The organism is Gordonia sp. LMA484 (genome assembly GCF_058129505.1).
In genome coordinates, this window is the sequence record NZ_CM176700.1 from 4,254,196 (window position 1) to 4,311,866 (window position 57,671).

Genomic DNA, 57,671 nt, shown 5'->3' on the forward strand with positions numbered 1-57,671 from the left:
CGACGCCAGCATCTGCAGCGCGGTGTCCCGCAGCTTCTCGGGGGTGTCCGGCCGCTGCAGCGGCGCGGTGGTCGACTCGGTCACGCCATCCTGCCAGTCCGGCCGTGCGACCGGCCGCTGATAGACGGGACCCTCGAGCGCCACGGTCCGTGGCGGGACATCGACGACGGTCTCGTCGTGCCAGGTGATGACCAGACGGTCACCGTCGGTGACCTCACCGATCACCGTGGCCAGCACATCCCACTTCTTGCAGACGGCGAGGAACGCCTCGACGTTCTCCGGGGTGACCACCGCGCACATCCGTTCCTGCGACTCACTGGAGAGCACCTCGGCCGGGGTCATGCCCTCCGCGCGCATCGGCACCTTCTCCAGGTCGATGTGCATGCCGCCATCGCCCGCAGCGGCGAGCTCGGATGTCGCGCACGACAGCCCCGCACCGCCGAGATCCTGGATGCCGACGACCAGTCCGGCGTGGTAGAGCTCCAGGCAGCACTCGATGAGCACCTTCTCGGTGAACGGGTCGCCGACCTGAACGCTGGGCAGTTTCTTGCGGGAGGGCCCTGATTGTTCGCCGTCGTCATCGAAGGTCTCCGACGCCAGCACCGACACTCCGCCGATACCGTCGAGCCCGGTGCGGGCACCGAACAGGATGATCTTGTTGCCCGCACCCGAGGCAAACGCCAGATGCAGGTCCTCAGTACGCAACACACCCGCACACAGCGCGTTGACCAGGGGATTTCCCGCGTAGCTGGCGTCGAAAACCGTCTCACCGCCGACGTTGGGCAGGCCGAGCGAGTTGCCGTACCCGCCCACGCCGCGCACCACGCCGTCGACAACACGTCGGGTGTCCGGGGCATCGGCCGGGCCGAACCGCAGCTGGTCCATCACCGCGATCGGCCGGGCTCCCATGGCCATGATGTCGCGGACGATGCCGCCGACACCGGTCGCCGCACCCTGGTAGGGCTCGACGTAGCTGGGGTGATTGTGCGACTCGACCTTGAACGTCACCGCCCACCCATCGCCGATGTCGACCACGCCGGCGTTCTCGCCGATCCCGGCGAGCATGCTCGACCGCATCTCGTCGGTGGTCGTCTCACCGAAATAGCGCAGGTGCACCTTCGACGACTTGTAGCTGCAGTGCTCGGACCACATCACCGAGTACATCGCGAGCTCCGCGTCGGTGGGTCGACGGCCGAGGATCTCGCGGATCCGGGCGTATTCGTCGTCCTTGAGTCCCAGTTCCCGGAAAGGTTGGGGTTGCTCGGGGCTGCCGGCTGCGGCTGAAACGGTATCCACCTGCGCACTCACGCTGTCGAGTGTAGGTGAGGGGCCCGCGCGCCCGCGTGTCGGCGTGACCCACGGCAACGCTAGGCTGAGCACCTGACACGGACAGGTCGGCGATCACGGGGTGACCTGCACGAGGAAGTGGTTGGGGGACCCGATGGCTGACGTCCGCAAGGCCAGGCAGTTGTTCGAGCTCGGCGTGTTGTCGCTGGGTATCGCCGTCGAGGGTCAGGAGCCCGTCAACAACCCCCAGCAGGCCGCCAAGGCGTTCACGCGGGCCAGCGAGTGGGACCCGACGATGGCCGACGCCTGGCTGGGCCGACTTGCCTGCGGCGAGGACACCGACGAGGTGCTCCTCGCGCTTTACCGCACCCGGTCCACCATCGGTCATGAACAGCGCCGACTCGGCCTCCCGCAGCGCACGCTGGTCGGTCGCTGGGATGCCGGCTTCATCACGTACCCGCTCTCCGACGTCACGGAGGCCACCGCCGCGTACGCGGCGTCGCTGATGCGCGGCGAGGACTTCGCGGGTGCGCAGGAGGTCCTCGACGGGGTCCCGGCCGCACATCGTGTGCCGATCGTCGAATACGTCCAGGCGAGTCTGTTCATGTCAGCACAGCGATGGCCCGATCTGCTGACCGCGCTGCGCCGCTCCGAGAAGTGGGGCGACACCTTCTTGCAGGCTGCCGCCGACTTCCTCGCCGGCAGTGCGTGCGTCCAGATGGGCATGTTCGGTGAGGGCATCCGACGACTCCAGAACGCCATCGACGGCCCGATCCCGACGTTGGCCACCCAGGCGATGTTCGTGCACGGCATGGCACTGCGCGAGCAAGGGCACGAAGAGAAGGCACAGGCCCTTTTCGAGCAGGCCTACGCCCGGGACCCGGGGTCCCCGGCCGGTCAGGCACTCAAGTCGACGGGCTTCCGGCTCGTGCTGACCTCCCCGGAGCAGATCGCAGAGCGTCGCGACCCGTGGGACCCGACGTCGGCGGTGGCACCGGTCGAGACCCTCGTCGCCGACACCACCGATCAGCCCGAGATGACCGAGATGGTCACCGAGGCCCAGCGTGAGCTCGCCGATCAGATCGGCCTGGAGTCGGTGAAAGAACAGGTCGCCAAACTGCAGTCGGCGGCGACCCTGGCCAAGATTCGTGCCGACCGCGGCCTGAACACGGCATCGCGCAGCCTGCATCTTGCGTTCACCGGTCCGCCGGGAACCGGCAAGACGACCGTCGCACGCATCGTCGCCAAGATCTACTGCGGACTCGGATTCATCAAGACCGACAAGGTGATCGAGGCGACCCGCCGCGACCTGGTCGGCGAGCATCTGGGTTCGACCGCGCCGAAGACGTCGGCGGTCATCGACTCCGCGATGGACGGCGTGCTGTTCATCGACGAGGCGTACACGCTGATCCAACAGGGCCTGTCCGGTGGCGATGCCTTCGGCAAGGAGGCGGTGGACACACTGCTGGCCCGGATGGAGGACGACCGCGACCGGCTCGTGGTGATCATCGCCGGCTACGACGCCGAGATCGATCGTTTCCTCGCCTCCAACGACGGTCTCTCCTCCAGGTTCGCCCGTCGCGTCCGCTTCGAGTCCTATACCCCGCACGAGCTCGCACAAATCGGGGATTTCATCGCACGCAAGCGGGATTCGCTGCTGACCCCCGCATCGGTCGCCGAACTCGAACAGGCATGCACGCCGCTCTACCACGACGTGCAGGTCGGCGATTCGGGTATACGGCGAGCGAGCGACGTGGCGGGCAACGGTCGCTTCATCCGCAACATCATCGAGGCAGCGGAGGAGGAACGCGAGTACCGGCTCAGTACCTCCGGCGACCTCGACTCCCTGTCGCAGGATGATCTGATGCGGATCGAGGTCGCCGATGTGCGAACCGCGCTGGCGAGCGTGTTGTCGGGGCTACGGCTGCGGCACAACCGTTCTCAGGCGTAACCGATCGACGCGGTGACATGGTGCGGGCGGGGGTCACCTTCCAATTTGTGAATGAAGCGCTCGATGTACTCGAACGTCTCGCGGTGTCCGGTGTCGAAGCCGAGTTGTTTCTCCATCATGACCATTCGGGACACACTGGTGATCATCACGATCACGACGTCGGCCGAAGGATCCCACGGTTTGACGTCGTAGGTGGGCAAGATCTTCTCGATCGCCTCCCGCGCCTGCACCCGCAGCTGATCCGAGTACCGTGCGATCTCCGCGCGTAGCGCAGGTCGATGACTCGCGAGTGCGACGAGTTCGGTCGCGAACTGGGCGACCGATGGATCGATACTGAACTGCCAGAGCGCCCAGAGCGGCTGCGGCGACTCCAGCAGGGCGCGCTGATGCTCGAGCCCCTGTTCGGCTCTCCGCCGGAACATCTCCAGGAAAAGCTCGTCCATCGTGCGGAAGTAGTAATGGACCAGCTGCGGCTTCAACCCCGCCGCCTGGGCGACCTTCCGTGAAGTGACTGCGGCGTAGCCGCTTTCGAGCATCAGAATCTCGGCTGCATCCAACAGGATCGAACGATTCTTCGCCTCCGTCGATCCGAATCTCCGCTCGGCCACCATGTCACCTCTCATCGACTCGACATTTCACCCTAAACCGGCACAATCACCCTTTCTCGGCGACTGTGATCTTGACCTCATCTGTGGCGCGTGGTAACAAGTATTACACGCCGCTGAGCACTCGCTCAGCATTGCCGACCATTTTCTTCAGCCAGCAGAACTTTGCATCTGACGACCGTTGCCCCACAGGAGGTTTCCGGTGAGCGATCTGACTTCTCTGAATTTCTTCACCGATCAGAGCCTGGTCCCCGACCCCAATCCGTACTTCGACGAGATGCGGAGCAAGTGTCCAGTGGCCAAAGAGCCGCACTTCGGTGTCCTCGCGATCACCGGCCATGCCGAGGCGGTGACCGTCCTCAAGGACCCCGCAACCTTCTCGTCGTGCGTCTCCCCCACCGGCCCCTTCCCGGGCCTCCCGTTCGAGGTGACCGGTGACGACATCAGCGACCTGATCGACGCGCACCGCGACGAGCTCCCCCTGCACGAGCACATGGTCACCATGGACCCTCCCGATCACACGCGCGCTCGCGGTCTGCTCAGCCGCCTCCTGACGCCCCGCCGCATCAAGGAGAACGAGGAGTTCATGCGTCGGCTCGTCGACGAGTTCATCGACGAGTTCATCGCCCGTGGCGAGTGCGAGCTGATGGAGGAGTTCGCAAAGCCGTTCTCCTTGCTCGTGATAGCCGATCTGCTCGGGGTGCCCGAAGAGGATCATGAGGAGTTCCGGACCGCGCTCGGGGTGCCACGCAAAGGCAGCCGGCCCGGCGCTCTGGACTCGGAGATCATGGCGGACAACCCGCTGCAGTGGCTCGACGACAAGTTCACCGCCTACATCGAGGAACGGCGCGCCGAGCCGCGAGGGGACGTTCTCACCTCGTTGGCCGAATCCAAGTACAAGGACGGCAGCACCCCGGAGGTCTTCGAGGTCGTCCGCACCGCGACCTTCCTCTTCGCCGCAGGCCAGGAGACCACCACGAAGCTGATCAGCGCGGCGCTGCGGTTCATCGGCGAGCAGCCCGACCTGCAGCAGCGACTGCGCGACGATCCGGGGATCATCCCGACGTTCATCGAGGAGACCCTGCGGATGGAGAGCCCGGTCAAGAGCGGTTTCCGGGTGGCCCGCAAGACCACCACCGTCGGTGACACCGAGGTGCCCGCCGGCACCATCCTGATGTTCTGCCCGGGGGCGGCCAATCGTGACCCCGACCATTTCCCGGACCCGAACACCTTCGATCTCGACCGGACCAATGTTCGCGAGCACCTGACGTTCGGCAAGGGAATCCATTCATGTCCCGGTGGTCCGCTCGCCCGGATCGAGGGTCTGGTCTCGGTCGAACGATTCCTCGAGCGAATGGACGACATCCGGGTCTCCGAGGAGCACCACGGTGTCGATGGCGATCGACGGTACAACTTCGAGCCGACCTATATCCTCCGCGGGCTCACCGAGTTGCATCTCGAGTTCACCCCGAAGGCCGGTGAGTCGAAATGACCAGTACCACAACGGTCACGACCTCCGTCCGCACTTCTGTCGTCACCGGCGGCGGATCGGGAATCGGCCGGTCGATCGCCGAGCATCTCGCCGACGCCGGGCATCGGGTCGGTGTCCTCGATCAGAACGGCGATGCCGCCGAAGATGTCGCCGCCGAATTACGTGCCCGCGGCGCGGAAGCCATCGCATTCGCGGTCGACGTCTCGGATCGGACCGCGGTCGACAAGGCGATGGGCATGATCCGCGAGAGGTTCGGACCGGTGGAGATCCTCGTCACCAGCGCCGGCGTCGAATCCCAGATGCCGTATCCGGATATCGCACAGGATGAATGGGACCGGATCATCTCGGTCAACCTGACCGGAACCTTCAACTGCACCCAGGCCGTCATCGGGGACATGCAGGCCGGGCAGTGGGGACGCATCGTCACGATCTCGTCGTCGAGTGCCCAGTCGGGGGCGCCCGAACGGGCCCACTATGTCGCGTCCAAAGGTGGTGTCATCGGGCTGACGAAGGCGCTCGCCTTCGAATATGCACCGCACGGGATCACCGTGAACACCATTCCGCCCTCGATCATCTCCACGCCGATGGCCGACAAGGCGGTCGAGGAGGGATTGCTGCCCGCGCTCGACGACCTCGCCGCCTTGACACCGGTGCGCCGCGCCGGTCTGCCCGGCGACGTCGCTGCGGCAGCCGCATTCCTGTGCTCGGAACAGGCCGGGTTCATCACCGGTCAGGCCATCGGCGTCAACGGCGGCTGGTACATCTGACGACCACCGCTCTCCGGTGTCGTGCCCGCGGCCCGGGGTGCGCGCCGCGGCCCCGGCGTCCCGCGATCGGACGTGGGATGCCGAGGAATCCACCGGGCCAGAGAGGGGGAACCGATGCCCGCCGTCAACAGTGGCATCTGGACCCGCACAGCACGACAAGACCAACTGTCTCCCGAGAGCGGGCGCGACCATCCCCCGACACTTGCGGGACGGCGCGAGCACTCCCCGGGCCCTGCAGAACAAGGCGACCACCCCGCGAGCCGAGCCGAGCATTCCCTGACATCTGAGGAGCGAGCCGAGCACCCCCCGGTCCCCGCGAACCGAGCCGAGCACCCGGTCCTTGAGGAGCGAGCCGAGCACCCCCCGGTCCCTGAGGAGCGAGCCGAGCACCCCCCGGTCCCTGAGGAGCGAGCCGAGCACCCCCCGGTCCCTGAGGAGCGAGCCGAGCACCCCCCGGTCCCTGAGGAGCGAGCTTGCGAGCGTCACGAAGGGCCACCCCCACCACAGGCGACCGACGAGATCGCCGCCTGGATGGGCGGATACGTTCACCGGCATCCCCGAGCATCACTGGAAACCGTTGGTGGACAGTGCGTTCTAGGCGCTCGGGCCATGCAGTACCTGATCGTCGACCTGCTGAGACTTCGGTTCCCGGTCAAAGAGTTCATCCGCCAGTCCACGTTCATGGCGTCGGCGTCGGCGCTTCCCACGATCTTCGTGGCCATCCCCATCGGCATGACCTTGTCCATCCAGTTCGCACTGCTGGCGGGCCAGGTCGGGGCGAACTCACTCGCCGGAGCGGCCAGCGGTCTCGCGGTGATCCGCCAGGGCGCACCAATGGTCTCCGCCCTCCTGATGGCCTCGGCCGCCGGTTCCGCAGTGTGTGCGGACCTCGGTTCCCGCAAGATCCGGGACGAGATCGATGCGATGGAGGTCATGGGCCTCTCGGTGATCCAACGACTCGTCGTGCCCCGACTCGCCGCAGCCGTGCTGGTCAGCGTCGCCCTCACCGGCGTCGTCTGCTTTGTCGGCTTCCTGTCCGGGTATCTCTTCAACACCTTCGTCCAGAACGGCACACCGGGAACCTTCGTGACGACATTCGCCTCGTTCGCGACGATGTCGGACTTCTATCTGACGATGGTGAAATCGGTTGTGTTCGGGGGAATCGTGGCGATCGTCGCATGCCAGAAAGGACTCACCACCCGGGGTGGTCCGGCCGGCGTGGCCAACTCGGTCAACGCCACCGTCGTGGCGTCCATCATCCTGCTGATGCTCGTCAACGTCGGCTTCACCCAGATGTACGTGATGCTGTTCCCCCGGACGGGGTTCTGATGGCCTCCACCTACTACCCCAGCGGACTGCGCCCGCTGGTCCGCACCACCGACGCGGTCCTCGACGTCATCTTGCGCATCGGCCACCTCGCCGCATTCGCTGTGCGAGCGCTCGTCTCGATCCCGACCGCCGTTCGGCACTATCGCAAAGAGTGCCTGCGCATCCTGTCCGACGTCACGTGGGGCAATGGTTCGATCGTGGTCGGCGGTGGAACCGCCGGGGTGATCATCGTGCTCGGTGGCGCCGCAGGCGCCATCGTGGGGATCGAGGGATACAACGCCCTGCATCTGCTCGGTATGGAACCCGCCACCGGCATGGTCGCCTCCACCGCGACCACGCGCGAGCTCGCGCCGATCATGGCCTCTCTCGCCTTCGCCGCCCAGGCGGGCTGCCGCTTCACCGCACAACTCGGCGCGATGCGTATCTCCGAGGAGATCGACGCCCTGGAAGCACTCGCGATCCGACCGATCCCCTACCTGGTCTCGACCCGCCTGTTGGCGTCGATCGCTGCCGTCATACCGCTCTACCTCGTCTGTCTGGCCGTCAACTACATCTCGGTACAGTTGGTCGTCGGCTTGGCCGGCGGACTGTCGGGCGGCACCTACCAGCATTACTTCGCACTCGTACTCAATCCGACCGACATCGTCTATTCACTGACCAAAGCGGTGATCTTCGTGATCATCACGAGCTCCATCCAGTGCTACTACGGCTTCTACGCCAGCGGGGGGCCACAGGGCGTGGGCACCGCATCCGGGCGGGCGATGCGCGCCAGCATCTCGGTGATGATCGTCGCCAATCTTCTTCTCACCGTGGCATTCTGGGGTGTCGGGAGCGGCGCCAGGTTGAGCGGATGAAATCCCCGAGCATCCATGACGCCGGACCGCACGGGTTGTCGAACAAGCGACTCCTCGTCACCGGCATCATCGCCATCCTGCTGATCACCGTCGTACTGGCGGTGATCGGGCTCAAAGCCGGTGGGACATTCACGCCCGCCGTCGGTGTCACCGCCGAACTCGCCGACGTCGGCGACGGCCTGCCGGTGAACTCCGATGTGAAGTTCCGCGGCATCATCGTCGGCACGGTCACCGGAGTGAAGCCGGCAACGGGTGGCGCCGACAACACCGTCGACATCGCCATCACACCCGAGCGGGCCGCCGGCATCCCACGCACGGTGACCGCGCGCGTGGTGCCCAGCAACGTCTTCGCCGTTTCGTCGGTCCAGCTGATCGACAACGGGGCCGCCCCGGCGATCACAAGCGGCGATGTCATCGTGCAGGATGCCCACGCCTCGACCGTGCAGTTCCAGACCGCCCTGACCAAGCTGCGTGACATCGTTGCCGCATCCGCACGGGCCGGCAGCGACCGAACCGTCGGCATGCTCGCCGCCGTTGCCGCGGCCACCGATCGGCGCGGCCCCGAGATCGCCGAGGCGGGCTCTCAGCTCGATCGCATCGTCGGCGAACTCGACGGGGCACTGGAGCCAGACGGAGGCCCCTCCACTCTGAGCTCGTTGAGCACCGCGGTCACGGGCCTACGGAAGTCGGCACCCGACCTCCTCGACGCCCTGCACAGTTCGGTGGCACCGATGCAGACCCTCGCGCGCGAGTCCGCTGCTCTCTCAGATCTTCTCGGAGCGGGGATCTCGACGACCGCGCGGGTCAACACGGCCCTGCGACGCAATACCGACCAGATCATCAAGATCACCACCCAGGCAGCACCGGTCCTCTCCGTGGTGGCCGCGGGCAGCTCGTCCTTCACCTCGATCGTCACCAACCTGCGAGTCATCTCCGACAAGTGGTTCACCGAATTCTGGCCGGTCGGTCAACAGAACGCCACCGGAAAGTTCCTGTTCCAATTCACCCCGCACAAGCTGTACACGCGAGCCGACTGCCCCCGGTACGGGAAGCTGGAAGGACCCAGCTGCACAACCGCTCCCAGCAGCGTGTCGCCGCCGGTGCTCAAGAGCGACGTGCGCAAGGGACTCACCCCTGGATACCAGACCACGAGCATGGGCGGCAACGTCGGCTCAGTCGGCAGCCAACAAGAACAATCGGCGCTCGGCGGACTCGTCGGGGGTGGTCCGAACAGCGCGAACACCATCCTGCTCGGTCCCCTCGCGCGCGGTGCCACCATCAACGTCTCTCCCGCGTCCGCGGCCGCGCCGACGAATGAGCACGCATCGGAACTCGAACCGGGGGGATCATGAGCATCCGCAGACCACTCATCGGGCTGATCCTGTTCCTCCTCGTCGCCTTGGCGCTCACCTCAACAGTGGTGGTCACCCTCCAGCGTGACGTGTCACAGGACACCGCGAAGTACAGTGCGATCTTCACCGATGTCACCGGCCTGAAGACCGGGGACGACGTCCGGATGGCCGGAGTCCGCGTCGGGCGGGTGGACTCCGTCGCCCTCGACGGCACCAACGCGCGCGTGCAGTTCGAGGTCGACACCGATCAGGTCGTCGACGGCGGGACGAAGGCGTCCATCATCTATCAGAACATCGTCGGCCAACGGTATCTCGGACTGTCACGGACCGACTTCACCGACAAGGCCCCCTTGCACGACGGCCAGATACCCCTCGGACATACCGAGTCGTCCTTCGACATCTCCGCTCTCCTCAACGGCTTCGAACCGCTCTTCAGCGTGCTCGATCCACAACAGGTCGACAACCTCACCGAGGCACTGATCAAAGGCCTGCAGGGTGATTCGAGTTCGATCGCGACCCTCGTCGCCCAGACATCGACACTCGCGGAATCCATCGCCGGCCCCGACCAGGTGCTCGGCGAGGTCATCGACAACCTCTCCCGCGTCATCGGCGCCATGGCAGCGCAGCGAGGCAACATCGACACCGTCCTGGTCAGCGCCCGCACGATCTTCGAAAAGATCACCGCGCAACGTGATTCGTTCATCCATTCGCTGGACACGACGGCCCAGGTGGCCGACCGGGCATCGGCGCTGGCACAGGCCGCCCTGCCCGAGGCACAGCAGATGCTCTCCCGCCAACCGGGATTCCTCGGACACTTCCTCGCCAACAAGGACGAGTTCGGCTATCTCGGTTTCAATCTGCCACCCCTGCTGAAAGGATTGGCCCGAGCAACCCAATCGGGCGCCTACATCGACACCTATCTGTGCAACTTCAACGCGACGTTGATACCGGCGCTGAGCACCGTGATTCCGTCGATCGTCAAATACGCGACCCCCTCCGGCCAAATCACGCAATCCCCGATCTGCAGGTGACACCATGAGAAATGTCGTCGCCCGTCTGCGTCACTCGATGTCCCGACCGATCGAGAGCTGGAACAAGGTCATCATCGGCAGCGTCGCACTGATTTCCATCGTGGTCATCGCGCTCGGACTGATCCAACTGAGCGCGTCCGGGATCGGGAAGCAGGAGGTGCACGCGCAGTTCGCTCAGGCCGCCGGTGTGACCTCCGGCGATTCGGTGAGCGTTGCCGGCGTTCCGGTGGGATCGGTCACCGGTACCAGCCTGGACGGCACCTTCGTCACGGTGACCATGGAAGTCAACGACGATGTGGCGCTCGGCTCCGAGACGGAGGCGTCCATCAAGCTGACCACCCTGCTCGGTTCCCGATACATCCAAATCTCCCCCGCGGGTTCCGGATCGCTACCAGACGGTCTCATCACGCTCTCGCACACCACGGTCCCCTATGACCTGCAGCAGGTACTGCAGAACGCGACGACCACCTTCGAACAGGTGGACGCCGAACAGATCGGCCGGTCGATGACCACGCTGTCACAACAACTCGACGGCACACCGCAGTTGATCCCGCAGGTGTTGACCAACGTCCAGAACCTGTCGAACATCCTCGCCGATCGGCGCGGACAAATCGGGTCGCTGCTGACCAGCACGCAAAAACTCACCGAGGTGATCCGGCGGCAGCAAGACGGTCTCGGTCAGCTCATCACGCAAGGCCGAGAATTGCTGCGCGCATTGCTGACCCGCCAGGTGATGATCAATCGGCTACTCGACGCCACAACGGTACTGGCCGACCAGCTCCGACAGGTCGTGGTGGCCGACCGCACCGGCCTCGACAAGCTGATCACCAATCTCGACGGTCTGCTCGACAGCCTTCGCCGCAACGACACGCTGCTGCGCAACACCATGGAGATCCTGCCCGTCCCGGTCCGCAATTTCGCGAACGCCACGGGGACCGGCAATGAAACCGACTTCTCCGCACCCGCCGGACCCTTGATCGACTCCTGGATGTGCGCCATCTCCAAACAGGCCGACCTCGTAAACCTACCGCCCTACTTCAAGGACTGCCGATGATCCGCGGCCGAATAGTCAAGGTGGCGTTGCTCATCGTTGCCGCGCTGTTGGTCTTCGGCGTCGTCCGCGCCTGCACCGACAGTTCGCACACGATCACCGTAGACGCGCAGTTCGACAACGGCGCCGGACTGTACGCGGGTAACGCGGTCGCCGTCCTCGGCATGCCGGTCGGGAAGGTCACCAAGGTCACCCCCCACGCAGGGTTTGTCGAAGTCGAGTTGCAGATCGACTCGGACACGCCGATACCGGCCGGTGTCACCGCGGTGACCGTCTCCACCTCGGTGCTGACCGATCGGCATGTGGAACTGACCCCGCCGTATCAGGGCGGCCCCCGGATGTATGACCACGCTCACCTGGACCTGACCCGCACCCGCACGCCCGTCGAGGTGGATCGGATGCTTGCCATGGCCGACAAGATGTCCGTGCAACTCCGGGGCGACAATCGCGGCAGCGGTCCGGTCGCCGACCTCCTCGATACGGGGGCAGCGATGACCGCGGGCAACGGCGCCGACATCCGGTCCGCGCTCGGGTCACTCTCTCGGGCCATCGCCCTCGGACCCGACGACGGGAAACAGACCCGCGACGCCATCACCGGCGTCGTCGACGACATGTCCGTCCTTTCGGAAACGGCAGCCCGAAACGACAAGGCCATTCGCGCGTTCGGGTCGTCAGTTGAGCAGATGTCGGACCTGCTGGCCGACCAGAACATCGGATGGGGCACGACCGGCGCCAAGATCAACGCCATACTCGGTGAAGCGACCGATCTGATGCAGCAGCGTCGCAAGGATGTCGCGGACACCGTCTCCGGCGCGACCACGGTCACCCGCGCGCTCGCCGACTACCAGCGCCAGCTGTCGGAGTTCGTCGACGTCGCGCCACTCGTGATGGACAACGCCTACAACACGATCGACCAACGTGCCGGCATCGCGCGAGTTCACGCACAACTCGAGAAGGTTTTCTTCGATGGCCAGCTGGTCAAGGAGGTCTGCAACGTCCTGGGTATGCGCCAACTCGGCTGTGCCACCGGCACCCTACGCGACTTCGGGCCCGACTTCGGGATGACCGGGATGCTCGAGGCGATGGCGGGAGCCCCACGATGAAGGCCGCACTCCGGCTGGTCGCACTGGCGGCTTGCGCCGTCATGCTGGCCGGTTGTGGGGTCGGTCTCGCCGATCTTCCTCTGCCCACCAAGGGGGGCGAGTCCGCCGAGACCTTCACCCTACGCGCCGAGTTCGCCAACGCCCTGAACCTGCCAGAGGACGCCAAGGTCAAACTCAACGGCGCCGACGTCGGGTCCGTCGAGGCCATGTCAGTGCACGACTACGTCGCCGTGGTCACCATGAAGGTCCGCGACGACGTCACACTCCCGGTCGGCACGCGCGCCGAGTTGCGCTCGGCCACCCCGCTCGGCGACGTCTTCGTCGCGCTGGAACCGCCCCGTCAGACCACCACCGGAACAACAGATCTCGGCGACGGCGACACCATCGCTCTGGCGGACACCGGAGCGGCCACGAGCGTCGAGGAGATCCTGTCCACATCAGCCCTCTTGGTCAACGGCGGCGTCCTGCGCGATCTCACCACCATCGTGAACGGCCTGGGCCACACCGTCGGCGACCACGGTGACCAACTCGCCGACATGATCGCCCGCTCGACCCGCCTCATCTCGTCGTTGTCCGCGCGGGCCGACGACATCCGCAACGCGTTGCGCCAGACCGACGCCCTCGTCTCGACGATGTCCGCGCAACAGAACACCATCAACGACTCGATCGCCGCGGCCGGACCCGCGCTGGCCGTGATCGCCGACAACTCGGCACAGATCATGAGCCTCGTCGATCAGGTGGGTCGGCTCAGTACACAGCTGTCGCGGTATCCATCGATCGCCACCGGCAAGACGCAGAATCTGGTCGCCAACCTGAACTTGTTGTCGAAAGACCTCAACGACGCTGCTACCGCGCCCGGCGCCGACCTCACCAAGATGAACGCACTGATTGCTCCGGTCATCAAGGTCACCAATTCCACCGCAGCCCACGTCAATGCAGACCTCCAGGACCTTTCCATCGGTGCCCTGGCCGATCCCCGACACCGCGCCGATCCGGGCGCCCGATTGCCCGACGTCAGCGACGTCGGGAACTTCGTCGGAACCATCACCTACACCTTGGAAAAGCTGCGCAAGAAGTTGGAACCACCGCGATGACCTCGACAACCCGCACGGGCCCCGCCGACCCGTCCTCGTTCCTGACCGGCTTCGTGGAATTGCCCGCCCGCGGTATCGTGTCGGCGACCCGGACCGGTCGGCGACATCGACTGGGGCTGTCCGCACTCGGGCTGGCCGGTGTCCTGATCCTCGGTCTCGGCTACCTCACGTTCGGGGTCTTCCACAGTTCACCCGCGAGTTCCCCCATGGTGGTCCGAGTGCAGCTCAAGGAATCCGGCGGTCTGCTGGCCGGACAGAACGTCACCCTGCGCGGTGTCCCGGTGGGCCGTGTGCAGAGGGTCGACCTCAGCGCTGACGGTGTCGTCGCCGTGGCCGACATCGACCCGGATGTGCAGATTCCGGTGCGCGGCGAGGTCAGGGTCGCGGGCCTGTCCCTGGCCGGCGAACAGTACCTGGATTTCCGGCCGTCGACGTCAACGGGGCCCTACCTCACCGACGGTGCGTTGATCTCGGCTGACCAGACGTCGACTCCGGTCCCGCTCGCCAACGTGCTCGACGACGCCAGCGGAATGCTCGATCAGATCGACCCGGACAAGCTGCGGACCATCACCCACGAACTCGGTGTCTCCCCGCAAGGTTCACAGCGTCTGGCCGACATCATCGACGGCGGAACCTTTCTCATCTCGACGCTCGACTCGGTCCTCCCACAGACGGTGAGTTTGCTCAAGACCAGTCGCACGGTGCTGACCACTTTCGGCCAGGGCGCGCCGGCACTGACCGCGACCTCCCAGGACCTCAAACACCTGATGGCCGGTGCGGCACGCAAACAGAACGGGTATCGCACGCTGCTGAATCGGACACCCGCGGCGCTGCGTGCCACCGACGCCATCATCGCCGACAACGCGCCCACGATGGTGCAGCTACTGGGAAACCTCGCGACCGTCACCCAGATGGCGTACCTGCGTGTGCCGGCCCTTCAGGAGTTCTTCTTCCCCGTCGACCGCGACGGTTCCACTCTCGGTGCGCTGGCAACCACGATGCGCGACGGTGGGATCTGGGCAGCCGTGAACATCTATCCACGCAACGCCTGTGACTACGGGTTGCCTCGACTGCCACCCACGCAGCCGGACTTCCCGGAGCCGTACCTGTACACCTACTGCAACAACGACGACCCGACGGTGCTGATCCGAGGAGCACGCAACGCGCCGCGTCCGCCCGGCGACGACACCGCAGGACCACCACCCGATGCGGCCCCTGATGCACGGTCGAGTCCGTCGCCGACCGGTCCACAGTCGATTCCACTCCCCTTCGCCGGACCCGCGCTGCCGTCGAAATGACCTGACCGCACCAACGATCGAAAGGACCATCGTGAACACCACCACGACACCGGCACCGCACAAGTCGTCCTCGGTACGCCCACCGTCGGCACGCTCCACCGCCAAGCGGATCGCCGGGGCCAAGCCCAGTTCGCGCCGCGGCACCGCCGCCGATACCGAGACCACGTCCACGCCTACGGAGGTCGCCGAGGCCGATGAGTTCGTCGCCGAGCCCACCGCGACCCCCACTGTCGACGACAGCGCAGATGCGCCTACCGACACAGCGACTGACGACGCCACCCCCGAAGTCGTGACCTCTGCCGTACCGACGCGGCGCGCCCGGATGCGGTCGGCGCTGACCGGTCGCCGCACCGGCCGGGTCCTCGCCGCCGCTGTCACGCTCGTTGCCATCGCAGGCGTCGGCCTCGCGACTTGGTTCGGCTGGGAGTGGAAGCAGGACCGCGACATTCACAACGCAGCCGTTGCCGCGCAGTCGGCGGCCGAGCAGTACGCGGTGTCTCTGACCAGCGTCAGCGCCGACAGCGTGGACAAGGACTTCGCAACCGTACTCGGTGGTGCCACAGGAGAATTCAAGGACATGTACGCCAAGTCGAGTGCGCAGCTTCGTCAGCTGCTGGTCGACAACAAGGCGGACGCGCAGGGCAAGGTCATCGAGTCGGGCATCCAGTCCGCGGCCAAGGACAAGGTGGTGGTCCTGCTGTTCATCGACCAGAACGTGAAGAACGCGTCCACCCCCGAACCCCGGATCGACCGCAGCAGAGTGGTGATGACCATGGACCTGATCGACGGCCGCTGGCTGGCCTCCAAGGTCGACCTCCCCTGACCGGGATGCGCCACGCACCCGATCACAGGGACGCCTGCGAGGAAGCGGGCCCACCCGCTCCCTGAGGAGCCTCCGAGCTTGCGAGGATGCATCACCACCCGGTCCCTGAGGAGCCTCCGAGCTTGCGAGGATGCATCACCACCCGGTCCCTGAGGAGCCTCCGAGCTTGCGAGGATGCGTCACGAAGGGCCCCTTCGTGACGGCCCTACGCTAGCGCTCCGAACCTCCTCAGGGATCGAAGTCGGGGCACCACCGTCCCGAGGAATGGGTGACCCCACCCCGGTCCCTGAGGAGCGAGCTTGCGAGCGACCCACCCCGGTCCCTGAGGAGCGAGCTTGCGAGCGACCCACCCCGGTCCCTGAGGAGCGAGCTTGCGAGCGTCCCACCCCGGTCCCTGAGGAGCGAGCTTGCGAGCGTCACGAAGGGCAATCCACATCGCACCAAACAGCTCGCGGTTATCCACAGTTGACCAGCGTCTCGTTTCTCGCCGCCCGATCACACCCAGAATGGCTGCATGCCTTGGGTATATCTCCTCGAGTGCGCCGACAAGAAGTATTACGTCGGCAGCACACGCGATCTCGAACGTCGGATGGACGAACACCACACCGCGCAGATCGGATTCACCTCCACTCGCAGGCCGCTAAAGCTCGTCTGGTACGCCGAGCTGGACACCGTAGCCGACGCGTACGCCATCGAGCGCCGTATTCACGGCTGGTCGCGTCGCAAGAAGGAGGCGCTGATCGAGGGTGACATCGACTTGATTCGGTCCCTGTCGAGTCGGAGCCGTCGCAAGTCCCCACCCGATTCCTGAGGAGACCCGAAGCGCTGGCGAAGGGTCGCACGCGTTGGGTCGGCCCTTCGTGACGCTCGCAAGCTCGCTCCTCAGGGACCGATAGGCGACGCATCCTCGCAAGCTCGCTCCTCAGGGACCGAGGTTGCTCGCAAGCCCACTCAGAGTCCAGGTCACGCGAACGCCGACGTCACTCCGATGATCTTCTCCCGCAGTTCCGGACGGCAGATCACCAGATCCGGGAGATAGGTGTCGTCGCGGTTGTAGACAAGTGGCGATCCGTCGATCCGGCCGCACCACAACCCTTTTGCCTGCGCCACCGCGACGGGTGCCGCCGAGTCCCACTCGTACTGCCCGCCGGCGTGGACATACGCATCCGCTTCGCCGCGGACGACGGCCATCGCCTTGGCGCCTGCCGACCCCATCTGCAACACCTCGCCACCGATGGCATCGGCCACGGCCTGCGAGAACTCCGGTGGCCGTGAGGCACTCACCACCACCCTGGGTAGCTGACCCTTCGGCGCGGTCGCCAATCCGTCGATCGGCTCCACGGGCTGTGCGTCATCGACGTAGGTGACACCGAGCGCCGGGAGCGCCACCGCACCCGCTATCAGCCCGCTGTCGGCGGACCACAGCGCCACGTGCACCGCCCAGTCGGTGCGCCCTTCGGTGCCGTATTCGCGGGTACCGTCAACCGGATCCATGATCCACACCCGGTCCGCCGACAACCGGTTCTTGTCATCGGCTGATTCCTCCGAGAGCACAGCGTCGGCGGGTCGCCTCGCGGCCAGCCTGGCCAACAGCAACTCGTTGGACCGCAGATCGCCGGCCTTGCCGAGTTCCTTTCCGGTCAAGCCGCTCTCGGCACGGATGTCCATGAGCAATTCTCCGGCGGCAGTGGCCAACTCGCCGGCGAGGACGCGATCGTCCGACACTTCGTCTCCTACAGTCCCAGGTTGCGGATGACCGATTCGGCCACCTCGAGGGGCGACCCGTCCGATGGTGTCACGACGATGTCGGGGGTGACAGGACGTTCATATGGCGAGTCGATCCCGGTGAACTGACTGATCTCACCTCGGCGCGCCTTCGCATACAGGCCCTTGGGGTCCCTTTCCTCGCAGACCTCCAGCGGGGTGTCGATGAAGATCTCGTAGAACGGCAGCCGACGCTCGGCGTGAATCTCCCGCGCACGCTGACGTTCCTCGGCGAACGGGCTGATCAACGAGACGATGGCCACCGCGCCCGCATCGGCGAACAACGCCGCGACCTCACTGGTGCGACGGATGTTCTCGCGGCGATCGTCATCGGAGAAACCGAGATCGGCGTTGAGTCCGTGCCGCAGATTGTCGCCGTCCATCAGGTAGGCCGGCCGGCTCTCGGCGACCAGGCGCCGCTCCAGTTCGACGGCCAGCGCCGACTTTCCCGATCCGGACAGACCGGTCAACCAGATGGTGGCACCCTGATGAGTCCGCTGCTCCCGACCCACCTTGGTGGTCTGCCACACGACGTGACTGTCCTTGCTGACCGGTGCGGTGATCATGCCGGCGCCAACCGTCTTGTTGGTGGCCTCGTCGATCAGGATGAAGCTTCCGGTTTCCCGATTCTTCCGGTAGGAGTCGAACATCACCGGCTGCTGAGTGTGCAGGGCGACGCGCGCGATCTCGTTGAGCCCCAGCGTCTTCGCCTCTTCGTCACGGTGCAGCGTGTTCACATCGAGACGGTAGTTCAGGCCGCTCACCTGCGCCCGGGTCATGCGGGTGCCACACATCATCTGGTAGCGGTTCCCGGGGCGAAGTTCGGTGTCGTCGGAGAACCAGCACACCATGGCGTCGAGATCGCGGCCGACGTAGGGGCGGTTGTTGGGTCGTGCCAGCATGTCTCCACGAACGATGTCGATCTCGTCGGCGAGTTCGATCGAGACGGCCATGGTCGCAAACGCCTCGTCGACCTTGCTACCTCCGGGACCCCAGATCTCGGTGATCGTGGTACTGAATCCACTTGGCAACACGACAATCTCATCGCCGGGAGAGAACACCCCGCCGGCCACCGTACCGGCATAGGCGCGGTGATCGGCGCCGTCGCTGCGCTGTGGCCGGATGACGTACTGCACCGGCATCCGCGCGTCGATGAGATTGCGGTCCGACGCGTGGTAGACGTTCTCCAGATGATTCAGGAGCGGACGGCCCTCGTACCAGGGCATGTTCGCCGATTGCTCGACCACGTTGTCACCGGCCAGCGCCGACAACGGTATGAATGTCAGGTCGGTGACGTTCAGTTTGGCGGCGAAAGCCACGAAGTCATCGCAGATCTCGTCGAACCGCTCCTGCGACCAGTCGACGAGATCCATCTTGTTGACGCAGATCGTCAAGTGCGGGATACCCAGAAGGGTCGAGAGAAACGCGTGCCGACGGGTTTGTTCGAGCACTCCCTTGCGCGCGTCGATGAGGATGATCGCGAGGTCGGCAGTCGACGCGCCGGTCACCATGTTGCGGGTGTACTGCACATGCCCGGGGGTATCGGCGATGATGAACTTGCGCTTCGGCGTGGCGAAATACCGGTAGGCGACATCGATCGTGATGCCCTGCTCGCGCTCGGCCCGCAACCCGTCGGTCAGCAGCGCGAGATTCGCATATTCGTCACCGCGTTCGGCGCTGGTGCGTTCGATGGATTCGAGCTGATCGGCGAAGATCGCCTTCGAGTCGAACAGCAGTCGGCCGATCAGGGTGGACTTGCCGTCGTCGACCGAGCCGGCCGTTGCCAGGCGGAGCAGTTCCTTGGCGCCTCGACGAGGCCCGCTCACTTCGTTCCCGGCGCCCATCACACCGGGCCCGCTCACTTCGTTCCCGGCGCCCATCACACCGGGCCCGCTCACTTCGTTCCCGGCGCCCATCAGAAGTACCCTTCCTTCTTCCGATCCTCCATACCCGCCTCCGAGATACGGTCATCGGCCCGGGTCGCCCCACGTTCGGTGACCCGGGTGATCTCGATTTCGGCGATGACCTTCTCGATGGTGTCGGCGTCGCTGAGCACACAGCCGGTACAGGTCGCGTCGCCGACGGTGCGGAATCGGACCAACTCGGTCCTGGTCTCCTCGCCGGGATACTCCTGCAGAAATCTTGTCTTCGCGAGCAGCATCCCGTCACGCGGGATCACTTCACGTTCGTGGGCGTAATAGATGGGTGGCAGTTCGATGTCCTCGGCCCCGATGTACTGCCAGATGTCGAGTTCGGTCCAGTTGCTGAGCGGGAAAACCCGGATGTGCTCACCCTTGTGGTGGCGGCCGTTGTAGAGGTGCCAGAGCTCGGGACGTTGGGCTCGGGGATCCCAGGCGCCGAACTCGTCACGGAAGCTGAAGACGCGCTCCTTCGCGCGGGCCTTCTCCTCGTCGCGACGGGCACCGCCGAAGACGGCATCGAACCGGTTCTCGGTGATGCCGCGCAGCAGGGCGGTTGTCTGCAGGCGATTGCGACTGCCACCCGGTCCGGTGTCCTCGACCACCCGCCCGGCGTCGATGTCATCCTGGACCGAACTCACCACCAGGCGGACGCCCGTCTCTTCGACGACTCGATCGCGGTATTCGATCACTTCGTCGAAGTTGTGGCCGGTGTCGACGTGCATCAAAGGGAACGGTACCGGCGCGGGCCAGAACGCCTTCTTGGCGAGATGAAACATGACCACCGAGTCCTTGCCGCCGGAGAACAGCAACACGGGCCGCTCAAACGTGGCGGCCACCTCGCGCATGATGTGAACGGATTCGGCCTCCAGCGCCTCGAGATGCGTCAGCTCATACCCGTGATGCGCACGTCGATCTCTCGCGTCGGTCGTGCTCGGCACCATTCCATCTCCTTGACATGTCGAATATTCGACACTCAGTATTGACTATGTGACACAGACCGTAGGTGAACCGTCCGGCGCGAGTCAATCATCGCGCACGCACGCGTCTCCTCCCACGGCTCGCGTGGTCCGCATCATCGAACTACTCACCGATCCGGACCGAGGCCCGCTGACGCTTGCTGAAATTGTCCGCCACATCGGACTCTCGCGTGCCACGGCCCACGCAATCGTCGTCGAACTTGTCGAGCAGGGCTGGGTACTCCGAGATCCCGTGACCGGCGCCTACGGGATCGGGCCGGGCTTCGTGGCCCTCGCGCGCACCGCCGACGGCGCCGACCATCTGAACCGCTGGGCCGCGGCGAGCGCCCGCGAACTCAGCAAGCGGTTCGGGATCGCCTGCTTCGTGGCGCGACGTACCTCGCCCAACGAGGTCACCGTGGCCGACCACGCCATCCCCGAATCGTTCGTCGATGACGGCGGCACCTCACCATGGTTCCGTCACGGCCGACGAATCCGGCTTCGCCCACCCATCTGCCGGGAGTTCATCGCCCATGAGCCGGCCGCCGTCCGGTCCGCCTGGATCGGACAAGCACCCGAGGCGATCCGGACCCGCCTGAGCACGGTCCTGACGGTCGTCGCCGAACGCGGTTACTCGATCGAGCGGATGACCGACGATCACATGGCGATGATCGAGGCGCTGGGATCACTCGACGCGGTGTCGGACCGGCTACGTACACGCGTGGGCGATCTGTTGACCGAGTTGTCCGACATCGACTACCTGCCGAGCGAGCTGGAGGGCGAGGTCGCCGCGGTCACCATCGGCGCCCCCGTCTTCGACGAGGCCGGGCATGTGGTCGCCTCCCTCGTTGCGTGTCCGAACGCGACCCTCCCCGTCGAACACCTGCACAGGCTGGCCGAAGCCACGAAGTCCGCCGCCAACCGCTTGTCGGCTTATTTGCGCTGAGATCGTCCGATCCGCAGGTGTCGTCGACGACTTCAGCTCGGCGCATCCGCACGCGACCGTTGCGTCAGCGCCACTCTCACCAATTCCGCAGCCGCCACCGCTTTCTCGAACTGCCCGGCCCTGATCAGGTCTTCGGTCGCCGCCGGCTTCTGCCACTTCGCGATCGGTTGTAGCTTTCCGTCGAGGAAATGCTGACGACACTGGCCTCGCTGGATCTTGCCGCTGGAGGTGGTGGGAATCGTGGAGCGGTCGACAAGCAGCACCGAGTGGGCGTGGAGTCCGTATCGTTCGGCAACCGCAGCCCGGATGTCGTCTATCGTCGCGGCGCACTCGGTCTCGTCGATTCGGTCGCGGGCCACTTCCTGGACGATGACGAGTTCTTCGACCTGCCGTAGCCCCGGGGTGAAGGCGAAGGCCGCACCCCTGCCCGACAGCAGCGCAGGATGGCATCGCTGCACCGTCAGCTCGACGTCGTTGGGATAGTGGTTGCCACCGCGGATCACGATGAGGTCCTTGATTCGTCCGGTGATGAAGAGTTCTCCTCGCGCCAGGAAACCGAGGTCGCCGGTTCGCAGAAACGGCCCCTCGGATGTCTCCTCTATCGACGCGGCAAATGCGTGCTCCGACTCGTCGGGCCTGCCCCAGTACCCCTGACCAACACTGGGTCCGGCGAACCAGATCTCACCGACCTCGTTCGCCTCGCAGCGACGCCGGGTGACCGGATTCACGATGGCCACCTGCCCGCCTCGAGGTTGCCCGCATCCGACCACGGCCACGGACCGGTCACCCGGGACGCCATCGGCAATACGGTCCAGATTCAGTGCCTCCCGGTCGATGTGGGCGACCAGCGGAAGATCGGAATCCGACCCTCCCGACACCATCAGTGTGGCCTCGGCCAGTCCGTAGACGGCAGAGAAGGCTTCCGCCCGAAAACCGGCGGGGGCGAATGCGGTTGCGAATGACTGCAGTGATGCCGCCTGTACGGGTTCGGCCCCGTTCATGACAGTCCGCAGGCTCGACAAGTCCAGCGCCGCACGCTCCTGCGCGGTGCTGTGCTCGACGCAGAGGTCGAAGGCGAAGTTCGGCGCGACCGTGTAGGTGGCGCGGTGTCGTGACAACGCCTCCATCCATGCCATGGGCCGCTTGACGAAGGCGGTGGGCGACATGAGGTGCGTGGTGGTCCCGAGGTGGATCATCGAGAGGACCCCACCGATGAGGCCCATATCGTGGTGCGACGGTAGCCAGAAGCAAGCGACGTCGGTGTCGCCACCCGGCCAGGACTCTCGGATGGCCTCCAGGTTGCGCAGCAGGTTGCCATGGGTCAGAACGACACCCTTCGGCGCCGTGGTGGACCCAGATGTGTACTGCACCATGGCCGTTGTGGTGCCGTCGATGTCCGGCATCACCCAGCGATCCGCGGCGGTGGGTGCCCCATCCATCAGGGCCCACTGTAGGTCCCTGCCCTGTCCGAGCGCCTCCAGAGCGGTCCTGATGCCTTCGTGTGTTTCGCTGACGCCCAACACGAAACGCGCTCGCGCATCGGGAACCACCGAGGACAGGCGTGGAGCCAGTCGCTCGTGCACCGGAACGGCGACTGCCCCGGCATAGATGCACCCGAAGTACCCGGCGATGTGATCCAGACCCGGCCGGCACAGGACCAACACACGCTCCCCGGCTGCACCTTGCTCCTGCAGACCGGCCGCAATCGACCGCGCCCTGAGGTCCAGCTCGCGGTAGGTCAGCTCGACGCCGCCGCAGCCGTCGCCGTCGTAGGAGAATCCGAACGCGAGCTTGTCGCCATAGGTCTGGGCGCGCTCTCGTAACAGGTCCAGCAGGGTCGCCTCGCCGGGGGGTGTGTGCTTGGACATTCGTCACCTCACCATCGTGAACTCGCAATTGACGGCCGGTGCCGGCCGCGAGCAGTGAGCGACACTACCCGAAAACCGTTTGGGCACCGATGTTTTTGCGAATCGCTTACTCGGACGTCAGGCGCTCGACTCCGAGCAGCATCCGCAAACGCATACAAAAGTCTCAATGCGAACTTGAGACCTCCGTCAGGGTTGACAGCTATCAGACCTTACCGCCCGGTCAGGAAATGATCTCGAAACCTGGTTTAACGATAGAACGGAAAAGATCGGCCCGACCTGGGCCTTCACCACCCGCGGACCCTGCGAGCGGTAGCGATCAGTGGTTGCGCAAGGAAACTATTTTTCGCCAAACCACCCCTTTCTGAGCGCCGCTCAGCTTACGTTCAGCCAACGTTTAGTTAGGCAACAAAACGAAGGAGCAGTCGTGCCGCGTTCAGCCTGCGTCAACGCCGACGTCGACCAGACAACCCAACGTCCCTGGATCACCACTGGAGTCGCACTCGCCGGCGCCGGCCTCCTGGCCCTCACTCCGGCCCTCCACACCGAGATACCGGCGGCGTACCGGGCGCCGGACGCGGCAGCGGTCCGACTCGCGGCGGAGCTGTCACAGCCCTACGTCGATGCGTTCAACACCGCATCGACCAATGCCTCGACACTCGCCGGAAACTTCTTCCTGGCGCCGGGATTGCCTCTACAACAGGCGATCGTGAATCAGGCCGACTTTCTGCAGCAACTCCTCGACGATCCGTCGAACGCCGATGCGGTGGTGGCTGCGATGCGCAGCAATCTGGAAGCGGTACTGACCGGGTTGACGCTGATCGGCGCCGACGCGGACACCACCAGCACGGTCACCAATCACACCGTCGACGGCCTGCACGGCCTGATCCTGCAGCTCCTCCCCCGGTTCCTGCCGTCCGGCGGTATCGATCCCTCGGTCATCGCAACGGTCATGAACGTGTTGGCATCGCCACTGAGTGGCGTCCTCATCGGCGTTGCAGGGCCGTTCATCAGCCCGGCCGTGGCCACCCTCAACAGCGCCATCACCATCGCCGGCGCGATCCAGGCCGGGGACATGGATGCCGCATTCGCCGACGTGTGGGCGACACCGGCCGATGTGATCGGCTCCTTCTTCAACGGAGCGACCCTCGACCTCACCGCCTTGACACCGCTGATCAACGATTCCGGCCTGCTGGGCTCCACCACACTCAACAGCCTCGACATCGCGTTCGGCGGCTTGTTCACACCGGGCAGCATCGGCCGCGGCTCCTACGATCTCGGCGACGCGGGCGAACTCACCGCTCCGGGCGGCTCGATACTGAACAGTGTCGGAATGAACGTCACCACCGACGCCCTCGGCGTGCCCATCACCTTGGACATCCCGGGGAACGCGGTCGGGCCGATCGGCGCTCTCGAAGGGATGTCGCAGACCATCGGGGCCTTGCTCGGCGACGGCTGGGACGGAAAGAACGGCAAGCCGGTGCCGCCTCTGGCGGGCCTGCACTTCCCGACCCTGAGCGACTCCACGAGCAGCACCGACGTGAACGCTATGTTGACCACCCTCCTCGGCGGCGCCGAGGCACCGACCACATCGACGACGCCGTCGAGCGATGCCCCGGCGGACGCCGGCCCGGCAGTCAAAGCGGTGACGTTCGACGTCGGTTCATCGACCGCCCCCGACGACGCAGAGGCACAATCCGCCACGGCCGGGAAAACGACCACCGACGCACCGCTCAGCGGCACCCCGACAGGCTCGGAATCCGTCTCCGCCACAACCGAATCCCCGATCAGCCCGCCGCCGTCCGAAACCACCGGGGTGACGGAGGACCAGTCTGCACAAACCCGCTCGCCGGGCGGATCGACGACCGGCGGGCCCGCCACCAGTTCCTCGTCGGACACCGGTTCCACCGACGCGAACGGTTCGAGCGACCCGGCCGACTCGGGTGGGACCGGGTCGACCAGCGACTCCGAGTCCAGTGGCACCTCGTCCAGCACGAGTGGCGGCGAGACGGACTCGGATTCCGGCCCCGACTCGAGCTCGGACTCCGGAACCGGCTCCAGTTCGGGGTCGGGTTCGGCCACTGATGCCGGGACCGGCCCGGGTGCGAGCTCCGGTTCGGATTCGGGGTCGTCCGGAACCACCAGCTGACAGCAGACCTTTGGTGGTCAGGTGCAGGGTCCGGCCCGGTCTTCCGAGCCGGACCCTTCGCGGCGTCGGGCCGGCACTCGGAGGTCGGCGCGAGGCCCCGGATTCCCCCACCACGCGGACACCCGACTACCAACCAAGCACTTGCTAGGTTACGCTCGGGGACATGAGCGACGCCGTCATCCCGCCTGCACTCGGCCCCGACGACCTTGGGCCGGATTCGTCTCCGGTCGCCTACGAGGTCGGTGGACCCGAGGGCGCCGTTGCCTACGTGACCCTGAATCGTCCCGACTACCGCAATGCGCAGAACTCGGTGATGACGTATTCGCTGGATGCGGCGTTCCGCAAGGCCGTCGACGATGCAGCGGTCAAGGTCGTCGTGTTGCGCGCGAACGGTAAGCATTTCTCCGCCGGCCACGACATCGGCACCCCGGAACGCGACTTCGACACCTTCTACGACAACGTCGCGACCCTGCATTGGGACCACACCGACAAATCCGGGGCAGATCAACGTCTGGCCCGCGAGATCGAGGTCTACATGGGGATGTGCCGACGCTGGCGGGAGATGCCCAAACCGCTCATCGCCCAGGTCCACGGCGCCTGCATCGCCGGTGGCCTGATGCTTGCGTGGATCTGCGACTTCATCGTCGCCTCCGACGACGCCTTCTTCTCCGACCCGGTGGCCCGCATGGGCATTCCCGGCGTCGAATACTTCGCCCACGCCTACGCATTGGGCACCCGCCGCGCCAAGGAGATCCTGTTCACCGGCGAACGGTTCACCGCTTCCCAGGCGGCCGAGTGGGGCATGGTCAACCATGTCGTTCCCCGAGACGAGTTGTCCGCCAAGGTCGATGCGATCGCGGAGAAGATGGTCGCCATGCCGATGCAGGGTCTGTTCCTCAGTAAGAAGGCCGTCAATATCTGCGAGGACCAGATGGGGTTGCGCAACTCGATGGATTCGGTGTTCGGCTGGCATCACTTCGCCCACGCGGCCAACGCCGAGGACGGCGGCGACTCACTCGGCGGCATGGATGCGAAGTCGATGAAGGCCTCCGGCGCCGGGAGCGCAGCGGCCGGGCCGACTGCCACCGCCGCGCAGGGGAGCTGACATGGATCTCTTCTTCGACGACGCGGCCACCGCGTTCCGCGCTGAGGTCCGGGCCTGGTTGACCGACCATGTTCCGGCCCAACCACTTCCGTCGATGGACACCGCCGACGGCTTCGAGGCGCACCGCGAATGGGAACGCACCATGGCCGCCGACCGCATGTCGGTGGTGAGCTGGCCGGAGGAGTACGGCGGCCGCGACGTCCCGTTGCTGCACTGGGTGATCTTCGAAGAGGAGTACTACCGATCGGGCGCGCCGGGGAGGGTCAGCCAGAACGGCATCTTCCTGCTCGCCCCTACCCTGTTCGAGCACGCACATCCCGACCAGCTCGCCCGCATCCTGCCGCGGATGGCCCGCGCCGACGACATCTGGGGTCAAGCGTGGAGCGAGCCGGAGGCGGGCAGCGACCTCGCCTCGTTGCGGTCGAGCGCCACCCGCACCGACGGCGGCTGGATTCTCAACGGACAGAAGACCTGGAGCTCGCGGTCGAGCTTCGCAGACTGGGCGTTCGGACTGTTCCGTACCGACAAAGAGGCAGTCCGGCACAAGGGTCTGACCTATTTCATGTTCGATCTGCGCGGCCCGGGTGTCACGGTGCGGCCGATCGCGCAACTCGATGGCGAGGCCGGATTCGCCGAACTGTTTCTCGAAAACGTCTTCGTACCGGATGACCCTGCCGACCCTGGCAACTCAGGTGTGATCGGGAAGGTCGACAACGGCTGGAAGGTCGCCATGAGTACCGCCGCCAACGAACGCGGGCTCTCACTGCGCTCCCCGGGCCGATTCCTGGCCACCACCGATCGACTGGTCGACCTGTGGAAGCGCAACCGTGACGGCGTGTGGGCCACCGCGAACACCGATGCGCGAGTGGCCGACGCGTGGATCGGTGCGCGCGCCTACGAGTTGTCCACGTACCAGACCGTGAGCCGCCTCGCCGCCGGCGGGCAGCTGGGCATGGAGTCGTCGATCAACAAGGTCTTCTGGTCGCAGTGGGACATCGCCGCCCATGAGACGGCTCTGGATCTGCAGTGCACCGATGCCGAACTCGACGACGCCTGGATGGACGGCTACCTCTTCTCATTGTCCGGACCGATCTACGCCGGTACCAACGAGATCCAACGCAACGTCATCGCGGAACGCCTGCTCGGCCTGCCGCGTGGGGACAGGTGACACCATGGAATTCCTTCTCTCCGATGTGCACGACGACCTCGCCTCCACCGTCGACGCCCTCCTGACGAAGGCCGACATCCCGGCTCGCGCCCGAGCGTGGGCCGGCGGCGATCGCGGCCCGGTCACCGAGGTGTTCGCGGCACTCGCCGAGACCGGCGTCAACGGGCTGCTGATCGACGAGTCGTCAGGAGGTTCCTCGGCGGGTGCGATCGAGATGGTCGTCGCGATGGAGCAGATCGGGCGGCACGCCCTGCCCGGCCCCGTGGTGGAGAGCATCGCGGTGCTGCCGGTGCTGTTGCGGTCGGCCGACGTCGCGGGCGAACGGCTCGAGGCGCTCGCCGAAGGTGCGTTGGCGACCTGTGCGATCCCACCGATCGCTCCCCTCGCGCCCGTCGCCGACACGGCCTACCTCGTGCGTGACGGCGTCTTGAGCACGGCCACCGTGGGCGATCCGGTCGCCACCGTCGATCCCACTCGCCGGCTTGCTGAGCTGAGTCCGGATGAGGTCCTCGCCGACGGCGTGGGAATCGACGACGCCGTCGACATCGGCATCCTGGCCTGTGCCGCCCAGCTCCTGGGCATGGCCGGCGCCATGCTGTCGCTGGCCGCGGACTACGCACAGGCGCGCACGCAGTTCGGCCGCGCGATCGGCTCTTTCCAGGCCGTCAAACACCACCTGGCCGACGTCGCGATCGCCGTCGAGATGGCCCGTCCGCTCGTACATGCCGCCGCGCTCGGAATCGACGGGCTGGTAGCGGAAGGCACCGACGTCCGCCGCGACATCGCCGCTGCGAAGGTCGCCGCCGGCGACGCCGCCTATCTCGCGTCCCGACGATCGTTGCAGGTTCTCGGCGCCATCGGCTACACCACCGAGCACGACCTCTCGCTGTACCTCACCAAAACACGTGCGCTGCTGACCGCCTGGGGCACACCGGCGGTGTTACGGCAGCGGGTTCTGGAGTCGCTGTGACCATTTCGCAAGCCGTCGCCCCGATCTCCGCGGAAGAGCGGGACGCACTCGCAGAATCCATCCGCGACCTCGTCCGACGTCGCGCCGGTTCCTCGGCGGCCCGCTCCGCGATGCGCGCGACCCCTCGCCTCGACCGCGCCCTCTGGAACACCCTGTGCACAGAGATCGGTGTCGCGGCACTGCCGATTCCCGACGACGCCGGCGGCGCCGGCGCGTCCTTCGTCGAAACCGCCGCCGTTCTCGAGGAACTCGGCCGAACGTTGAGTCCGGTGCCGGTGTTCTCCACGGCTCTGGCGACCGCGGCCATCCTGATCGCAGACGACGACGACACGAGCCGGAGCCTGCTGCCGGCCATCGCAGCCGGTGAGCGCATCGCGACGGTGTGCTGGGCGTCGCCCGCCGGCTGGGATCGTCCCGGCGTCACCGCCGACGCCGGATTGCTGACCGGCACGGCCGACTACGTGACCGACGCAGAGTCGGCGGATCTACTGGTGGTGCTGGCGGGCCATGGCGATGCGATCACCCTGCATGCGGTCGACTCCGACGCCGAAGGGGTTGCGGTCGCACCCCTGCCCGTCGTCGATCCCAGCCGCCCGCTCTCGCGTGTCACCTTCGATGAGGCGCCCGCCACGTCCATCGGGTCCGGCCCGGACCTGCCCGCACGGTTGCGGTCGGTCGCCTGGGCGCTGCTGTCGGCCGAGCAGGTCGGTGGCGCGGAGGCGGCCCTCGAGCTGACCGTCGAGTACACGAGATCACGCAAGCAGTTCGGCCGGACCATCGGTTCGTTCCAGGCGCTGAAGCACCGGATGGCCGATATGTACGCATCCGTGGAGACCGCCCGCTCGATCTCGCGAGCGGCGATCGCCGCGATCACCAGCGGCGCCCCCGACGCCGACGACCTCGCCGCTGCTGCGCACATCTACTGCTCGGAAACGTTCGCCCAGGTCACCGGCGAAGGCATCCAGCTGCACGGCGGCATCGGCATCACCGCCGAACACGACATCTCGCTGTATTTCAAACGCGCCCACGGCAGCGCGCAGCTGTTCGGTCAGCCGCACGAGGTGGTGGCCGAGCTGAGTGGTCGACTCCTCGGCTGACACCTCGCCGGTCCCGAAAACCGAGCCTGCAAACCCCACCGGTCCCGAACCTGCGCGCCCGCCCCCACCGGGTCCCTGAGGAGCGAGCTTGCACGTCCCGCCGGTCCCGGAAGAGCGAGCTTGCACGTCCCCCGGTCCGTAAAGAGCGCGCCAACGTCACCGCCGGTCCGTAAAGAGCGCGCCAACGTCACCCCCGGTCCGTAAAGAGCGAGCCGACGTCACCCCCGGTCCCTGAAGAGCGAGCCAGCGTCACCCCCGGTCCGTAAAGAGCGAGCCGACGTCACCCCCGGTCCCTGAAGAGCGAGCCAGCGTCACCCCCGGTCCCTGAGGAGCGAGCCAGCGTCACCCCCGGTCCCTGAGGAGCGAGCTTGCGAGCGTCACGAAGGGCCGCCACCACGACCCACCAGGTATCGGCCGACCCCGACCGAACCGCGAAGGCTTGACGCCATCACACGGCTGTGGCATTGTTGCCGCAATCACAAATTGAAACGTTTCAATAGATGGAACAAAGAGTGGCAATGCCCGACCGAGGAGCAGCAATGACCGACCGCCAACGCGCATGCTTCCTGCTACAGCTGCGCCCCGACCGCGTCGACGACTACCTCGAGGCCCACACCACCGTCTGGCCCGAGATGCTCGACGCGCTGCGCGAGACCGGGTGGCACAACTACTCGCTGTTCCTGCGCCCCGAGGACGGCCTGGTGGTCGGCTACGTCGAGACCGACGACTTCGAGCAGACCACCAAAGCCATGCAGGCCACCGACATCAACACGCGGTGGCAGGCCCACATGGCCGAGTACTTCCTGCCGCCGAGCGCTGCGGCCGACACCGCCGGCGCGAATCCCGACACCATCCGCACTGAACTCATCGAGTACTTCCACCTCGACTGACCCGATCGGAGGCGACATCACCCCGACCCCTCGCTTGACCTTCACCGACCGCACCCTCTCTACTGAGATCAAGGCAAGGAACACACCATGAAAGTTGGAGCACGCTCCACCACCGGCTGGCGGGCGACCATCTCGGTCGCCATGTCGAACTACATCGAGGCCGGCTCGATCATCGCCATCGCGACCAGCCTGACGTTCTGGCAGGACCAGTTCGGCATCAGCAACTTCGCCGTGGGTCTGCTCGCGGCGCTGTCCGCCAACGCCTTCGGCGCTGCGATCGGTGCCGCCATCGGCGGTCCCCTGTGCGACCGGTTCGGCCGCAAGGCGATTTACACCTACGACCTGCTGGTCTACATGGTCGGCGTTCTCATCGCAGCCTTTGCCTTGAACTTCGGCATGCTGCTCGCAGCTTTCGTGATCACCGGCCTTGCGGTCGGCGCCGGCGTACCCGCGTCGTGGACCTACATCGCCGAGCAGGCGCCATCGGTCGAACGCGCCAAGCACGTCGGCACGGCACAGTTGGCCTGGTCCGTCGGGCCACTGATCGGTTTCGCGCTCGCCGCCGCACTCGCCCCGCTGGGTCTGCTCGGGTCGCGCCTCATCTTCCTGCATCTGTTCGTGGTCGCCGCCGTCGTCTGGTGGATTCGCCAGGGCCTGCAGGAGTCCAAGATCTGGAAGGACGAGTCGGTCAACGAGACCCGCGAGATGGCCTCGTCGGTCGGCGCCCGCGGCGTGAAGGGGTTGTTCTCCCGCAAGATCAACATCACCGCACTGCTGTTCCTGGGCGGCATTTACCTGTTCTGGAACACCGTCGCCGGCCAGGCGGGCATCTTCATGCCGCGTGTGTACGAGACGGCCGGCCTGCACAGCGCCGTCCAGCAGAACCTGCTGCAGGTGCTGGTCTGGGGATGCACCGTCCTCGCGACCTACTTCGGCTTCATGCGTTACGCCGACCGCGTCTCCCAGCGCGCCCTCTACATCTTCGGCGCCGCCCTGGGCATCGTGGCTTGGATCGTCCTGGTCACCTTCACCGACAGCGGCATCGCCACCATGCTGATCTTCGCCATCCTGTGGGGCATCTCGTCCGGCATCGGCGCTCAGGCCTTCTACAGCCTCTGGGCGAGCGAGATGTTCGCCACGCCGTACCGGGCCAGCGCCCAGGGCGTCATGTTCTTCGTCGTCCGCGCCGCCACCGGCCTGCTCAGCTACTTCTTCCCGACGATGCTGGCCGCCACCGGACTCACAACCGTCGGCACCCTGCTGGTCGGCCTACTCACCATCGCACTGGTCATCGGCGCCATCTGGGCTCCGAAGACGCAGGGCAAGACTCTGCAGCAGATCGAGGTCGAACGGTACGGTGCTCCGCTCTCGCCGGAACTCACCGACGACGCGCCCGCAACCGGCGACGTCACCATCACCGAGCCGACGGCCCGCACGCTCGCCTGAGCTTTCTCGGCCCGCCTGCTTGAAACGTTTCACCCACTCTTCTCCGCCGCCGGCCATCGCATCCGACGCCGGCGGCGGAGATCCCAAGACATCGAGAGAACCATCATGACCAGCATTGACGAGACGATCCTCGACAACCTCGCGATCGAACTCCCCTCCTGGGCCTTCGGCAACTCCGGGACCCGCTTCAAGGTGTTCGGCACCCCGGGCACTCCTCGCGACATCCACGAGAAGATCGCCGACGCCGCCAAGGTCAACGAGCTCACCGGGCTCGCCCCGACCGTCGCCCTGCACATCCCGTGGGACACCGTCGACGACTATGCCGCCCTGAGGTCCTATGCCGCCGATCTCGGCATCGGACTCGGGACCATCAACTCCAACACCTTCCAGGACGACGATTACAAGTTCGGCAGCCTCACCCACACCGACAAAACGGTGCGGCAGAAGGCCATCGATCACCACATCGCCTGCATCGAGGTGATGAACCAGACCGGATCACAAGACCTCAAGATCTGGCTGGCCGACGGCACCAACTACCCGGGTCAGGGCGACATCCGCGGACGGCAGGACCGCCTCGCCGAATCCCTGTCGACCATCTACCAGCACATCGGCGACGATCAGCGACTCGTGCTGGAATACAAGTTCTTCGAACCCGCGACCTACATGACCGACGTCCCGGACTGGGGCACCTCGTACGCGCAGGTCACCGCATTGGGTGAGCGGGCGATGGTGTGCCTGGACACCGGACATCATGCGCCCGGCACCAACATCGAGTTCATCGTCGCGCAGCTGCTGCGCCTGCAGAAGCTCGGCTCGTTCGACTTCAACTCGCGGTTCTACGCCGACGACGACCTGATCGTCGGCGCGGCAGACCCGTTCCAGTTGTTCCGCATCCTTTTCGAGGTCATCCGGGGTGGCGGCCTGGACAACGGCTCCCCGCTGGCACTGATGCTCGATCAGTGCCACAACGTCGAGGAGAAGATCCCCGGCCAGATCCGTTCGGTGCTCAACGTCCAGGAGATGACCGCCCGTGCACTGCTGGTCGACACCGACGCGCTGACCGCCGCCCAGGAGGCCGGTGATGTGCTGGGCGCCAACGCCATCTTCATGGACGCCTTCTACACCGACGTCCGGCCGATGCTCGCCGAGCGCCGCGCAGCGCGCGGACTGCCGGCCGACCCGATGGCGGCCTACGCCGCGTCCGCTTATCCCGGGCGCATCGCCGCCGAGCGGGTGGGGGGCACCCAGTCCTCCTGGGGTGCCTGACCTTTCACCCAGACCGATCACGCCACAACCCCCCGCTCTCGATACCGAGGAGATCACTCTCATGACCACCAACCCGACCGTGGCCGCCCTCATCGCGCGCTCCAACAAGCTCGGCTCCGATCCGAAGAACACCAACTATGCCGGCGGCAACACCTCGGCCAAGGGCACCGAGGTAGACCCGGTGACCGGCGAGGACGTCGACCTGCTGTGGGTCAAGGGCTCCGGCGGAGACCTGGGCACGCTCACCGAGAAGGGGCTGGCCGTCCTGCGTCTGGATCGCATGCGCGCGCTCGTCGACGTCTATCCCGGCCTCGAGCGTGAGGACGAGATGGTCGCCGCGTTCGATTACTGCCTGCACGGCAAGGGCGGTGCCGCACCCTCGATCGACACCGCGATGCACGGCCTGGTCGATGCCGCCCACGTCGACCACCTGCATCCCGACTCCGGCATCGCGATCGCGACGTCGGCCGACGGTGAGGCGTTGACGCAGAAGATCTTCGGCGACCGCGTGGTGTGGGTGCCGTGGCGGCGTCCCGGCTTCCAGCTCGGCCTGGACATCTCGGCGATCAAGAAGGTCAACCCCCAGGCGATCGGCTGCATCCTCGGCGGCCACGGCATCACCGCCTGGGGCGACACCTCGGAGCAGGCACAGGCGAACTCGCTGGAGATCATCGACACCGCCGAGAAGTTCATCGCCGCGAACGGAAGACCACAACCGTTCGGCAACCCGCTCGACGGATTCGGTGCGCTGCCCGCCGAGGAACGTCGCGCCAAGGCGGCCGCGCTGGCGCCGTTCATCCGAGGCCTCGCGTCGATGGATCGACCGCAGGTGGGTCACTTCACCGACGTCGACCCGGTACTCGAGTTCCTGGAGTCCGAGGAGCATCCGCGCCTCGCCGAGCTCGGCACGAGCTGCCCGGATCACTTCCTGCGCACCAAGGTCAAGCCGCTCGTCCTCGATCTGCCGGCCTCCGCCGGGATCGACGAGTGCAAGGAGCGCCTCGCCGAACTGCACGAGGCCTACCGCGCCGACTACCGCGGCTACTACGAGCGCCATGCCACCGCCGACAGCCCGGCGATGCGCGGCGCCGACCCCGCGATCGTGCTCGTCCCCGGCGTCGGCATGTTCAGCTTCGGCAAGGACAAGCAGACCGCCCGCGTCGCCGGCGAGTTCTACCTCAACGCCATCAACGTGATGCGCGGCGCCGAGGCGGTCTCGACCTACGCCCCCATCGGCGAGTCCGAGAAGTTCCGCATCGAGTACTGGGCCCTCGAGGAGGCCAAGCTCGCGCGGATGCCCAAGCCCAAGCCGCTGGCGACGCGCATCGCGCTGGTGACCGGCGCGGCATCGGGCATCGGCAAGGCCATCGCACAACGACTGGCCGCGGAAGGCGCTTGCGTGGTGATCGCCGACCTCGACGCACAGAAGGCCCAGGCCGCGGCGGAGGAGATCGGCTCGACCGACGTCGCGATCGGGATCGCCGCCGACGTCACCGACGAGGCTGCCGTGCAGGCCGCGATCGACGCCACCGTGCTGGCCTTCGGCGGCATCGACCTCGTCGTCAACAACGCCGGCCTGTCGCTGTCGAAGTCGTTGCTGGACACCACCGCCGCCGACTGGGACCTGCAGCACAACGTGATGGCGCGTGGCTCGTTCCTGGTGTCCAAGGCGGCCGCGCGTGCGCTCATCGACCAGAAGTTGGGCGGCGACATCCTCTACATCTCGTCGAAGAACTCGGTGTTCGCCGGCCCGAACAACATCGCCTACTCGGCGACCAAGGCCGATCAGGCGCACCAGGTGCGGCTACTGGCCGCCGAACTCGGTGAGCATGGCGTCAAGGTCAACGGCATCAATCCCGATGGGGTGGTGCGCGGTTCGGGCATCTTCGCCGGCGGTTGGGGCGCTCAGCGCGCTGCGGTCTACGGCGTCGAGGAGCAGGATCTCGGCAAGTTCTACGCGCAGCGCACCCTGCTCAAGCGTGAGGTGCTGCCCGAGAACATCGCCAATGCCGCCTTCGCGCTGTGCACCTCGGACTTCTCGCACACCACGGGGCTGCACGTGCCGGTCGATGCCGGTGTGGCAGCAGCATTCCTGCGATGAGTCGCCGGATCGCCAACCGCTCCGCCCAGGTCGCCGCGATCGACCTGGGCGCGACCAGCGGCCGCGTGATGCTCGCCGACATCGGGCCCGAGCGTCTCGAACTCGAACAGGTCGCACGTTTTGCGAACGACCCGGTCCACCTGTGGAACGGGCAGCGGACCGCGATGCACTGGGACATCCCCGCCCTGTTCCGCGAGGCGTGCACCGGGCTGGCCGAGGCCGGCCGGCAAGCCGACAATCTCGTCGGCATCGGGGTCGACTCGTGGGCCGTCGACTATGCGCTGCTGCGCGAAGGCCGGATGCTCGGTCTGCCGCATCACTACCGCGACACCCGGACCGCCGACGGTGTCGACGCCGTGCACGCCGAGCTGGGACCGGTCGATCTGTATCTGCGCAACGGACTGCAGTTCCTGCCATTCACCACCATCTATCAGCTCGCCGCCGAGGCGCGGGACGGGCTGCTCGACCAGGCCGACAGCGCACTGCTCATCCCGGACCTGATCACCTACTGGCTGACCGGTCGCCGCGGCACCGAACGCACCAACGCATCGACCACCGGGCTGCTCGGCATCAACGGCGAGTGGGACACCGCGATGATCGAACGGCTCGGCCTTCCGGCCGGACTGTTCCCGGACATCGTCGAGACGGGCACCGACCAGGGGCCGCTGTTGCCCGAGGTCGCCGACCGACTCGGGCTGGCCGGCTCGCCGCACGTCACCGCGGTCGCCTCGCACGACACCGCGTCGGCCGTCGCGGCGATCCCGATGAACCCGTCGTCGTCGGCCTACATCTCCTGTGGCACCTGGGGCCTCGTCGGTGTCGAGCTCTCCTCACCAGTGGTGTCGCGGGCCGGATGGAAGGCCAACTTCACCAACGAGGTGGGCGCCGACGGTCGGATTCGCTACCTGCACAACGTGATGGGCCTATGGCTTCTCAGCGAGACCGTCCGCCAGTATCAGCGCGAAGGGTTTCGCGCGGACCTCGGTGAGCTCTTGGCCCAGGCCGCCGACGTCACGCCGGGCTTCGATGTCTTCGACACCGACGACCCGCGGTTCCTGACCCCCGGCGACATGCCCGGCCGCATCCGCGAGTGGTACACCGAGCGCGGCATGCAGCCCCCCATGACCCGGCCCGAGATGGTTCGCGCGATCGTCGAAAGTCTCGCATCGGCATTCGCCCACGGGGTCACCCAGGCCGCCGAACTGTCCGGCACCAAGGTCGACACCCTGCACATCGTCGGCGGCGGTTCCCAGAACCGGTTGCTGTGCCAGCTCACCGCCGACCGTCTCGGCTTGCCGGTACTGGCCGGACCGGTCGAGGCGACCGCGTTGGGCAACGTCCTCATCACCGCCCGAGCGCACGGTCTCATCGACGGCGACCTCGATGCGATGCGCGACATCGTCGCTCACCGGTTCCCACCGCAGCACTACGTACCCCGGACCCGTCGGACCTCCGATGGCTCTCTCGCACAACGTCGCCCGTCGACCGCCGCCCGGCCGGTCGGGGCAGGAAAGGCATGACGATGCAACGTCGAGTTCCTCAGGTGCGCGATCTCGCGCCACTAATGCAGTTCAAGAAGCCGCAGTTCGATGCGAAGAAGCGTCGCCTCGACGCGGCGTTGACCGTCGACGATCTGCGCTCCATCGCCAAACGCCGCACCCCGAAGGCCGCGTTCGACTACACCGACGGCTCCGCCGAAGCCGAGCTGTCCATCGCACGGGCCCGGCAGGCGTTCTCCGACATCGAGTTCCACCCGGCGATTCTGCGTGATGTGTCCAAGGTCGACACCTCGTGCACCATCCTCGGCGACCGGTCCGAGCTACCGTTCGGCATCGCACCGACCGGGTTCACCCGGATGATGCAGACCGAGGGCGAGTACGCCGGTGCCCGCGCCGCCGGTCGGGCCGGTATCCCGTTCTCGTTGTCCACGATGGGCACCGCGTCCATCGAAGACGTCAAGGCCGTGAACCCGCACGGACGCAACTGGTTCCAGCTGTACATGTGGAAAGACCGCGAACGCTCTATGGCGCTGGTCGAGCGGGCCGCCACCGCCGGCTACGACACCCTGCTCGTCACCGTCGACGTGCCGGTGGCCGGAGCGCGTCTGCGCGACAAGCGCAACGGCATGTCCATCCCACCCGCGCTGACCACCAAGACCGTCCTCAACGCCCTGCCCCGCCCACAGTGGTGGATCGACTTCCTCACCACCGAACCACTGGCGTTCGCCTCACTGGATCGTTGGTCGGGCACGGTTGCCGAACTGCTGGACACCATGTTCGACCCGACCGTCACCTTCGACGACCTCGCCTGGATCAAATCCCAGTGGCCGGGCAAGCTGGTGGTCAAGGGCATCCAGACGGTCGACGATGCCAGGGCCGTCACCGATCTCGGTGCCGACGGCATCGTGTTGTCCAACCACGGTGGGCGCCAACTCGACCGCGCGCCGATCCCGTTCCACCTACTCCCCACCGTTGCCGCGGAGGTGGGCGATCGCACCGAGATCATCCTCGACACCGGGATCTCCTCGGGCGCCGACATCGTCGCCTCCATCGCTCTCGGCGCACGGTTCACCCTGGTCGGCCGCGCCTACCTCTACGGGCTGATGGCCGGGGGCGAGGCAGGCGTCGACCGCATGATCGAGATCCTCACCGAACAGATCGAACGCACCATGCGCCTGCTCGGAGTGTCCTCACTGGACGAACTCACGCCGGCACATGTGACACAGCTACAACGCTTGACGCCCCGCCCGCTGGTCGAGTAGTGGGAACCGAACCCAACCGCTGGTCGAGTAACGGAAACCGAACCCAACCGCTGGTCGAGTAGCGACGACCCCAACCGCCGGTCGAGTAGCGACGAACAGAGTGAGGAGCGTATCGAGACCACCACACCAGGTCTCGACACACCCCCGGGCCAACGCCTCGGACCACTCGACCAACAGTGCCCGCCGGTCGAGTAGCGACGAACCCAACCGCCGGTCGAGTAGCAACGAACAGAGTGAGGAGCGTATCGAGACCACCACACCAGGTCTCGACACGCCCCTGGCGTGTCGGGCGTGCCCACTCGACTCCGCGATCTGGTGAGATGAACCCATGGGTGTGAGCATGCGGGACGTCGCCGCCGCCGCTTCGGTGTCGGTCGGCACGGTGTCGAACGTGCTCAATTCGCCCGACAAGGTGGCACCGGCGACCGTGGCGCGTGTCCAGGCAGCCATCGAGACCTTGGGTTTCGTCCGCAATGACGCGGCGCGCCAGCTGCGGGCCGGACGGTCGCGCTGTGTCGGCCTCGTGGTGCTCGACGTGGGTAACCCGTTCTTCACCGACATCGCACGGGCGGCCGAGCGCGAGGCCGGCGAGCACGACCTGACCGTCCTGCTCGGCACCTCCGACGACGACGAGCACCGCGAACTGGCGTATATCGACGCCTTCGACGAGCAACGGGTGTTCGGTCTGTTGGTGTCACCGATCGGCGACGACCTCCGACGCCTCGACACGCTGCGCCGCCGAGGGACACCGGTGATCCTGGTGGATCGCGACGCGACGGGCTCTCCCTTCGACTCGGTGGCCGTCGACGACATCGCCGGCGGACGTCTCGCGGTGTCGCACCTCTGCACGACCGGACGCCGCAAGATCGCGTTCGTCGGCGGTCCGTCGGCGCTGCGTCAGGTCGCCGACCGTCGCCGCGGCGCGCAGCAGGCGGTGGCCCAGGTCGACGGCGCCTCGCTGGAGGTCGTGGAGACGCCGGCGCTGAGCGTCCTTGCCGGGCGCGAGGCGGGAGAGGCGTTGCAGCGCAGGCATCGAGATGACTGGCCCGACGCCGTGTTCTGTGCCAACGACCTTCTCGCCATCGGCCTGCTGCAGGCCTTCACGATGATGGGTGCCGGTGTGCGGGTGCCCGAGGACATCGCGTTGATCGGCTATGACGACATCGACTTCGCCCGTTCGGCAGTGGTACCGCTGTCGTCGGTGCGCCAGCCGACCGCCCGGATCGGCGCCACTGCCATCGATCTCCTGATGACCGCCGCAAGCGAGTCGTGGCAGTCGCGCCGGCCCACCAATCTCGTGTACCAACCAGAGCTCGTCGCCCGGGCGTCGACGCTCGGCTGATGCCGGCCTGACGAGATCACCGGAGCCGCGTCAACAGCCGCTCCAACGGACCCGACAAGAACAACAGCAGCAGTGGCCACACATCGACCGCGGGCACCACGATCGCGATCGCCAGGGCCACGACGAGGAGCACGAGCGTGCCCCACCCGGACCGTTGTTTCAGCCACTCCTCGGTCTGCTCACCCGGCTCCAACAACTCCCGGTGACGCGCGCCCCAGTCCGTCATGACGATCAGCGAAAGGATCGACACGGCAAGCGTGCCCATGTAGACGGCGTTGGCGCGCTCGATGTGCCGGTTGTCCATCATCGCCGTCACGAAGGGCAGGACGACGATGGTCAACAGCCAGACGAAATGCAGTTGGAACAGCACGCGATCGTAGGCCCGGAAGTTCTCCATCATGCGGTGGTGATTTCGCCACAGAACCCAGATCACGATGAAACTCACCGCGAAACTGATGATGTCGGGCAGGTGATCTCCGAGGACCACTCCGACCGTCGTGTCGTCCGCGATCTCACCCGGAATATCGGCTAGTGGCAACACCAGCAGCGTCAGGGCGATCGCGACCACCGCATCGGAGAACGCGATCAGTCGCCGGAACCCCTCCTCGGTCCGCCGCGATTCGTGTTCGGCCATGCAGTGAGACTACGACGGCCCGTGCCGTCAGGTCGGCTCTCGAGATCACTCGGTCGCCGATTCTCTGCATGCGGAGTTCTCGACGGGAGCACAATCGAGTGATGGCGGAACCGGATCGGATGGGGTCCTTCGACGCGGTGCTGTTCGGCGTCGAGTCCGATCCGCTCCTGCGTTCGGTGATCGTTCTCGTCGTCCTGCTCGACCGGGCGCCGGATGAGGAAGTCGTCCTCGACCGCGCCGAACGGATGACCCGCCTGTATCCGACGCTACGGCAACGACCGGTGGGGAATCCGTTGTCGGTGGCGCCGCCGCGCTGGGAGACGGATCCCGATTTCGACTTCGACTATCACATCCGCTGGCGTCGGCTCGGCCCGCGGCACGGCCCGCTCGCCGATGTCCTCAGGTATGCCGAGCGGATGAGCGAGCAGGACTTCGACCACGCGCGCCCGCTGTGGGAGGTGTCGATCCTGACCGAGGTCGCCGACGACCGGGCAGCCTTCATCCTCAAGATCCACCACGCACTCACCGACGGTATGGGCGGCATGGAGATGGCCGCAATCCTGTTCGATGTCAACCGCACCCCTGCCGATCTCGGACCGATGCCGGACGCCCCGGTCCCGTCGAAGGCCAGTGTCCTCAAGCGCATCGAACACGGAATCAATTTCGAGACGAGGCAAGTCGTCAGTGAGCTGTCCACCGCGTCAGAGCTTGCCGTTGCAGGCTCGAAGAGCTTGCTGCGCAATCCAATCGGCTCCACCGTGGCAGCGGCCGGTTTCACGGGGTCGGCGATGCGGATGCTCGCACCGCAGGGCGCTCCGTTGTCGCCCCTGATGACCCGCCGATCGCTGTCGGTGACCTTCTCTGTTCTCGATGTCGGCCTCGAGGATCTGATCACCGCCGCCCACGCGGTCGACGCCACGCTCAACGAATTGTTCATGACGGCGGTCGCCGGAGCGCTGGCCGACTACCACCGAAAGCTCGGCGCTCACCTGGACGCGATCCGCGTGAACATGCCGGTCAGCACCCGAGCCGCTGACGATGCACCGGGCGGCAACCGTTGGGTGCCGGCCCGATTCATCGTGCCGGTGGACACCGTCGACACCAGTACGCGGGTCCGTCGCCTCCGGCCGGTGCTGCGCCGGGCAGAGCGCGACCCGGCGCTTCACCTGTCCGGCATCATCTATCGGCTCCTCACGATTCTCCCGAGGCCGGTGACCACGCTGGCCGCCGGGTCACTGATGAAAGGCGTCGACGTCGCCGCGACCAACATTCCCGGCCCGGATTTCGACGTTTTCATGGCCGGCGCGAGGGTGACCGCGCTCATCCCGTTCGCTCCCAAAGCCGGTGCAGCGGTCAACATCGCGCTGATGTCCTATCACGGGCGCGTCCACATGGGCATCAACTGCGATCGTGCCGCGGTGAGCGACCCCGCGCTGCTGACCGAATGTCTCCGTGCGGCGACCGACGAGGTGGTCGCGCTGGGAACTCAGCACGCGCGCACCGCCGACGCTCAGCCGCCGAACACCTCGGCGACAGCGCCTTCGGTCAACCCGTAGTCGGCGAGACTGTAGCGGTGCTGCGGCTTCCGATCACCTGACCGGCTCTCGTCGTCGAGCGCGACCATGGCGGCCCGCGCTTCCTCGGACAGTTGCGCCCCGAGTGCCGCATACACTCGTTCCACCGTCCCGAATGGGTCTTTGCGCAGATCGGTGAAGTCGACATCGAGGAACTGTGCCGGATCGTAGTTCTTGCGCGCTGCCTCGAACTCGCGGAGGCCACGCGACCAGAGTTCGAGCTGGGCCTCGCCGATAGTCGCACCGACGAATGTGGTGGACCAGCCTGGGGTGGCGTGCTCGGCAAGGCTGCACATCGACGCGATGATCGTCTCGGGCGGACGATGCGTCTGGATGACCAGGGCATCGGGGTAGGCGGCCATCAGCGCATCGAGCGCGAACATGTGGCTCGGATTCTTGAGTACCCAGCGCTTCTCCGGATCGTTGAGCCCGATAATCTGGAGATTGCGACGGTGGCGCCGATAGGTGGGAGTCCAGTCCTGCTGGGCCAACCACTGCGAATAGGTCGGCAGGTAGGCCAGCGATTCGTACGAGATCGACATGATGTTCTGCCGCAACAACTGCCAGCACTCCTCGACCTCGCCGGCCTCGAGGTAGTGCAGTCCCATGAACTCCGGGTTCTCGACGTGGTGCAGTTCGAGTCCTGCGTTGATCTGCTGATAGACGGGGTTGTCCGCCCAGGTCTCGCGCGGTGGTCGGGGTTGCGGGAACTCCGCCAGCCACATCTCGAGCCCCTGGTGGGCCGGATCCGCGGTCAGCAGGCGATGCAGCGCCGTCGTGCCGGTCCGGGGCAGCCCGGTGACGAACACCGGCCGAGTGATCGGCACATCGACGTAGTCCGGGTGGGATTTCCAGGAGGCCTCCGACAACAGGCGCGCGATCAGCGCTCCCTTGAGGAAGAACCGGAACATCTTGCTTCCCAGTTCGGTGAGGCCGGCGTCGCGGGTGTAGGACTCGAGCAGGATCTCCAGTGCCTCGATGTAGTCCGAGTCGCCGAAGTCATCGAGACCGGTTGCGCGCGTGGCCGCTTCATGGAGATCGTCAACGGTGCCGACATTCCTGCGTGGCGCGACGCTAGTCATGGTATTCCCCGCAGTTCACATCCAGGGTGTGACCGGTGATCGCGCTGGCCATCGGCGAGGCCAGGAACACCGCGGCCTCGGCGATCTCGTCGGGCTCCGGCAACCGTTTCAGATCCGACTTGCTCGCGGTCTGCTCGTAGACCTGGTCGGGGGTGATGCCGTACTTCTTGGCAATCTCGCCGAAGTACCATTTCAGCTGGTCGTCCCAGATGTATCCGGGTGCGACCGTGTTGATGCGGATGCCCTTGTCGCCCAGCTCTGTTGCCAGGGTCTGTGACATCGCCAGCAGTGCCGACTTGGCCAGTTTGTAGCTACCGTAGCGGGGTTCGGAGTGGCGGATGACCATCGAGTTGATGTTGACGATGGCGCCGTTGGTGGCCTCCAGGGGCTCGGTGAACGCCTTGATCACTCGGAGCGTACCAAGGACGGTCAGGTCGAGACTGCTCGAGATGTGATCGAAGTCGGTGCTCGCCAACGGTTTCATCGATGGCAATGCGAACGCATTGTTCACCAGGACATCCGCGCGGCCGAACTCCTCGAGTGTGGCGGCCACCAGTCCGTCGACGGCATCGTCGTCGGTGATGTCGGTCGGCACGACGAGTGTTGTCCCACCCGTGGCATCGATCTCGGCCGCCACTTCCTTGAGCCGTGATTCCGTGCGCGCGGCCAGCACCACCGCGGCGCCCGCAGCGGCCGCACGCAAGCAGATCGACCGACCGAGGCCGGGCCCCACTCCGGATACCACCACCACCTTGTCCGACAGCAGACCCGAACCCGTCACAACAACATCCTTTCGGCAAAGGCACGTTGGCGTGCCGCAATGCGTTGGTTCCACGCCGTGTCGTCGACGACGTTGTCGGAGAAGTACGGCAGGTGCGCCTCGACGTCGTCGACATCGATCACCTGCGCACTGGGACCATCCTCCGGCGCGATCGGGTTTTCGGTGCGCTGCCAGCGGAACTGCATGATTCCGGTCGCCCGACCGGTCGTCTCGATCCAGTTGGCCACGCCAGGATTTTTCCGCGACACCACCATTCGGATCATCCCGTCGGGATCGACTTGTGCCTGAGTGGAATTCAGGCTGGTCTGGTGGTTGACGTAGTCCAACGAGATGTACCACATGCTGCCGAGCTGGAAACCCTGATACGGCGCATCCGATCTCGGCACCGTGATGACCATCGCCTCGTTGTCGGCGAGGCGGTAATGGCCGACCGCCGAGTACTGCGTGGCCAGTCCGCCCGGGGTGAGTCGCGGAGACGTGAACGTGTTGACCGGTTCGTCGAGGTAGAACCATTTCGGGAAGTTGAACCAGGTGTTGATGCGCGATGTCAGCATCTTTCCGGCTGTGGCGTAGCGTCGCGTCACCCGAGCGAGATCGGGTTCGGCCGGTGCGGTGCCGGCGGTGTCGATCCGCTCGATCGAGATCGACCCCTTGCGCTGGGTCCAGTCGCTGTAGACCTCCCGGACCGACAGCATCGACGCGTCGTCGGCGAGCACGAAGTAGTCGTCCCGGTGCTCGTCAATCGGCGGTCCGAAGGTGATCTCGAAGTTCCCGTCGGCGTCGATCGGGATACGCCGGTCGTCGAAGGCGTCGTCACCGCCGGGAACCGAGGACGGCGTGTACTCCCCGGCCAGGACCTGAAAGCTCAGATCGACCGTGGAACCGCGTTGTCCGCGTACGATATAGGTGCCGGTCGGCTCCAGGTCGGCGTGATAGTAGAGCGTGTCGGGGTTGTCCAAACCCATCTTCGTCATCGGACCGGTGGACGTGATGAAGTTCGGATGGCTCTTCTGCCGCGACCGGACCAACTGCACGATCGCCGCGATGCTGCCGGCGAGATAGTCGTAGCCCTCGGCGAGATCCTGTTCACTCTCCACGAACTCCGCTGACGCGATGAGTTTCTCGGCCTCGGCGATCGCGTCGGTGAGTGGCGTGGTCACATTCGTCGGCCGTTCGACACTGCCGAGCATGACCTGTGGTTGATGGGTCACTCGTCCCCCAAACCGCAGATCGAGTGGGTGACGAGCGGAGCGAGGAGCCGTATCGAGATCATAGCCAGGTGTCGCCTCCAGTCCAGGTGAGGAAGTTCTCGAGTTCGGCCTGTGCGGGTGTGACCCGCGGGTGTTCGGTGGACAGGTAACCACCACGGTAGAACAGCAACGGCTTGTCCTGCAGCACTTCTCCGAGCGTGCGGGCGCGGCCGATGACGATGTGATGGTCGCCTCCGTCGGTCACCCGTTCCACATCGCATTCCACCCAGGTCAGTCCGTGCCGGATCACCGGCAGTCCGGCCGGCGACGGGTCCCAGGTGACGTGTCGGAACTTGTCGTCGCCTGGAGCGCCGAACGCCGCACTGACGTCCTGCTGACGGTTGGACAGGACGTTGACGCAGAACTTTCCGGCCTGCTCGATGACCTTCCAACTCCGCGATGTCTTCATCGGGCAGAACAACACCAGTGGCGGGTCCAGAGACAGCGCCGCGAACGACTGGCAGGCGAATCCGACGGGAGAGCCCTCGGCGTCGATGGTGGTGATCACGGTGACACCCGTGCAGAACTGCCCCATCGCGGTCCGGAACTGCCGACTGTCGAACTCGGCGGAACCGTAGGGCGTGCGTGTGACCTCCGGGCTCGCCATGTCAGCGGAATCCGACGGTGAAGTCATGGCCCCACAAACTGACTGCGGTGCTCTCCCGCGCTATCCACTCGTCATCGTTGACGGTTCTTCCTTCACAACCGAATTCGATGTCGAATCCGCCGGGGGTCTTCATGTAGAACGACAGCATCAGGTCATTGACGTGGCGGCCCAGGGTTGCCGACATCTTCACCTTCTTGCGCAGCGCCCGGTCGAGGCACAGGCCGACGTCGTCGGAGTTCTCCACCTCCACCATCAGGTGCACGATGCCGGTGCTGTTGGGGATCGGCAGGAATGCGAGGGAGTGGTGCCGAGGATTGCATCCGAGGAACCGAAGCCATGGCGACTCCTCGCCCTCCTCGCGTCCGACCGCCTGCGGGGGCAGGCGCATCGAGTCACGCAGGCTGAAGCCGAGCACATCGCGGTAGAAGGCCAAGGCCGCCTTGTCATCATCGCAGGTCAACACCACATGCCCGAGACCCTGCTCGCCGGTGACAAACGTGTGCCCATACGGACTCACCACCCGACGATGCTCCAGCGCGACACCGTGGAACACCTCGAGGGTGTTGCCTGCCGGATCGGTGAAGACGATCATCTCGACCACGCGACGGTCGGCGAGTTCCTCGTCCTTGGCCTCCCGGAAGATCACCCCGGCCGACGACAGACGATCCCGGACATCCTGCAGGGCTTCGGCGTTGGCGCATTCCCACCCGGAGCTCGACAGCCCGTCCCGATCGCCCGGGACGATCACGAGCCGCGCCGGAAAGTCGTCCATCCGCAGATAGAGCGCCTCGTCGGTCAGGCCCTTGCCCTCGACCATCCCGAGGACCTTGAGGCCGTACTCACGCCAGGCGTCCATGTCGGTCGCCTCGATCCGCATGTATCCGAGGGATCGGATCGGACTGTCACTCATCGCTTCTCACTCCTCTGGTCATCCACACTCAGCCCTCGAGTCCCTGACGAGCCTCCGAGCTTGCGTACCCACCCCGGTCCCCGCGGCTTCGAGCTTGCGTATCCACTTCGGTCCCCGCGGCTTCGAGCTTGCGAACCCACCCCGGTCCCTGAGGAGCCTCCGAGCTTGCGAGGATGCGTCACGAAGGGCCCTTCGTGACGCTCGGCTAGCGCCTCGCTCCTCAGGGAGCGGTTGTCGCGGGCGAGCACTACTGACAGACGTGCGTACTTCGGTCCCCGACGAGCCTCCGAGCTTGCGTACCCACTTCGGTCCCCGCGGCTTCGAGCTTGCGAACCCACCCCGGTCCCTGAGGAGCCTCCGAGCTTGCGAGGATGCGTCACGAAGGGCCCTTCGTGACGGCACTTCGCTAGCGCTCCGGGCCTCCTCAGGGAGCGGTTGTCGCCGGCCAGCACCCCGCTCCCCAGAAAGCGGTTGTCGCCGGCTGGCGCCTCGCTCCTCAGAAAGCGGTTGTCGCCGGCCAGCGCCTCGCTCCCCAGAGAGCGGATGGGCGTCTCCGCATTCATCACCGCTCACACCATCGTGTCGCCGATCGGAATCCCGAACTCGCCGTTGCCGAATGCGACGTAGGCTCGCTCGGGGTCGTTGGCCGCGTGCACGCGTCCGGCGTGTGCGTCGCGCCAGAAGCGCTGGATCGGTGTGCCGTTCTCCAACGCGTGGGCGCCGGAGTTCTCGAAGAGCCGGTCGATCGCCGAGATGGCACGGCCGGTGGCACGTACCTGATCGCGACGCGCCGCGAGGCGCAACTCCATCGACACCTCCTCGCCGGCCAGAATCAGGTCGTATTCGGCCTGCAGGTTGCCCGACAGTTGTCGCCAGGCGGCGTCGATGTCGCTGGCGGCCTCTGCGATCCGCACCTTGGCGAACGGATCCTCCTTGGCCTTCTCGCCGGCGTAGGCCGCGCGGACTCGCTTGCCCTGATGCTCCACGTGAGCCCGGTACGCGCCATAGGCCATGCCCACGATCGGCGTGGCGATGGTGCTCGGGTGAATGGTGCCCCAGGGCATCTTGTAGACCGGCGCCGTGTTGCGTTCGAGTCCCGGACTCTGTCCCATGCTCATCGTCCGCATGCTGAGCATCCGGTGACGCGGGACAAACACGTCTTTCACCTCGATCGTGTTCGAGCCGGTACCACGCAGCCCGACGACATTCCAGACGTCCTTGATCGTGTAGTCGCTGCGCGGGATCAGGAAGCTGACGAAGTCGACGGGCTTGCCGTTCTTGATCACGGGGCCGCCGACGAACACCCAGTCCGCGGTGTCACAGCCCGAGGACCACGCCCAGGAACCGTTGACCTTGTAGCCGCCGTCGACGACCTCACCCATGCCCATGGGGGCGTACGAGGAGGAGATCCGCACATTGGTGTCGGAGCCCCAGACGTCTTCCTGCGCCTGCTGGTCGAACAGGGCGAGATGCCAATTGTGGACTCCGATGATGCCCGACACCCAGCCGGTCGAACCACACGCGGATGCGATGCGCCGCACGGCCTCGTAGAAGGTCACGGGATCGACCTGATGACCGCCCCACTGCTCCGGTTGCAGCAACCTGAAGAAGCCCGCGCCCTCGAGACTCGAGACGGTTTCGTCCGGGATACGCCGGAGCTCCTCGGTCTGCTGGGCCCGCTGCTCGATCTCGGGAAGGAGTGCGTTGATCTTCTCCAGGACCTGCTCGGCTGCTTCGCTGCGTTGTGCTGGCATCTCGCCCGCTCCTACTCAGTTCTCGACGACGGTCCGTCGCCGCCCATGGTTCTCGTCCGTTTGAGATTAGAACACGTTCTCATTTATGTCGAGCACTGGGACTTTGTGCCCATTTCCTGGCCCGATCATTACCGGACCGCCCGATCTGCTCGCCATTTTTGTAACATGTTCTAGTATTGCGAGTGAGGTGATTCGTACCGAACGGGCGAATCAAGCGCCAGAACAGGAGTAACGGATGTCCCCGACACCCGAGTCCGTGTCCCCGGTGGGGGCCGGCACTGCAGCGCCCGCCGGCGATGACATCGCCGTGCGCGAGATCGACACCGGAGCACCGCCCACGCGGTTCGCACGCGGATGGCACTGCCTCGGCCTCGTCGACGAGTTCCGTGACGGAGAACCGCACTCGGTCCAGGTCTTCGGCACAAAGCTCGTCGTGTGGGCCGATCAGCAGGGTGAGATCAACGTCCTCGACGCCTACTGCCGACACATGGGTGGCGACCTGTCGCAGGGTTCGGTCAAGGGCGACAACGTCGCGTGCCCGTTCCACGGATGGCAGTGGAAGGGCAATGGTCGGTGCGCGGGCGTGCCGTATGCCAAACGCAATCCGAAGCTCGCCAAAACCCGCGCGTGGCCGACGATGATCCGCAACGGCCAGGTCTTCGTCTACAACGACCCCGAGGGCAATCCGCCGCCGGACGAATGCATCATCCCCGAGCTCGACGAGGTGGGCTCGGACGAATGGACCACCTGGACATGGAACCGCATCGTCATCGAGGGGTCGAACTGCCGGGAGATCATCGACAACGTGGTCGACATGGCGCACTTCTACTACGTGCACTTCGCGTTGCCGGACTATTTCAAGAACGTCTTCGAGGGCGAGGTCGCGGCGCAGTACATGAACTCGCACGGCCGACCGGACATCTCGCTGGGCACCAATTACGGCGACAGCCGCCTCGAGTCGATCGCGGCGTACTACGGGCCGTCCTACATGCTCAACCCGATGGTCCAGTACTACGGCGGTTTCGCGATCGAGACGATCCTGACCAACTGCCACTACCCGATCGACGCCAACTCCTTCGTCCTGATGTACGGCGTCATGGCGAAGGTGCCCGAGGGACTCACCGCCGAGCAGGCCGACAAGATGGCGAAGAAGATCACTGCCGGCGTCGAGGTCGGCTTCCTGCAGGACGTCGAGATCTGGAAGAACAAGACCCGCATCGACAACCCCCTGCTGGTCGAGGAGGACGGGCCGGTCTACCAGCTGCGCCGCTGGTACGACCAGTTCTACGTGGACAAGGCCGAGGTCACCGATGAGATGACACAGCGCTTCGAGTACGAGATCGACACGTCGAAGGCTCTGGAGAGCTGGGGCGTCGAGATCGAGGAGAACCTGCGGCGCCAAGAGGAAGCCTCCGAGCAGGGTGAGGTCGCGGACGCATCGGACAAGGCCGAGGTCTGAGCCGATGACACGGGCGGCGGCCAATGAGGGGGTCAGTGCATCTGGTTGGGCGAAGGCGCCCGACTTTCACGGTGATCCTGATCGCCTCGCCGCTGTCCACGACGCGACGCGACGCGACCGCGACCATTATCTGCGTGGCGGCATGCGCGAGATCGAATGCCGGTCGTGCCACGCGTGCGTGCTGGTCAAGAAGACCAGCGCATTCCACACGAGTGTGCAGTGGACCTCCGAGGCCCGCGATCGGTGCAACGAACTCGAGCGTGCCGAGGACTCCGGCAAGGCCCTGCTGCCCGGCGCGATGGTGCCCACCTGTCCTCGACTGTCCGCGAGCATCGACCACGACGTCGCCGAGGGCATCATCCCCGCGGAATCCCCGGAGAGCGACCCCGACGGGTATTGGTGAGGACAGCCGGCGCCTCACCTCGAAAAGCACCTCAGAAAAGTGTCCCGGAAAGGCACCCCAGAAAGCGCCCTGCCCAGCCCTCCATCGACATAGTGTCGACGGCTCGTCTGAGCCGGGTGCATCGCAGGGGCACTTTTCCCACACACCGTTCCCACCAGCCACTTCTTTACCAATCTCAATCGAAGGTTGAGACAAGCGGAGCCACATCCGTCACTCTTGTGCCATGACAGATCTTCGACGTCGTGCGATCGGTGTGCTCTGCGCCGCGGTGCTCGCAACGGGTGTCTCGGTGGCGCCGGCCGTCGCCGACACCGGATCATCGGGGTCGTCGGGGTCGATGGAGATCTACCTTCCGGTCTCCACGCCCGCCGGCATGCAGGCGCTGAGCGCGGCGATGACCCAGATCGGCAAGCCGTACAAGTGGGGCGGCACCGGTCCGAACTCGTGGGATTGCTCCGGACTGGTGCAGTGGGCGTTCGGGACCGCAGGCATTCATCTCCCGCGGACGAGCCAGCAGCAGGCCAAGGTCGGACACGCCATCCCGCTCGGCGCGCTGGCGCCGGGTGACATCATCATCTTCTGGCGCGACGCCAGCCACGTCGGGATCTACGCCGGGTTCGGTCAGGTGTTCAACGCCTACGGCCCCAACGGCGTCCCGATCGGATTCACCCCGCTCGACCGGATGCCGTCGATCAAGACGATCCGTCGGCTGGGGTGAGCGCGGCCGCGACCACCAGTCCGATCAACACGATGGCGACGACGAGCACACCGAGTAACCCGTAACCGACGTCGATGAGTGGCGAATCCACCTGCACCGCGTCCTGGACGCGCTGATCGAAGAGGTGTGTGCCGGGATCGGCCAGTGCTGGGATCACCACGGCGAGTGAGCCGATCGCGCCGAGCGCGACGATGACCACGGCAGGCCACCGGAGCGCGGCTCGCCACCACGCGACCACGGCGATGACCGCGATCAATGCGCCGAGCACCACCGTCCACAGCCCCGGTCGCAGCGTGTGTTCCTCGAGGAAAGCGACGTCCTCGGGCGCCGCACCGGGCACCGAGACCCGGCCGAGACCCGTGATCGAGGGCTTCACCCCTTCATCGGATACGCCCCACGGGACCAGACTGAACGCCACCAGCAAGAGTCCGCCGACCGCGGTGATCGGCCAGGTGAGCCTCCGGACCGCGGCCCGGGCGCGGTCGGTTCCTTCGCTCATTCCTCCAGGGTGCCATGCGGCCAGAACGGATCCCGACCGGTCAGGCCGGCGAGCCGATCGAGAAGACGTGCGTCATCGGGTACCTCGACAACCGGGCCGAACATGCCCTCGCGCTCACTCTGCGGCTGTGGCGGGTAGTGGAAGTCGTAGACCACGCGCAAGATGTCGTCGGACAGGTCGTAGTCGACACCGATGCTCCGTGCGACGTCCCAGCCATGAAGCACGAGCTCGGAGAGAGCGATGATGCCCATGATCTCGGCGGGGGCGTCGACTCCCCCGGCCTGAGTCATCCCCTCCCAGGCTCCCGGCTCGCGCCAGGCCTCGACGAGGTCGACGAGATTCCCCTCCAGCGCGGTCCGCCAGTCATCCGGCAGCACGTTCGTCGTCGGGTCAGGCGGTGTCGATGTCAACGGGCCCAGGTCTTTCCGCGCCGACGCCGTGAAGGCCCGGCTCAGACCGATCACGTGGGCGAGCAATGCGGCGAGGTCGGTGTCGGCGCACGGGGTCGGTCGGCCCAGTTCGTCGTCGGTGACCCGCGCCGCGAGTTCGTTCATCTCATCGGCTGCGGCGGAGATCTGCGGGGCATAGCCGGCTGTCGTGTGGGTCGCATCTATGGGCTGCATCGTCGGGGTTCCTTCCATGGCCGGGTCTGATCACCTGCAGATGTCGACACCGGCGGGCGGCCATTCTCATCGGTATCGGTTGATTTGCGGCATGTCGCCGATGAGTTTGGTTCACGCTGAAGGTCAGCAGTGGTGCAGCATCGAAACCCGGAATCGACAATCCTGAAAGGACCCGTGATGAGTGACTACACGGCGCCGGTCGGCGCACCCATCTGGTTCGACCTGATGAGCAGTGACCCGGACAAGGCCGCCGAGTTCTACGGCGCGATCTTCGGATGGGAGGCCGAGGAGCCCAACGCCGAGTTCGGTGGTTACCGCAACTTCGCGAAGAACGGAAAGCTCGTCGCGGGTATGGGACCGGTGATGGATCCCAACGGGCCGTCCGACATCTGGTCGGTGTACCTGCACACCGACGATCCCGCCGCCACCGTGGCGGCGGTGGAGAAGGCCGGCGGCTCGATCATGGTGCCGCCGATGGACGTCGGCGAGATGGGCACGATGATGGTTGCCGTCGACACCGCGGGCGCGGCCATCGGCTTCTGGAAGCCGGGCACGCACCCGGGCTTCGTCGAGTGGGGCGAGCACGGCACCCCGTACTGGTTCGAGTGCCACACCAAGGAGTACGAGAAGTCGCTGGCGTTCTACCGCGAGGTGCTCGGCGCCCGCATCGAGGAGATCGGCACCGGCGGCGATCCCGACGCCGTAGGCCCGGACGCCTACGGACAGGTGTTCATCGGCGAGAGCTCGTACTCGGGAATCATGGACGCGGCCAAGATCCACCCGGCCGAGGTGCCGTCGTTCTGGCAGGTCTATGTGACCGTCGACGACGTCGACGCCACGGTGAAGCAGGTCGAGTCGCTGGGCGGCAACGTCTTGATGGCCGGCGAGGAGACCCCGTACGGCACGCTGGCCGCGGTCACCGACCCCTTCGGCGCGATGTTCTGCCTCGGCCACCCGCCGGCCGGGATGTAGGGCGACGGACTCGCGTGACCGCTGGCAATTCGCGCCTCGACTGGTCATTCGCGCCCGCAGCTACACGCGCGAATGACCGGTCGGCGCGCGAAGAAATCGGGTGGCACCGAACCGGCCGCTGGTGCGTCCAAGGAGCGTGACCACCTATCCCACCGATGAGCACGGGCTCATCTTCCGCACCGCGGCACTCGACGCCGGCTTCACCGACACCGACCTGACACGCGCACGAAGGCGGGGCGAGCTCGTCGTTGTTGCACGCGGTGTGTCGGCAGAGGCTGCCGAACGTACCCCGGAGGAGCTCCACCGCTTGTCGGCCATCGCGACCAGTAAACACGCCGACAGTACGATCACGCTCAGTCATCAGAGTGCCGCCACTTTGCACAAGCTCGCCATGCTCAAACCCAACTTTCGGCGCGTGCACATCACCACTGGTTCCACACACGGGGCGCACCGTACGTCGAAACGGCATGAACACACCGGCGCGTTGGACACCACCGAGATCGTCATGATCGACGGCGTGCGGGCGACGTCGTTGGAACGTACCGCCGTGGACGTGGCCTGCACGTCCCCACTCGGATTTGCCGGCGCCCTGGCCGTATTCGACTCCGCACTTCGACTTGGCGCGGACCAGGAAACAATGCGGACGATTCTGCGATCCAAACGTCGGGGCGTCGGCCAGGCACGTCGGGCGCTCCGTCATGCGGACACCGGCGCCGAGAATCCCGGCGAATCGTGGACCCGAGCCCAGATCATCGAGGCCGGACTTCCAGCGCCCCGGCTGCAACATGAGTTCTACGACGACAACGGGAAGTTCGTGGCGCGTACCGACCTCGACTGGTCGGGATTGCTCGTCGGTGAATTCGATGGGAACGCGAAGTACACGAAGTTCCTCAAACCCGGGGAGTCAGCGTTTCTGGCGATGAAGAGGGAAAAGATCAGGGAGGACAAGCTGCGAGATTTGGGAATCATGGTGATCCGCTTCACGTGGAAGGAGCTCGAGAAGGGCGGAGTGGTCGCCGGCCGAGTCCGTAGCTGGCTCACCAAGTTGCACCTGTTGGCGGCCTCGTGAGAGATGCGTTCTCGCACGTCCACCAGCCAACCGCGCGCGTAGCTTCATGCGCGGACAGCTGATGGACGCGCGAGAGCCAGTCGCCTACATCTGCGCCCACACCGTCTTCGACTGCAGATACGTCTCGATGCCCGCCTTGCCGGCCTCGTAGCCCCAGCCGGACTGCTTGTATCCGCCGAAAGGCATGGAGTGGTCGAACTGCAGCTGACAGTTCAGTCCGACGGTGCCGGCCCTGACCTCTTTGGCAAGCCTGTGTGCCCGACCGAGATTCGACGTCCAGATGGTGCCGGCCAGCCCGTACTCGGTGTCGTTCGCGAGGGCGATGGCCTCGTCCTCGTCGTCGAACGGCAGCACGGTGACGATCGGGCCGAAGATCTCCTCCTGGAACAGCCGACTCGTGGCGGGATCGACCTTGGTGGCGATGGTCGGATGCACGAAATAGCCCTTCCGATCGAGCCGATGACCGCCGGTGACCAGTTCGACGCCGTCGGCGCGGCCCAGGTCCAGATAGCCCAGGACTCGCTTCAGCTGCTTCTCGCTGATGAGCGGGCCGATCATCGCGCCGTCTTCCTTCGGTCCGCCGAGCTGCAGGTTGTTCGCGACGGTCGCAAGTCCCTCGACGACCCGGTCGTAGACACCTCGCTGTACGAAGATCCGCGAGCCGAGCATGCACACCTGGCCGGAATGCAGGAAGCATCCGAAACCCGCCATCGCGGTGGCGGTGTCGAGGTCGGCATCGTCGAAGATCAGCACCGGCGACTTGCCACCTAGCTCGAGAGTCACCTTGTTGAGATTGCTGGATGCGGATGCGTGGACGATCTCCCGGCCGACCTCGGTGGAACCGGTGAAGGCGACTTTGTCGACGTCGGGGTGGGCGGTGATCAATGCGCCTGCGGTGTGCCCGTAGCCGTTCACCAGATTCACCACGCCGTCGGGTACGCCTGCCTCGGCCAGGATCCGAGTCAATACCAGCGCCGAAAGTGGCGTCTCCTCAGCAGGTTTGACGACGGTGCTGCAGCCGGCGGCCAGCGCGGGAGCCAGCTTGGCGCAGAAATTGAAGACCGGGCCGTTCCACGGGAAGATCAGTCCGACGACGCCGTACGGCTCCCGCAGGGTGTAGGCGTGCATGTGTGACTCGACGCCGGTCAGACCACCTGTGTTCACGTCGCGCGCAATCCCGTCGATCTTGGTGCACCACCCCGCGTAGTACCGGAACCATTCCGACCCCACCTTGGTGATGGTCTGTGCCTGGATCGGCGGGATGCCGGTGTTGACCGATTCGAGTTCGGCCAGGAGTTCGGCGTTCTCGTCGATCAGGTCCGCGACCTTCCACAGCACCTTCGCGCGGTCATAGTCGGCCATCCCTGACCACACCTTGGAGTCGGCGGTCGCCTTAGCACGCGCAACTGCAGCATTGATGGCCTCGGGACCGGCATCGGTGAACTCGGTGATCTGGTCTTCGGTAACCGGGTCGATGATCGGAATCACGTCCCCTGTCCCCGGAATGTCACGGATCTCGTCCAGCACGGACTGCACCGTCATGGTTCTCCCCTTCATATCGTGGCTTCTTCGGATGGTCGGCCGGTCGGGGCCGATTCCGCGAGCGTGGTGACCGGTACACGAGATGTCCATCGCCGGTCTCGGTGGCCGGGAGCAGCCTTGTCCGGGTGCGAGTCACCGCGTAGGAGTTGGGAACAGTCATTCGCACAGGACCATTCGCAACACGGATGCCCGGGGATCGCGGAGATCGCACGAGGGGAGTGGTGATGAGCTGTTCGACACAGCTGATCTTGGGGAGACGTCGCGACGTGCGGACCCGGGAGGAGCGCACATGACGCGATCGTTGTTGGGCGGGCCGAACCCGGACGCACTGGCCGCTGAGAGCCCGGACGACCGATTGACGGATCTGCAAGTCGCCGAAGCTGAACTTGCCGCCGCCGAGGCGGAAGCAGCCGCGGCGCGCGCCCGTGCCGACGCAGCCACGGCGCGTGCTCGCCTGGCACGATTACGCGGTGGCGAGTCCGAGCGGACCGACCATGCCTCGCAAGTCCACAACGGTACGGCGGACAACAGTGTGGCCCCCTCTGATCGCGACGACGGTGAGGAGACCACCGCTGACGACATCGGGTCATCGAACGATGCAGCCGCGCAGACCGCAACCGGATCAGTCGATCAGCCGCCTCTGTCCGATACGGTTGACAGGGCCGCGCGCCACGGAAAGCTGCACCGCATCCTCCGGTCGACAGGACGCCCGTTCGGCCGACTGCGGCATCCGACCAAGCGTGGACTCGCGATCGGGGTGATGGCCCTCGTCACGATCGCCGCGCTGGCCGCCGCCGCCGCCATTGGCTGGCGTCATCACCAAGCCGACACCGACAGGGCCCGCGCGGCCGCCTTCACCGCGGCGGCCGACCGTGGGGTCACGGCGATCACATCGTTGGACTTCAAGAACGCCAAGCGCGACGTACAGCACATCCTCGATCAGTCGACCGGCGAGTTCTACAACGACTTCAAAAGTCGCGCCGACGATTTCACTTCTGTCATCGAACAGTCGAAGGTGACGACGAAGGGAGAGGTCACCGGTTCGGCGGTGGAATCGATGACCGACGACAGCGCTGTGGTCCTGGTCTCGGCCAGTTCCGACGTCACCAACGCCGCAGGCGCCAAACAGGAGCCCCGGACCTGGCGTCTGCGGGTGACCATGACCGACGCGGACGGAACGACGAAGATCTCAAAGGTGGATTTCGTACCATGACCACGACCGGAACAACCCCGATCCCCGACACCGTCGGCGAACCGGCGCCCGATACGGGTTCGACCGAGTCTCCCACGCTTTCCGGGGATGCAGCAGAGCCGTACTCCGAGGGTTCATGGCGCGGGATTGCCGGCGTGCGTGCCGCACTCGCGACCCGACGTCGGCGCGGCCGATTGGTTCCGGTCGCCGTCGCCGCTGCGATGATTGCGTCGCTGGGCGCTGCCGGTACCGCGTACTTCGCCCTCTACCGTCACGATGAGTCGAGCAGCGACGAGGTGTCTCGCGATGTCGTTTCCGCTGCGGACAACGGAACTGTCGCACTTCTGTCGTACTCACCCAAGACGCTCGACGCCGACCTGACCAAGGCCAAGTCTCATCTCACCGGGCAATTCCTCACGTACTACCAGGAATTCACCACCAAAGTGGTCAAGCCTGCCGCCACGGAGAACAGCGTCGACACCAAGGCCCAGGTGGTTCGCTCCGCCGTGTCACACCTGTCCGGGAACGACGCTCAGGTCTTGGCATTCGTCAACCAGACGACGACCAGCAAGACCAAGCCCGATCCCGAACTGACGTCGAGCAGCGTTCGGATCTCATTGCACAAGGTCGACGGCGACTGGCTGATCTCCTCCTTCGATCCGCTCTGAGTCAGGCATCTCGCTCGATCACCCCGCCGTTGGAGTCCATCGGCGGCGTGACGCGTGGGCCGCGTGTCCGCCCACGAGGAATGACCGCGGAATCGCGCTGGCCACGGGGGTTCTGTCGCGCTTTCGGGGTTCTGTCGGTGCGATTCCGG

50 protein-coding genes (1 of these 50 running past the window's edge) are annotated in these 57,671 nt (G+C 65.9%); 34 read left to right on the forward strand and 16 right to left on the reverse strand.

The window, feature by feature from the left end; translation table 11 throughout:
* Nucleotides 1-1,308 carry the 5' portion of a phosphoribosylformylglycinamidine synthase subunit PurL gene (purL, locus tag AC4AMJ_RS18840; protein ID WP_489913870.1) on the reverse strand. 981 nt of this gene lie to the left of the window's left edge, so only the first 1,308 of its 2,289 coding nucleotides appear in the window; it begins with the start codon at nucleotides 1,306-1,308; the stop codon falls past the left edge of the window.
* A gap of 133 nt (nucleotides 1,309-1,441) precedes the next feature.
* Here purL and eccA point away from each other — a divergent pair, with 133 nt between their 5' ends.
* Complete coding sequence (gene eccA, locus AC4AMJ_RS18845) at nucleotides 1,442-3,238, forward strand: type VII secretion AAA-ATPase EccA (RefSeq protein ID WP_489913872.1); 1,797 nt, start codon at nucleotides 1,442-1,444, stop codon at nucleotides 3,236-3,238.
* Here eccA and AC4AMJ_RS18850 read toward each other — a convergent pair.
* Nucleotides 3,229-3,861, reverse strand: coding sequence for a TetR/AcrR family transcriptional regulator (locus AC4AMJ_RS18850; RefSeq protein ID WP_489899497.1), 633 nt, complete (start codon nucleotides 3,859-3,861; stop codon nucleotides 3,229-3,231). The genes eccA and AC4AMJ_RS18850 overlap by 10 nt on opposite strands.
* Nucleotides 3,862-4,045: 184 nt before the next feature.
* On the opposite strand from AC4AMJ_RS18850, the gene AC4AMJ_RS18855 reads away from it, so the two are divergent.
* The 12 genes from AC4AMJ_RS18855 (at nucleotide 4,046) to AC4AMJ_RS18910 (ending at nucleotide 16,848) form a co-directional block, all read left to right on the forward strand.
* The gene (locus tag AC4AMJ_RS18855; RefSeq protein ID WP_489913874.1) at nucleotides 4,046-5,335 is read left to right on the forward strand and encodes a cytochrome P450; all 1,290 of its coding nucleotides are present in this window, start codon (nucleotides 4,046-4,048) and stop codon (nucleotides 5,333-5,335) included.
* Nucleotides 5,332-6,102, forward strand: coding sequence for an SDR family NAD(P)-dependent oxidoreductase (locus AC4AMJ_RS18860; RefSeq protein ID WP_489913876.1), 771 nt, complete (start codon nucleotides 5,332-5,334; stop codon nucleotides 6,100-6,102). The genes AC4AMJ_RS18855 and AC4AMJ_RS18860 overlap by 4 nt, the downstream gene beginning before the upstream one ends.
* 531 nt (nucleotides 6,103-6,633) lie before the next feature.
* A complete protein-coding gene (locus AC4AMJ_RS18865) occupies nucleotides 6,634-7,431 on the forward strand; it encodes an MlaE family ABC transporter permease (protein WP_489899494.1) in 798 nt (265 codons plus the stop codon).
* On the forward strand, nucleotides 7,431-8,285 hold the full coding sequence (locus AC4AMJ_RS18870) for an MlaE family ABC transporter permease (protein WP_489913878.1): 855 nt from the start codon (nucleotides 7,431-7,433) through the stop codon (nucleotides 8,283-8,285). The genes AC4AMJ_RS18865 and AC4AMJ_RS18870 overlap by 1 nt, the downstream gene beginning before the upstream one ends.
* Nucleotides 8,282-9,637 carry an MlaD family protein gene (locus AC4AMJ_RS18875; protein WP_489913880.1) on the forward strand — a complete coding sequence of 452 codons (1,356 nt, stop codon included), beginning with the start codon at nucleotides 8,282-8,284 and terminating at the stop codon, nucleotides 9,635-9,637. The genes AC4AMJ_RS18870 and AC4AMJ_RS18875 overlap by 4 nt, the downstream gene beginning before the upstream one ends.
* Nucleotides 9,634-10,668: an MlaD family protein gene (locus AC4AMJ_RS18880; protein WP_489913882.1), complete on the forward strand. Its 1,035-nt coding sequence runs from the start codon at nucleotides 9,634-9,636 to the stop codon at nucleotides 10,666-10,668. The genes AC4AMJ_RS18875 and AC4AMJ_RS18880 overlap by 4 nt, the downstream gene beginning before the upstream one ends.
* 4 nt (nucleotides 10,669-10,672) lie before the next feature.
* On the forward strand, nucleotides 10,673-11,722 hold the full coding sequence (locus AC4AMJ_RS18885) for an MCE family protein (RefSeq protein WP_489899490.1): 1,050 nt from the start codon (nucleotides 10,673-10,675) through the stop codon (nucleotides 11,720-11,722).
* Entirely contained in the window at nucleotides 11,719-12,822 is a 1,104-nt protein-coding gene (locus AC4AMJ_RS18890; RefSeq protein ID WP_489913883.1) for an MCE family protein, read from the forward strand. The genes AC4AMJ_RS18885 and AC4AMJ_RS18890 overlap by 4 nt, the downstream gene beginning before the upstream one ends.
* On the forward strand, nucleotides 12,819-13,916 hold the full coding sequence (locus tag AC4AMJ_RS18895; protein ID WP_489913885.1) for an MlaD family protein: 1,098 nt from the start codon (nucleotides 12,819-12,821) through the stop codon (nucleotides 13,914-13,916). Before AC4AMJ_RS18890 ends, AC4AMJ_RS18895 begins: the two co-directional genes overlap by 4 nt.
* Entirely contained in the window at nucleotides 13,913-15,214 is a 1,302-nt protein-coding gene (locus AC4AMJ_RS18900; protein ID WP_489899487.1) for an MlaD family protein, read from the forward strand. Before AC4AMJ_RS18895 ends, AC4AMJ_RS18900 begins: the two co-directional genes overlap by 4 nt.
* Before the next feature lie 31 nt (nucleotides 15,215-15,245).
* Complete coding sequence (locus AC4AMJ_RS18905; RefSeq protein ID WP_489913886.1) at nucleotides 15,246-16,037, forward strand: Rv1363c family protein; 792 nt, start codon at nucleotides 15,246-15,248, stop codon at nucleotides 16,035-16,037.
* 514 nt (nucleotides 16,038-16,551) lie between these two features.
* A complete protein-coding gene (locus AC4AMJ_RS18910; RefSeq protein ID WP_489913888.1) occupies nucleotides 16,552-16,848 on the forward strand; it encodes a GIY-YIG nuclease family protein in 297 nt (98 codons plus the stop codon).
* 152 nt (nucleotides 16,849-17,000) lie between these two features.
* Here AC4AMJ_RS18910 and AC4AMJ_RS18915 read toward each other — a convergent pair whose 3' ends face one another.
* The 3 genes from AC4AMJ_RS18915 to cysD all read right to left on the reverse strand — a co-directional run bounded on the left by AC4AMJ_RS18915 (nucleotide 17,001) and on the right by cysD (nucleotide 20,664).
* A complete protein-coding gene (locus tag AC4AMJ_RS18915) occupies nucleotides 17,001-17,762 on the reverse strand; it encodes a 3'(2'),5'-bisphosphate nucleotidase CysQ (protein WP_489913889.1) in 762 nt (253 codons plus the stop codon).
* Nucleotides 17,763-17,770: 8 nt separating this feature from the next.
* Complete coding sequence (gene cysC, locus AC4AMJ_RS18920; protein WP_489918465.1) at nucleotides 17,771-19,645, reverse strand: adenylyl-sulfate kinase; 1,875 nt, start codon at nucleotides 19,643-19,645, stop codon at nucleotides 17,771-17,773.
* A gap of 71 nt (nucleotides 19,646-19,716) precedes the next feature.
* Nucleotides 19,717-20,664, reverse strand: a complete 948-nt coding sequence (cysD, locus tag AC4AMJ_RS18925) for a sulfate adenylyltransferase subunit CysD (RefSeq protein ID WP_489899483.1) — start codon at nucleotides 20,662-20,664, stop codon at nucleotides 19,717-19,719.
* A 46-nt stretch (nucleotides 20,665-20,710) separates the two neighbouring features.
* Between cysD and AC4AMJ_RS18930 the strand changes: the two genes are divergently transcribed.
* Nucleotides 20,711-21,625 carry an IclR family transcriptional regulator gene (locus AC4AMJ_RS18930; protein WP_489913891.1) on the forward strand — a complete coding sequence of 305 codons (915 nt, stop codon included), beginning with the start codon at nucleotides 20,711-20,713 and terminating at the stop codon, nucleotides 21,623-21,625.
* 32 nt (nucleotides 21,626-21,657) lie between these two features.
* On the opposite strand, the gene AC4AMJ_RS18935 is transcribed toward AC4AMJ_RS18930, so the two are convergent.
* Complete coding sequence (locus AC4AMJ_RS18935; protein ID WP_489913892.1) at nucleotides 21,658-23,493, reverse strand: fatty acyl-AMP ligase; 1,836 nt, start codon at nucleotides 23,491-23,493, stop codon at nucleotides 21,658-21,660.
* A gap of 424 nt (nucleotides 23,494-23,917) precedes the next feature.
* Here AC4AMJ_RS18935 and gjpA point away from each other — a divergent pair, with 424 nt between their 5' ends.
* The 12 genes from gjpA to AC4AMJ_RS18995 all read left to right on the forward strand — a co-directional run bounded on the left by gjpA (nucleotide 23,918) and on the right by AC4AMJ_RS18995 (nucleotide 39,785).
* Entirely contained in the window at nucleotides 23,918-25,639 is a 1,722-nt protein-coding gene (gene gjpA / locus AC4AMJ_RS18940; protein WP_489913894.1) for an outer membrane porin GjpA, read from the forward strand.
* Between the two features lie 163 nt (nucleotides 25,640-25,802).
* The gene (locus AC4AMJ_RS18945; protein WP_489899479.1) at nucleotides 25,803-26,744 is read left to right on the forward strand and encodes an enoyl-CoA hydratase; all 942 of its coding nucleotides are present in this window, start codon (nucleotides 25,803-25,805) and stop codon (nucleotides 26,742-26,744) included.
* A 1-nt stretch (nucleotide 26,745) separates the two neighbouring features.
* On the forward strand, nucleotides 26,746-27,912 hold the full coding sequence (locus AC4AMJ_RS18950; protein WP_489913896.1) for an acyl-CoA dehydrogenase family protein: 1,167 nt from the start codon (nucleotides 26,746-26,748) through the stop codon (nucleotides 27,910-27,912).
* 4 nt (nucleotides 27,913-27,916) lie between these two features.
* Nucleotides 27,917-28,882 carry an acyl-CoA dehydrogenase family protein gene (locus AC4AMJ_RS18955; RefSeq protein WP_489899477.1) on the forward strand — a complete coding sequence of 322 codons (966 nt, stop codon included), beginning with the start codon at nucleotides 27,917-27,919 and terminating at the stop codon, nucleotides 28,880-28,882.
* Nucleotides 28,879-29,979 carry an acyl-CoA dehydrogenase family protein gene (locus AC4AMJ_RS18960; protein ID WP_489899476.1) on the forward strand — a complete coding sequence of 367 codons (1,101 nt, stop codon included), beginning with the start codon at nucleotides 28,879-28,881 and terminating at the stop codon, nucleotides 29,977-29,979. The genes AC4AMJ_RS18955 and AC4AMJ_RS18960 overlap by 4 nt, the downstream gene beginning before the upstream one ends.
* A gap of 539 nt (nucleotides 29,980-30,518) precedes the next feature.
* Nucleotides 30,519-30,869: an L-rhamnose mutarotase gene (locus AC4AMJ_RS18965; RefSeq protein WP_489899475.1), complete on the forward strand. Its 351-nt coding sequence runs from the start codon at nucleotides 30,519-30,521 to the stop codon at nucleotides 30,867-30,869.
* Nucleotides 30,870-30,956: 87 nt separating this feature from the next.
* A complete protein-coding gene (locus tag AC4AMJ_RS18970; protein ID WP_489913897.1) occupies nucleotides 30,957-32,315 on the forward strand; it encodes an MFS transporter in 1,359 nt (452 codons plus the stop codon).
* A 105-nt stretch (nucleotides 32,316-32,420) separates the two neighbouring features.
* Nucleotides 32,421-33,581, forward strand: a complete 1,161-nt coding sequence (rhaI, locus tag AC4AMJ_RS18975) for an L-rhamnose isomerase (RefSeq protein WP_489913899.1) — start codon at nucleotides 32,421-32,423, stop codon at nucleotides 33,579-33,581.
* A 61-nt stretch (nucleotides 33,582-33,642) separates the two neighbouring features.
* On the forward strand, nucleotides 33,643-35,682 hold the full coding sequence (locus AC4AMJ_RS18980) for a bifunctional aldolase/short-chain dehydrogenase (protein WP_489913901.1): 2,040 nt from the start codon (nucleotides 33,643-33,645) through the stop codon (nucleotides 35,680-35,682).
* On the forward strand, nucleotides 35,679-37,202 hold the full coding sequence (locus AC4AMJ_RS18985) for a rhamnulokinase (RefSeq protein ID WP_489913903.1): 1,524 nt from the start codon (nucleotides 35,679-35,681) through the stop codon (nucleotides 37,200-37,202). The genes AC4AMJ_RS18980 and AC4AMJ_RS18985 overlap by 4 nt, the downstream gene beginning before the upstream one ends.
* Before the next feature lie 2 nt (nucleotides 37,203-37,204).
* Complete coding sequence (locus AC4AMJ_RS18990) at nucleotides 37,205-38,443, forward strand: alpha-hydroxy acid oxidase (RefSeq protein ID WP_489918466.1); 1,239 nt, start codon at nucleotides 37,205-37,207, stop codon at nucleotides 38,441-38,443.
* A 328-nt stretch (nucleotides 38,444-38,771) separates the two neighbouring features.
* On the forward strand, nucleotides 38,772-39,785 hold the full coding sequence (locus tag AC4AMJ_RS18995) for a LacI family DNA-binding transcriptional regulator (protein ID WP_489913905.1): 1,014 nt from the start codon (nucleotides 38,772-38,774) through the stop codon (nucleotides 39,783-39,785).
* A gap of 16 nt (nucleotides 39,786-39,801) precedes the next feature.
* Here the strand turns inward: AC4AMJ_RS18995 and AC4AMJ_RS19000 are convergent, their stop codons facing one another.
* The gene (locus AC4AMJ_RS19000) at nucleotides 39,802-40,419 is read right to left on the reverse strand and encodes a TMEM175 family protein (protein ID WP_489913907.1); all 618 of its coding nucleotides are present in this window, start codon (nucleotides 40,417-40,419) and stop codon (nucleotides 39,802-39,804) included.
* Between the two features lie 101 nt (nucleotides 40,420-40,520).
* Here AC4AMJ_RS19000 and AC4AMJ_RS19005 point away from each other — a divergent pair, with 101 nt between their 5' ends.
* Nucleotides 40,521-41,975, forward strand: coding sequence for a wax ester/triacylglycerol synthase domain-containing protein (locus AC4AMJ_RS19005; RefSeq protein ID WP_489913909.1), 1,455 nt, complete (start codon nucleotides 40,521-40,523; stop codon nucleotides 41,973-41,975).
* Here AC4AMJ_RS19005 and AC4AMJ_RS19010 read toward each other — a convergent pair.
* From AC4AMJ_RS19010 to hsaA, 6 genes are all read right to left on the reverse strand, one after another.
* The gene (locus AC4AMJ_RS19010; protein ID WP_489913911.1) at nucleotides 41,930-43,075 is read right to left on the reverse strand and encodes a sulfotransferase family protein; all 1,146 of its coding nucleotides are present in this window, start codon (nucleotides 43,073-43,075) and stop codon (nucleotides 41,930-41,932) included. The two genes, AC4AMJ_RS19005 and AC4AMJ_RS19010, sit on opposite strands and share 46 nt — an antisense overlap.
* A complete protein-coding gene (locus AC4AMJ_RS19015; RefSeq protein WP_489913913.1) occupies nucleotides 43,068-43,856 on the reverse strand; it encodes an SDR family oxidoreductase in 789 nt (262 codons plus the stop codon). The genes AC4AMJ_RS19010 and AC4AMJ_RS19015 overlap by 8 nt, the downstream gene beginning before the upstream one ends.
* Nucleotides 43,853-45,046, reverse strand: a complete 1,194-nt coding sequence (locus AC4AMJ_RS19020) for a hypothetical protein (protein ID WP_489918467.1) — start codon at nucleotides 45,044-45,046, stop codon at nucleotides 43,853-43,855. The genes AC4AMJ_RS19015 and AC4AMJ_RS19020 overlap by 4 nt, the downstream gene beginning before the upstream one ends.
* A gap of 79 nt (nucleotides 45,047-45,125) precedes the next feature.
* Entirely contained in the window at nucleotides 45,126-45,740 is a 615-nt protein-coding gene (hsaB, locus tag AC4AMJ_RS19025; RefSeq protein ID WP_489913915.1) for a 3-hydroxy-9,10-secoandrosta-1,3,5(10)-triene-9,17-dione monooxygenase reductase subunit, read from the reverse strand.
* Nucleotides 45,715-46,623 (reverse strand): iron-dependent extradiol dioxygenase HsaC, encoded by a 909-nt coding sequence (gene hsaC, locus AC4AMJ_RS19030; RefSeq protein ID WP_489899464.1) that lies wholly within the window; start codon nucleotides 46,621-46,623, stop codon nucleotides 45,715-45,717. Before hsaC ends, hsaB begins: the two co-directional genes overlap by 26 nt.
* Nucleotides 46,624-47,192: 569 nt before the next feature.
* Complete coding sequence (gene hsaA / locus AC4AMJ_RS19035) at nucleotides 47,193-48,377, reverse strand: 3-hydroxy-9,10-secoandrosta-1,3,5(10)-triene-9,17-dione monooxygenase oxygenase subunit (RefSeq protein WP_489899463.1); 1,185 nt, start codon at nucleotides 48,375-48,377, stop codon at nucleotides 47,193-47,195.
* A 235-nt stretch (nucleotides 48,378-48,612) separates the two neighbouring features.
* On the opposite strand from hsaA, the gene AC4AMJ_RS19040 reads away from it, so the two are divergent.
* The 3 genes from AC4AMJ_RS19040 to AC4AMJ_RS19050 all read left to right on the forward strand — a co-directional run bounded on the left by AC4AMJ_RS19040 (nucleotide 48,613) and on the right by AC4AMJ_RS19050 (nucleotide 50,957).
* Nucleotides 48,613-49,836, forward strand: a complete 1,224-nt coding sequence (locus tag AC4AMJ_RS19040; RefSeq protein WP_489899462.1) for a 3-ketosteroid-9-alpha-monooxygenase, oxygenase component — start codon at nucleotides 48,613-48,615, stop codon at nucleotides 49,834-49,836.
* Nucleotides 49,837-49,840: 4 nt separating this feature from the next.
* Entirely contained in the window at nucleotides 49,841-50,239 is a 399-nt protein-coding gene (locus tag AC4AMJ_RS19045) for a hypothetical protein (protein WP_489913917.1), read from the forward strand.
* A gap of 223 nt (nucleotides 50,240-50,462) precedes the next feature.
* A complete protein-coding gene (locus AC4AMJ_RS19050) occupies nucleotides 50,463-50,957 on the forward strand; it encodes a C40 family peptidase (RefSeq protein ID WP_489899460.1) in 495 nt (164 codons plus the stop codon).
* Here the strand turns inward: AC4AMJ_RS19050 and AC4AMJ_RS19055 are convergent.
* Nucleotides 50,932-51,456, reverse strand: a complete 525-nt coding sequence (locus AC4AMJ_RS19055) for a hypothetical protein (RefSeq protein WP_489913919.1) — start codon at nucleotides 51,454-51,456, stop codon at nucleotides 50,932-50,934. The genes AC4AMJ_RS19050 and AC4AMJ_RS19055 overlap by 26 nt on opposite strands.
* The gene (locus AC4AMJ_RS19060) at nucleotides 51,453-52,079 is read right to left on the reverse strand and encodes a TIGR03086 family metal-binding protein (protein WP_489899458.1); all 627 of its coding nucleotides are present in this window, start codon (nucleotides 52,077-52,079) and stop codon (nucleotides 51,453-51,455) included. Before AC4AMJ_RS19060 ends, AC4AMJ_RS19055 begins: the two co-directional genes overlap by 4 nt.
* A 177-nt stretch (nucleotides 52,080-52,256) precedes the next feature.
* Here AC4AMJ_RS19060 and AC4AMJ_RS19065 point away from each other — a divergent pair, with 177 nt between their 5' ends.
* Nucleotides 52,257-53,051 carry a VOC family protein gene (locus AC4AMJ_RS19065; RefSeq protein WP_489913921.1) on the forward strand — a complete coding sequence of 265 codons (795 nt, stop codon included), beginning with the start codon at nucleotides 52,257-52,259 and terminating at the stop codon, nucleotides 53,049-53,051.
* A gap of 136 nt (nucleotides 53,052-53,187) precedes the next feature.
* Complete coding sequence (locus tag AC4AMJ_RS19070; protein WP_489913923.1) at nucleotides 53,188-54,120, forward strand: hypothetical protein; 933 nt, start codon at nucleotides 53,188-53,190, stop codon at nucleotides 54,118-54,120.
* 84 nt (nucleotides 54,121-54,204) lie between these two features.
* Here AC4AMJ_RS19070 and AC4AMJ_RS19075 read toward each other — a convergent pair whose 3' ends face one another.
* A complete protein-coding gene (locus AC4AMJ_RS19075; RefSeq protein WP_489913925.1) occupies nucleotides 54,205-55,662 on the reverse strand; it encodes an aldehyde dehydrogenase family protein in 1,458 nt (485 codons plus the stop codon).
* A gap of 289 nt (nucleotides 55,663-55,951) precedes the next feature.
* On the opposite strand from AC4AMJ_RS19075, the gene AC4AMJ_RS19080 reads away from it, so the two are divergent.
* Both AC4AMJ_RS19080 and AC4AMJ_RS19085 read left to right on the forward strand, forming a co-directional pair.
* Nucleotides 55,952-56,875, forward strand: a complete 924-nt coding sequence (locus tag AC4AMJ_RS19080; RefSeq protein ID WP_489913927.1) for an Rv1363c family protein — start codon at nucleotides 55,952-55,954, stop codon at nucleotides 56,873-56,875.
* Complete coding sequence (locus AC4AMJ_RS19085; RefSeq protein ID WP_489913929.1) at nucleotides 56,872-57,522, forward strand: Rv1363c family protein; 651 nt, start codon at nucleotides 56,872-56,874, stop codon at nucleotides 57,520-57,522. The genes AC4AMJ_RS19080 and AC4AMJ_RS19085 overlap by 4 nt, the downstream gene beginning before the upstream one ends.
* Nucleotides 57,523-57,671: the final 149 nt, after the last annotated feature.

Coding starts and splice junctions, on each gene's coding strand:
- eccA (WP_489913872.1), top strand. CDS start 1,442: ATGGCTGACGTCCGCAAGGCCAGGCAGTTGTTCGAGCTCGGCGTGTTG.
- AC4AMJ_RS18850 (WP_489899497.1), bottom strand. CDS start 3,861: ATGAGAGGTGACATGGTGGCCGAGCGGAGATTCGGATCGACGGAGGCG.
- AC4AMJ_RS18860 (WP_489913876.1), top strand. CDS start 5,332: ATGACCAGTACCACAACGGTCACGACCTCCGTCCGCACTTCTGTCGTC.
- AC4AMJ_RS18865 (WP_489899494.1), top strand. CDS start 6,634: ATGGGCGGATACGTTCACCGGCATCCCCGAGCATCACTGGAAACCGTT.
- AC4AMJ_RS18870 (WP_489913878.1), top strand. CDS start 7,431: ATGGCCTCCACCTACTACCCCAGCGGACTGCGCCCGCTGGTCCGCACC.
- AC4AMJ_RS18875 (WP_489913880.1), top strand. CDS start 8,282: ATGAAATCCCCGAGCATCCATGACGCCGGACCGCACGGGTTGTCGAAC.
- AC4AMJ_RS18880 (WP_489913882.1), top strand. CDS start 9,634: ATGAGCATCCGCAGACCACTCATCGGGCTGATCCTGTTCCTCCTCGTC.
- AC4AMJ_RS18885 (WP_489899490.1), top strand. CDS start 10,673: ATGAGAAATGTCGTCGCCCGTCTGCGTCACTCGATGTCCCGACCGATC.
- AC4AMJ_RS18890 (WP_489913883.1), top strand. CDS start 11,719: ATGATCCGCGGCCGAATAGTCAAGGTGGCGTTGCTCATCGTTGCCGCG.
- AC4AMJ_RS18895 (WP_489913885.1), top strand. CDS start 12,819: ATGAAGGCCGCACTCCGGCTGGTCGCACTGGCGGCTTGCGCCGTCATG.
- AC4AMJ_RS18900 (WP_489899487.1), top strand. CDS start 13,913: ATGACCTCGACAACCCGCACGGGCCCCGCCGACCCGTCCTCGTTCCTG.
- AC4AMJ_RS18910 (WP_489913888.1), top strand. CDS start 16,552: ATGCCTTGGGTATATCTCCTCGAGTGCGCCGACAAGAAGTATTACGTC.
- cysC (WP_489918465.1), bottom strand. CDS start 19,645: ATGGGCGCCGGGAACGAAGTGAGCGGGCCTCGTCGAGGCGCCAAGGAA.
- cysD (WP_489899483.1), bottom strand. CDS start 20,664: ATGGTGCCGAGCACGACCGACGCGAGAGATCGACGTGCGCATCACGGG.
- AC4AMJ_RS18935 (WP_489913892.1), bottom strand. CDS start 23,493: ATGTCCAAGCACACACCCCCCGGCGAGGCGACCCTGCTGGACCTGTTA.
- AC4AMJ_RS18945 (WP_489899479.1), top strand. CDS start 25,803: ATGAGCGACGCCGTCATCCCGCCTGCACTCGGCCCCGACGACCTTGGG.
- AC4AMJ_RS18950 (WP_489913896.1), top strand. CDS start 26,746: ATGGATCTCTTCTTCGACGACGCGGCCACCGCGTTCCGCGCTGAGGTC.
- AC4AMJ_RS18955 (WP_489899477.1), top strand. CDS start 27,917: ATGGAATTCCTTCTCTCCGATGTGCACGACGACCTCGCCTCCACCGTC.
- AC4AMJ_RS18965 (WP_489899475.1), top strand. CDS start 30,519: ATGACCGACCGCCAACGCGCATGCTTCCTGCTACAGCTGCGCCCCGAC.
- AC4AMJ_RS18970 (WP_489913897.1), top strand. CDS start 30,957: ATGAAAGTTGGAGCACGCTCCACCACCGGCTGGCGGGCGACCATCTCG.
- rhaI (WP_489913899.1), top strand. CDS start 32,421: ATGACCAGCATTGACGAGACGATCCTCGACAACCTCGCGATCGAACTC.
- AC4AMJ_RS18980 (WP_489913901.1), top strand. CDS start 33,643: ATGACCACCAACCCGACCGTGGCCGCCCTCATCGCGCGCTCCAACAAG.
- AC4AMJ_RS18985 (WP_489913903.1), top strand. CDS start 35,679: ATGAGTCGCCGGATCGCCAACCGCTCCGCCCAGGTCGCCGCGATCGAC.
- AC4AMJ_RS18990 (WP_489918466.1), top strand. CDS start 37,205: ATGCAACGTCGAGTTCCTCAGGTGCGCGATCTCGCGCCACTAATGCAG.
- AC4AMJ_RS18995 (WP_489913905.1), top strand. CDS start 38,772: ATGGGTGTGAGCATGCGGGACGTCGCCGCCGCCGCTTCGGTGTCGGTC.
- AC4AMJ_RS19000 (WP_489913907.1), bottom strand. CDS start 40,419: ATGGCCGAACACGAATCGCGGCGGACCGAGGAGGGGTTCCGGCGACTG.
- AC4AMJ_RS19005 (WP_489913909.1), top strand. CDS start 40,521: ATGGCGGAACCGGATCGGATGGGGTCCTTCGACGCGGTGCTGTTCGGC.
- AC4AMJ_RS19010 (WP_489913911.1), bottom strand. CDS start 43,075: ATGACTAGCGTCGCGCCACGCAGGAATGTCGGCACCGTTGACGATCTC.
- AC4AMJ_RS19020 (WP_489918467.1), bottom strand. CDS start 45,046: ATGCTCGGCAGTGTCGAACGGCCGACGAATGTGACCACGCCACTCACC.
- hsaB (WP_489913915.1), bottom strand. CDS start 45,740: ATGACTTCACCGTCGGATTCCGCTGACATGGCGAGCCCGGAGGTCACA.
- hsaC (WP_489899464.1), bottom strand. CDS start 46,623: ATGAGTGACAGTCCGATCCGATCCCTCGGATACATGCGGATCGAGGCG.
- hsaA (WP_489899463.1), bottom strand. CDS start 48,377: ATGCCAGCACAACGCAGCGAAGCAGCCGAGCAGGTCCTGGAGAAGATC.
- AC4AMJ_RS19040 (WP_489899462.1), top strand. CDS start 48,613: ATGTCCCCGACACCCGAGTCCGTGTCCCCGGTGGGGGCCGGCACTGCA.
- AC4AMJ_RS19045 (WP_489913917.1), top strand. CDS start 49,841: ATGACACGGGCGGCGGCCAATGAGGGGGTCAGTGCATCTGGTTGGGCG.
- AC4AMJ_RS19050 (WP_489899460.1), top strand. CDS start 50,463: ATGACAGATCTTCGACGTCGTGCGATCGGTGTGCTCTGCGCCGCGGTG.
- AC4AMJ_RS19055 (WP_489913919.1), bottom strand. CDS start 51,456: ATGAGCGAAGGAACCGACCGCGCCCGGGCCGCGGTCCGGAGGCTCACC.
- AC4AMJ_RS19060 (WP_489899458.1), bottom strand. CDS start 52,079: ATGCAGCCCATAGATGCGACCCACACGACAGCCGGCTATGCCCCGCAG.
- AC4AMJ_RS19065 (WP_489913921.1), top strand. CDS start 52,257: ATGAGTGACTACACGGCGCCGGTCGGCGCACCCATCTGGTTCGACCTG.
- AC4AMJ_RS19075 (WP_489913925.1), bottom strand. CDS start 55,662: ATGACGGTGCAGTCCGTGCTGGACGAGATCCGTGACATTCCGGGGACA.
- AC4AMJ_RS19080 (WP_489913927.1), top strand. CDS start 55,952: ATGACGCGATCGTTGTTGGGCGGGCCGAACCCGGACGCACTGGCCGCT.
- AC4AMJ_RS19085 (WP_489913929.1), top strand. CDS start 56,872: ATGACCACGACCGGAACAACCCCGATCCCCGACACCGTCGGCGAACCG.